The organism is Pseudonocardia oceanicola, from assembly GCF_047200735.1.
GTDB lineage: Bacteria > Actinomycetota > Actinomycetes > Mycobacteriales > Pseudonocardiaceae > Pseudonocardia.
This window is the reverse complement of record NZ_JBJZON010000029.1, coordinates 1-54,806: the sequence shown is the minus strand read 5'-3', so window position 1 is coordinate 54,806 and position 54,806 is coordinate 1. Positions and strand designations below refer to the sequence as shown.

Annotated in this window: 57 protein-coding genes, 4 tRNA genes and 1 pseudogene (1 of these 62 running past the window's edge); 30 read left to right on the top strand and 32 right to left on the bottom strand. The window is 71.4% G+C overall.

Annotated elements, in window-relative coordinates; genetic code table 11:
* A protein-coding gene (locus tag ACL02T_RS29590) for a sigma-54-dependent Fis family transcriptional regulator (protein ID WP_412834080.1) crosses the window boundary here: on the bottom strand, window positions 1-1,105 show its 5' portion. Its footprint begins 632 nt before the window's first position; 1,105 of the gene's 1,737 nt are visible here — the first part of the coding sequence; it begins with the start codon at window positions 1,103-1,105; its stop codon lies beyond the left edge, outside the window.
* Between the two features lie 150 nt (window positions 1,106-1,255).
* Between ACL02T_RS29590 and ACL02T_RS29585 the strand changes: the two genes are divergently transcribed.
* On the top strand, window positions 1,256-2,176 hold the full coding sequence (locus ACL02T_RS29585; protein WP_412834079.1) for an alpha/beta hydrolase: 921 nt from the start codon (window positions 1,256-1,258) through the stop codon (window positions 2,174-2,176).
* Window positions 2,176-3,777, top strand: coding sequence for a flavin-containing monooxygenase (locus tag ACL02T_RS29580; RefSeq protein WP_412834078.1), 1,602 nt, complete (start codon window positions 2,176-2,178; stop codon window positions 3,775-3,777). The genes ACL02T_RS29585 and ACL02T_RS29580 overlap by 1 nt, the downstream gene beginning before the upstream one ends.
* Here ACL02T_RS29580 and ACL02T_RS29575 read toward each other — a convergent pair.
* Both ACL02T_RS29575 and ACL02T_RS29570 read right to left on the bottom strand, forming a co-directional pair.
* Entirely contained in the window at window positions 3,767-4,975 is a 1,209-nt protein-coding gene (locus tag ACL02T_RS29575; RefSeq protein ID WP_412834077.1) for an MFS transporter, read from the bottom strand. The two genes, ACL02T_RS29580 and ACL02T_RS29575, sit on opposite strands and share 11 nt — an antisense overlap.
* 106 nt (window positions 4,976-5,081) lie before the next feature.
* Window positions 5,082-6,665, bottom strand: a complete 1,584-nt coding sequence (locus tag ACL02T_RS29570; protein ID WP_412834076.1) for an acyl--CoA ligase family protein — start codon at window positions 6,663-6,665, stop codon at window positions 5,082-5,084.
* A 164-nt stretch (window positions 6,666-6,829) separates the two neighbouring features.
* Between ACL02T_RS29570 and ACL02T_RS29565 the strand changes: the two genes are divergently transcribed.
* From ACL02T_RS29565 to ACL02T_RS29525, 9 genes are all read left to right on the top strand, one after another.
* Window positions 6,830-7,204: an ArsR/SmtB family transcription factor gene (locus tag ACL02T_RS29565; protein WP_412834075.1), complete on the top strand. Its 375-nt coding sequence runs from the start codon at window positions 6,830-6,832 to the stop codon at window positions 7,202-7,204.
* 40 nt (window positions 7,205-7,244) lie between these two features.
* Window positions 7,245-8,669 carry a substrate-binding protein gene (locus ACL02T_RS29560; RefSeq protein WP_412834074.1) on the top strand — a complete coding sequence of 475 codons (1,425 nt, stop codon included), beginning with the start codon at window positions 7,245-7,247 and terminating at the stop codon, window positions 8,667-8,669.
* A gap of 82 nt (window positions 8,670-8,751) precedes the next feature.
* Entirely contained in the window at window positions 8,752-10,281 is a 1,530-nt protein-coding gene (locus ACL02T_RS29555) for an amidase (RefSeq protein ID WP_412834073.1), read from the top strand.
* Window positions 10,278-10,961: a nitrile hydratase subunit beta gene (gene nthB, locus ACL02T_RS29550; RefSeq protein WP_412834072.1), complete on the top strand. Its 684-nt coding sequence runs from the start codon at window positions 10,278-10,280 to the stop codon at window positions 10,959-10,961. Before ACL02T_RS29555 ends, nthB begins: the two co-directional genes overlap by 4 nt.
* 11 nt (window positions 10,962-10,972) lie before the next feature.
* Window positions 10,973-11,581: a nitrile hydratase subunit alpha gene (nthA, locus tag ACL02T_RS29545; protein WP_412834071.1), complete on the top strand. Its 609-nt coding sequence runs from the start codon at window positions 10,973-10,975 to the stop codon at window positions 11,579-11,581.
* Complete coding sequence (locus ACL02T_RS29540; RefSeq protein ID WP_412834070.1) at window positions 11,578-11,985, top strand: nitrile hydratase accessory protein; 408 nt, start codon at window positions 11,578-11,580, stop codon at window positions 11,983-11,985. Before nthA ends, ACL02T_RS29540 begins: the two co-directional genes overlap by 4 nt.
* A 54-nt stretch (window positions 11,986-12,039) precedes the next feature.
* Window positions 12,040-12,972, top strand: coding sequence for a helix-turn-helix domain-containing protein (locus tag ACL02T_RS29535; protein ID WP_412834069.1), 933 nt, complete (start codon window positions 12,040-12,042; stop codon window positions 12,970-12,972).
* 33 nt (window positions 12,973-13,005) lie between these two features.
* Window positions 13,006-14,049: an aliphatic aldoxime dehydratase gene (gene oxdA, locus ACL02T_RS29530; protein ID WP_412834068.1), complete on the top strand. Its 1,044-nt coding sequence runs from the start codon at window positions 13,006-13,008 to the stop codon at window positions 14,047-14,049.
* A gap of 59 nt (window positions 14,050-14,108) precedes the next feature.
* Window positions 14,109-14,537 (top strand): AMP-binding protein, encoded by a 429-nt coding sequence (locus ACL02T_RS29525; protein ID WP_412834067.1) that lies wholly within the window; start codon window positions 14,109-14,111, stop codon window positions 14,535-14,537.
* 382 nt (window positions 14,538-14,919) lie between these two features.
* Here ACL02T_RS29525 and ACL02T_RS29520 read toward each other — a convergent pair.
* The 6 genes and pseudogenes from ACL02T_RS29520 to ACL02T_RS29495 all read right to left on the bottom strand — a co-directional run.
* A pseudogene (locus ACL02T_RS29520) lies at window positions 14,920-15,381 on the bottom strand (IS701 family transposase); the annotation flags it as partial.
* 87 nt (window positions 15,382-15,468) lie between these two features.
* Window positions 15,469-15,660, bottom strand: coding sequence for a ferredoxin (locus ACL02T_RS29515; protein WP_233306242.1), 192 nt, complete (start codon window positions 15,658-15,660; stop codon window positions 15,469-15,471).
* Window positions 15,657-16,088 carry a hypothetical protein gene (locus tag ACL02T_RS29510; protein WP_412834066.1) on the bottom strand — a complete coding sequence of 144 codons (432 nt, stop codon included), beginning with the start codon at window positions 16,086-16,088 and terminating at the stop codon, window positions 15,657-15,659. Before ACL02T_RS29510 ends, ACL02T_RS29515 begins: the two co-directional genes overlap by 4 nt.
* A 216-nt stretch (window positions 16,089-16,304) precedes the next feature.
* Entirely contained in the window at window positions 16,305-16,937 is a 633-nt protein-coding gene (locus ACL02T_RS29505; RefSeq protein WP_412834065.1) for a class F sortase, read from the bottom strand.
* Entirely contained in the window at window positions 16,934-17,731 is a 798-nt protein-coding gene (locus ACL02T_RS29500; RefSeq protein ID WP_412834064.1) for an excalibur calcium-binding domain-containing protein, read from the bottom strand. Before ACL02T_RS29500 ends, ACL02T_RS29505 begins: the two co-directional genes overlap by 4 nt.
* Before the next feature lie 113 nt (window positions 17,732-17,844).
* Window positions 17,845-19,734, bottom strand: coding sequence for a propionyl-CoA synthetase (locus ACL02T_RS29495; protein WP_412834063.1), 1,890 nt, complete (start codon window positions 19,732-19,734; stop codon window positions 17,845-17,847).
* 241 nt (window positions 19,735-19,975) lie between these two features.
* Between ACL02T_RS29495 and ACL02T_RS29490 the strand changes: the two genes are divergently transcribed.
* Entirely contained in the window at window positions 19,976-21,280 is a 1,305-nt protein-coding gene (locus tag ACL02T_RS29490; RefSeq protein ID WP_412834062.1) for a GDSL-type esterase/lipase family protein, read from the top strand.
* Window positions 21,281-21,321: 41 nt separating this feature from the next.
* Here the strand turns inward: ACL02T_RS29490 and ACL02T_RS29485 are convergent, their stop codons facing one another.
* The 3 genes from ACL02T_RS29485 to ACL02T_RS29475 all read right to left on the bottom strand — a co-directional run bounded on the left by ACL02T_RS29485 (window position 21,322) and on the right by ACL02T_RS29475 (window position 22,310).
* Window positions 21,322-21,693, bottom strand: coding sequence for a hypothetical protein (locus ACL02T_RS29485; RefSeq protein WP_412834061.1), 372 nt, complete (start codon window positions 21,691-21,693; stop codon window positions 21,322-21,324).
* Between the two features lie 78 nt (window positions 21,694-21,771).
* The gene (locus tag ACL02T_RS29480) at window positions 21,772-21,990 is read right to left on the bottom strand and encodes a cation transporter (protein ID WP_412834060.1); all 219 of its coding nucleotides are present in this window, start codon (window positions 21,988-21,990) and stop codon (window positions 21,772-21,774) included.
* A gap of 38 nt (window positions 21,991-22,028) precedes the next feature.
* Window positions 22,029-22,310, bottom strand: a complete 282-nt coding sequence (locus tag ACL02T_RS29475) for a metal-sensitive transcriptional regulator (RefSeq protein WP_412834059.1) — start codon at window positions 22,308-22,310, stop codon at window positions 22,029-22,031.
* 324 nt (window positions 22,311-22,634) lie between these two features.
* Here ACL02T_RS29475 and ACL02T_RS29470 point away from each other — a divergent pair, with 324 nt between their 5' ends.
* The 4 genes from ACL02T_RS29470 to ACL02T_RS29455 all read left to right on the top strand — a co-directional run bounded on the left by ACL02T_RS29470 (window position 22,635) and on the right by ACL02T_RS29455 (window position 23,344).
* Window positions 22,635-22,886 carry a hypothetical protein gene (locus ACL02T_RS29470; RefSeq protein ID WP_412834058.1) on the top strand — a complete coding sequence of 84 codons (252 nt, stop codon included), beginning with the start codon at window positions 22,635-22,637 and terminating at the stop codon, window positions 22,884-22,886.
* 189 nt (window positions 22,887-23,075) lie between these two features.
* A tRNA-Glu gene (locus ACL02T_RS29465) sits at window positions 23,076-23,148 on the top strand.
* Between the two features lie 19 nt (window positions 23,149-23,167).
* A tRNA-Asp gene (locus ACL02T_RS29460) sits at window positions 23,168-23,241 on the top strand.
* 29 nt (window positions 23,242-23,270) lie between these two features.
* Window positions 23,271-23,344, top strand: a tRNA-Phe gene (locus ACL02T_RS29455).
* A gap of 77 nt (window positions 23,345-23,421) precedes the next feature.
* Here ACL02T_RS29455 and ACL02T_RS29450 read toward each other — a convergent pair.
* The 12 genes from ACL02T_RS29450 to ACL02T_RS29395 form a co-directional block, all read right to left on the bottom strand.
* Window positions 23,422-24,636 carry a tyrosine-type recombinase/integrase gene (locus ACL02T_RS29450; protein ID WP_412834057.1) on the bottom strand — a complete coding sequence of 405 codons (1,215 nt, stop codon included), beginning with the start codon at window positions 24,634-24,636 and terminating at the stop codon, window positions 23,422-23,424.
* A complete protein-coding gene (locus ACL02T_RS29445; RefSeq protein WP_237194190.1) occupies window positions 24,636-24,812 on the bottom strand; it encodes a helix-turn-helix domain-containing protein in 177 nt (58 codons plus the stop codon). The genes ACL02T_RS29450 and ACL02T_RS29445 overlap by 1 nt, the downstream gene beginning before the upstream one ends.
* Window positions 24,813-24,824: 12 nt before the next feature.
* Window positions 24,825-26,330: a replication initiator gene (locus tag ACL02T_RS29440; protein ID WP_412834056.1), complete on the bottom strand. Its 1,506-nt coding sequence runs from the start codon at window positions 26,328-26,330 to the stop codon at window positions 24,825-24,827.
* On the bottom strand, window positions 26,327-26,626 hold the full coding sequence (locus ACL02T_RS29435; protein ID WP_412834055.1) for a hypothetical protein: 300 nt from the start codon (window positions 26,624-26,626) through the stop codon (window positions 26,327-26,329). Before ACL02T_RS29435 ends, ACL02T_RS29440 begins: the two co-directional genes overlap by 4 nt.
* Window positions 26,623-27,420 carry an FtsK/SpoIIIE domain-containing protein gene (locus ACL02T_RS29430; protein WP_412834054.1) on the bottom strand — a complete coding sequence of 266 codons (798 nt, stop codon included), beginning with the start codon at window positions 27,418-27,420 and terminating at the stop codon, window positions 26,623-26,625. Before ACL02T_RS29430 ends, ACL02T_RS29435 begins: the two co-directional genes overlap by 4 nt.
* A complete protein-coding gene (locus tag ACL02T_RS29425) occupies window positions 27,413-28,057 on the bottom strand; it encodes a hypothetical protein (protein ID WP_412834053.1) in 645 nt (214 codons plus the stop codon). Before ACL02T_RS29425 ends, ACL02T_RS29430 begins: the two co-directional genes overlap by 8 nt.
* Window positions 28,057-28,377: a hypothetical protein gene (locus tag ACL02T_RS29420; protein WP_346091227.1), complete on the bottom strand. Its 321-nt coding sequence runs from the start codon at window positions 28,375-28,377 to the stop codon at window positions 28,057-28,059. Before ACL02T_RS29420 ends, ACL02T_RS29425 begins: the two co-directional genes overlap by 1 nt.
* Window positions 28,378-28,499: 122 nt before the next feature.
* Window positions 28,500-29,063 carry a flavoprotein gene (locus ACL02T_RS29415; RefSeq protein WP_412834052.1) on the bottom strand — a complete coding sequence of 188 codons (564 nt, stop codon included), beginning with the start codon at window positions 29,061-29,063 and terminating at the stop codon, window positions 28,500-28,502.
* Window positions 29,060-30,301 (bottom strand): helix-turn-helix domain-containing protein, encoded by a 1,242-nt coding sequence (locus tag ACL02T_RS29410; protein WP_412834051.1) that lies wholly within the window; start codon window positions 30,299-30,301, stop codon window positions 29,060-29,062. The genes ACL02T_RS29415 and ACL02T_RS29410 overlap by 4 nt, the downstream gene beginning before the upstream one ends.
* Window positions 30,302-30,337: 36 nt before the next feature.
* Window positions 30,338-32,680, bottom strand: a complete 2,343-nt coding sequence (locus ACL02T_RS29405; RefSeq protein ID WP_412834050.1) for a S8 family peptidase — start codon at window positions 32,678-32,680, stop codon at window positions 30,338-30,340.
* A gap of 17 nt (window positions 32,681-32,697) precedes the next feature.
* Window positions 32,698-33,942 carry an AAA family ATPase gene (locus ACL02T_RS29400; protein ID WP_412834049.1) on the bottom strand — a complete coding sequence of 415 codons (1,245 nt, stop codon included), beginning with the start codon at window positions 33,940-33,942 and terminating at the stop codon, window positions 32,698-32,700.
* Window positions 33,943-34,019: 77 nt separating this feature from the next.
* Window positions 34,020-34,325, bottom strand: a complete 306-nt coding sequence (locus ACL02T_RS29395) for a CU044_2847 family protein (RefSeq protein WP_412834048.1) — start codon at window positions 34,323-34,325, stop codon at window positions 34,020-34,022.
* A gap of 638 nt (window positions 34,326-34,963) precedes the next feature.
* On the opposite strand from ACL02T_RS29395, the gene ACL02T_RS29390 reads away from it, so the two are divergent.
* The 3 genes from ACL02T_RS29390 (at window position 34,964) to ACL02T_RS29380 (ending at window position 36,475) form a co-directional block, all read left to right on the top strand.
* Window positions 34,964-35,060 (top strand) — tRNA-Phe (locus ACL02T_RS29390).
* Between the two features lie 216 nt (window positions 35,061-35,276).
* Window positions 35,277-35,786 carry a DUF6194 family protein gene (locus ACL02T_RS29385; RefSeq protein WP_412834047.1) on the top strand — a complete coding sequence of 170 codons (510 nt, stop codon included), beginning with the start codon at window positions 35,277-35,279 and terminating at the stop codon, window positions 35,784-35,786.
* Between the two features lie 161 nt (window positions 35,787-35,947).
* Window positions 35,948-36,475: a hypothetical protein gene (locus tag ACL02T_RS29380; RefSeq protein ID WP_412834046.1), complete on the top strand. Its 528-nt coding sequence runs from the start codon at window positions 35,948-35,950 to the stop codon at window positions 36,473-36,475.
* Here the strand turns inward: ACL02T_RS29380 and ACL02T_RS29375 are convergent, their stop codons facing one another.
* Complete coding sequence (locus tag ACL02T_RS29375) at window positions 36,476-36,844, bottom strand: hypothetical protein (RefSeq protein WP_412834045.1); 369 nt, start codon at window positions 36,842-36,844, stop codon at window positions 36,476-36,478.
* Window positions 36,845-36,848: 4 nt separating this feature from the next.
* Entirely contained in the window at window positions 36,849-37,406 is a 558-nt protein-coding gene (locus ACL02T_RS29370) for a hypothetical protein (RefSeq protein ID WP_412834044.1), read from the bottom strand.
* Between the two features lie 386 nt (window positions 37,407-37,792).
* Here ACL02T_RS29370 and ACL02T_RS29365 point away from each other — a divergent pair, with 386 nt between their 5' ends.
* Window positions 37,793-38,134, top strand: a complete 342-nt coding sequence (locus ACL02T_RS29365) for a hypothetical protein (RefSeq protein WP_412834043.1) — start codon at window positions 37,793-37,795, stop codon at window positions 38,132-38,134.
* Window positions 38,135-38,262: 128 nt separating this feature from the next.
* Here the strand turns inward: ACL02T_RS29365 and ACL02T_RS29360 are convergent, their stop codons facing one another.
* The 3 genes from ACL02T_RS29360 to ACL02T_RS29350 all read right to left on the bottom strand — a co-directional run bounded on the left by ACL02T_RS29360 (window position 38,263) and on the right by ACL02T_RS29350 (window position 41,251).
* Window positions 38,263-39,282, bottom strand: coding sequence for a sigma-70 family RNA polymerase sigma factor (locus ACL02T_RS29360; protein ID WP_412834042.1), 1,020 nt, complete (start codon window positions 39,280-39,282; stop codon window positions 38,263-38,265).
* 311 nt (window positions 39,283-39,593) lie between these two features.
* Window positions 39,594-40,430, bottom strand: coding sequence for a mycofactocin-coupled SDR family oxidoreductase (locus tag ACL02T_RS29355; protein ID WP_412834041.1), 837 nt, complete (start codon window positions 40,428-40,430; stop codon window positions 39,594-39,596).
* Window positions 40,427-41,251, bottom strand: a complete 825-nt coding sequence (locus ACL02T_RS29350) for a mycofactocin-coupled SDR family oxidoreductase (protein WP_412834040.1) — start codon at window positions 41,249-41,251, stop codon at window positions 40,427-40,429. Before ACL02T_RS29350 ends, ACL02T_RS29355 begins: the two co-directional genes overlap by 4 nt.
* 176 nt (window positions 41,252-41,427) lie before the next feature.
* Between ACL02T_RS29350 and mftR the strand changes: the two genes are divergently transcribed.
* Window positions 41,428-42,051, top strand: a complete 624-nt coding sequence (gene mftR / locus ACL02T_RS29345; RefSeq protein ID WP_412834039.1) for a mycofactocin system transcriptional regulator MftR — start codon at window positions 41,428-41,430, stop codon at window positions 42,049-42,051.
* A 409-nt stretch (window positions 42,052-42,460) separates the two neighbouring features.
* On the opposite strand, the gene ACL02T_RS29340 is transcribed toward mftR, so the two are convergent.
* Window positions 42,461-43,336, bottom strand: a complete 876-nt coding sequence (locus ACL02T_RS29340; protein WP_412834038.1) for a hypothetical protein — start codon at window positions 43,334-43,336, stop codon at window positions 42,461-42,463.
* 300 nt (window positions 43,337-43,636) lie between these two features.
* Window positions 43,637-44,599, bottom strand: a complete 963-nt coding sequence (locus ACL02T_RS29335) for an acyl-CoA desaturase (protein WP_412834037.1) — start codon at window positions 44,597-44,599, stop codon at window positions 43,637-43,639.
* A 407-nt stretch (window positions 44,600-45,006) separates the two neighbouring features.
* Here ACL02T_RS29335 and ACL02T_RS29330 point away from each other — a divergent pair, with 407 nt between their 5' ends.
* Window positions 45,007-45,210, top strand: a complete 204-nt coding sequence (locus ACL02T_RS29330; RefSeq protein ID WP_037051431.1) for a cold-shock protein — start codon at window positions 45,007-45,009, stop codon at window positions 45,208-45,210.
* A 59-nt stretch (window positions 45,211-45,269) separates the two neighbouring features.
* Here the strand turns inward: ACL02T_RS29330 and ACL02T_RS29325 are convergent, their stop codons facing one another.
* Entirely contained in the window at window positions 45,270-46,181 is a 912-nt protein-coding gene (locus ACL02T_RS29325; RefSeq protein WP_412834036.1) for an NAD-dependent epimerase/dehydratase family protein, read from the bottom strand.
* Window positions 46,182-46,466: 285 nt separating this feature from the next.
* Between ACL02T_RS29325 and ACL02T_RS29320 the strand changes: the two genes are divergently transcribed.
* From ACL02T_RS29320 to ACL02T_RS29285, 8 genes are all read left to right on the top strand, one after another.
* Window positions 46,467-46,979 carry a hypothetical protein gene (locus ACL02T_RS29320; RefSeq protein ID WP_412834035.1) on the top strand — a complete coding sequence of 171 codons (513 nt, stop codon included), beginning with the start codon at window positions 46,467-46,469 and terminating at the stop codon, window positions 46,977-46,979.
* A 243-nt stretch (window positions 46,980-47,222) separates the two neighbouring features.
* Window positions 47,223-48,428, top strand: a complete 1,206-nt coding sequence (locus ACL02T_RS29315) for a DUF445 domain-containing protein (RefSeq protein ID WP_412834102.1) — start codon at window positions 47,223-47,225, stop codon at window positions 48,426-48,428.
* Between the two features lie 167 nt (window positions 48,429-48,595).
* Window positions 48,596-49,024 carry a helix-turn-helix domain-containing protein gene (locus ACL02T_RS29310; RefSeq protein WP_412834034.1) on the top strand — a complete coding sequence of 143 codons (429 nt, stop codon included), beginning with the start codon at window positions 48,596-48,598 and terminating at the stop codon, window positions 49,022-49,024.
* 5 nt (window positions 49,025-49,029) lie between these two features.
* Window positions 49,030-49,869 carry a hypothetical protein gene (locus tag ACL02T_RS29305; protein ID WP_412834033.1) on the top strand — a complete coding sequence of 280 codons (840 nt, stop codon included), beginning with the start codon at window positions 49,030-49,032 and terminating at the stop codon, window positions 49,867-49,869.
* Window positions 49,870-50,002: 133 nt separating this feature from the next.
* Entirely contained in the window at window positions 50,003-50,350 is a 348-nt protein-coding gene (locus ACL02T_RS29300; protein ID WP_412834101.1) for a DUF2516 family protein, read from the top strand.
* A complete protein-coding gene (locus tag ACL02T_RS29295) occupies window positions 50,347-50,889 on the top strand; it encodes a YbaK/EbsC family protein (protein ID WP_412834032.1) in 543 nt (180 codons plus the stop codon). The genes ACL02T_RS29300 and ACL02T_RS29295 overlap by 4 nt, the downstream gene beginning before the upstream one ends.
* Window positions 50,890-50,978: 89 nt before the next feature.
* Window positions 50,979-53,285, top strand: a complete 2,307-nt coding sequence (gene lon / locus ACL02T_RS29290; protein ID WP_412834031.1) for an endopeptidase La — start codon at window positions 50,979-50,981, stop codon at window positions 53,283-53,285.
* 136 nt (window positions 53,286-53,421) lie between these two features.
* Window positions 53,422-54,806 (top strand): FAD-binding oxidoreductase (locus ACL02T_RS29285; protein WP_412834030.1); only part of this gene is annotated, 1,385 nt, incomplete at its 3' end.

Sequence of the window (54,806 nt, the reverse complement as noted above, 5' to 3'; positions counted from 1 at the left end):
CGGTGCGGTCCGGCCCGCCGATGCGCTCGGTCGCGCGCAGTTTGCCGACGCCGGCCTCGCCGGTGACCAGGACGCCGAGCCCCGAACGGTCCGCGGCCGCCAGCTCGGCCAGCGCCCGCCGCCAGGCCGCGCTGCGCCCGGGAAGGAGGTCGCCCTCGCGCGGCCGCGACGCGGCCGGACGGCGGTGCGGCGATCCGCTCGCCGGCCGGCGCAGCTCGACGAGCACCCCCGCCGGCCCGCCCCGCACCTCGCCGACGGTCCGCGCCCTGCCGTGGAGCACGACGTCACGGCTCAGCCGGACCTCCCCGGCGAACTCGCCGCGCCGGGTCATCGAACCCGACGCCCACTCCCACAGCAGGGCATGGTCGGCCGGGTCGAGCAGCGAGGCAGCCGCGGTGTTGGTGATGATGAAGTCCTGGTTCAGCGTGACCACCGCTGCCGAGGTCCGCCGGGACACCTTGAGGAACTCCTCCAGCAGCATCCGTTCGCGCAGCGACGACTCGGCGTACATCCGCGACTCGATCTCCCGCGACGCCGACAGCAGCAGCGGGGTCATCAGCCCGTTGGTGTCGTCGTAGCGGCAGCAGACGTCGAGCACCCCGACCAGGCGGCGGTGCACGGGATGCCGCAGCGCCGTGCCGACGCAGGTGAAGCCCTGCAGGTTGTCCCGGTAGTGCTCGGCCCCGGCGATCATGACCGGACCCGGTGACTCCAGGACGCTGCCGATGCCGTTGGTGCCGATGTGCTCCTCGCCGAAGTTGAAGCCGGGGGCGCAGAGCACCCGGTCGAGGTGCCGGGACAGCGTCTGGCCCTCGGCGCGGCGGTCGAGGATACGGGCGTCGGCATCGGCGAGGATGACGGCGGTGCCGCCGGTGAGCTGGTCGGCGAGCCAGTCCAGTACCGGGGTGGCGGCCGTGGTGAGCATCCGGTTGGCGCCGAGGAGGGGCTCGTACGGGACCGAGTCGGCGTCGGCCTCGACGCCCGAGAGCCGGCAACGTCGCCAGGACGAGGCGATCTCCGGTCGGAGCCCTGCGCTCGCCCGCTCTCCGGACAGGAAGTCCTCCCGGGCCACCTGGACCGTGCGCTCGCGCTCGTCGAGCGTCATCGGCACCACCCCTCCGTCGCGGCAGTCCGTCGAGTCAAGCACGGTGACCGGTGGCCCCGTGTCCGAGAACGCAACACACCTGCCGACCGTTCGGGTGATGTCGCGAAGTCGGACACTCTCGTCCCGGACCGGCCCGCATGCTTCCCGGCCATGGCGAGCGCGGAGTCCGCGGAGCTGCGGACGATCTACCAGAGCTGGACCGACCGGATGGGCGCGGCCCCCGAGATGGACCTGCCGACCTTGCGGAACCTGTTCGAGGAGTGGCACCTGCCCACCGCGGAGCCGACGGGGGTGACCTACGAGGAGACCGTGGCCGGGGGCGTGCCCGCCCTCTGGTGCCTGCCCCTCGACGCGGCGGACGACCGGGTGCTCCTCTACCTGCACGGCGGCGGCTTCGTCGTCGGATCCACGGCGACGCACCGCAAGATCGCCGGGCACCTGGCCAAGGCCGTCGGGGCCCGCGCCCTGGTGCTGGACTACCGGCTGGCCCCCGAGCACCCCTACCCGGCCCAGCTCGAGGATGCCGTCGCGGCCTATCGGTGGCTGCTCGCGGAGGGGGTCGAGCCAGGGCACATCGCGACGGCCGGCGACTCGGCGGGTGGCAACCTCGCGATCTCCACGGTGCTCAAGCTGCGCGCGGACGGCGACCCGCTGCCCGCGGCGATCCTGCCGATGTCCCCCTGGCTGGACATGGAGCACGTCGGCAAGACCCTCGACGCCAACGCCGACACGGACGCCCTGGTCAGCAAGGAGATCCTGCACGGGATGTCGGGGATGTTCCTCGGCGAGGGCGGCGACCGGCGGGACCCGCTCGCGAACCCGCTGCACGCCGACCCGGCCGGGCTGCCGCCGTTGTACCTGTGCGCCGGCGGCCACGAGACCCTCCTGGACAACGCCGAGCAGTTCCACGAGCGGGCCCGCGAGGCCGGGGTGGACTCGACGCTCGAGGTCGTCCCGGAGATGCAGCACGTCTACCCGTTTTCCGCGGGCCGCGCGCCCGAGGCGGACGCCACGATCAGGGCGATGGCGGCCTGGCTCCGCCCGCGCCTGGGCCTCGAGGAGGGGAACTGATGGACGACGACCTGGACCTGGTGATCGTCGGGGCGGGCTTCGCCGGGCTGGCGATGCTGCACCGCGCCCGCGAGTCCGGCCTGCGCACGCGGGTGATCGAGGCCGGCAGCGGCGTCGGCGGGACGTGGTTCTGGAACCGCTACCCGGGCGCCCGGACCGACAGCGAGTGCTACTACTACCAGCTCTCCTTCAGCAAGGAGCTCGTCGAGGAGTGGACCTGGTCCGAGCGCTACCCCGGCCAGCCGGAGATGCTGCGCTACCTGGACTTCGTCGCGGACAAGTTCGACCTGCGCAGCGACATCACCTTCGCCACCCGCGTGACGGCCATGGAGTTCCGCGAGGACGGCTGGGACGTCACCACCGACTCGGGCGAGCTGCTGCGGGCGAAGTGGGTCGTCACCGGGCTCGGCTTCCTCACCCATCCGCATGTGCCGGACTTCCCGGGCCTCGACTCCTTCGCCGGCGACCTGTACCTGACCTGCCGCTGGCCCGCGGAGGGCGTCGACCTCACCGGCAAGCGGGTCGGGATCATCGGCACCGGTGCCACGGGCGTGCAGGCGATCCCGATCATCGCGGAGCAGGCCGCGGAGCTGACGGTCTTCCAGCGCACCCCGAACTACGTCGTCCCGGCGCAGAACCGGCCGCTGGAGCCGGACGAGATCGCCGATCTCAAGGCCCGGCACTACGAGATCCTCGAGAAGGCGCGCAACCACTCGTTCGCCATGCCGTTCGATCCGGGGAACGGGCCCGCGATGGCGGTCGACGAACAGGAGCGGCAGCGGATCTTCTCCGACGGCTGGTCCCGCGGCGGCTTCCGGTTCCTGTTCGAGACGTTCGACGACCTCATCCTCGATCCCGACGCCAACGAGGCCGCCGCCGAGTTCATCCGCGCGAAGATCCGGGAGACCGTGCACGACCAGGAGGTCGCCGAACTGCTCTCGCCCCGCGGATACCCGTACTCGGGCAAGCGCCCACCCGCCGGGCACGACTACTACGAGGCCTACAACCGGGAGAACGTCACGCTCGTCGACGTCTCGGCGAAGGGCGCGCCGATCCGGGAGATCACGGCGACGGGTGTGCGGACCGCGGACCGCGACCACGAGTTCGACGTCCTCGTCCTCGCCACCGGGTTCGACGCCGTCACGGGCGCGCACACGGCGATCGACGTGCGCGGTCGGGACGGGCTGACGCTCAAGGAGAAGTGGCTGGACGCGCCGAAGACCTACCTCGGGCTGACCGTCGCGGGCTTCCCGAACCTGTTCATGATCTCCGGCCCGATGAGCCCGTTCGCGAACCTGCCGGTGTGCATCGAGAAGAACGTCGAGTGGATCGGCAACGCCCTCGACCACGCCCGCGCCCAGGGCCTGCGGACCGTCGAGGCGACCGAGGAGGCGGAGGCCGACTGGGGCCGGCGGGTCCAGGAGGCCGTCGAGCCGACGCTGCTGACGCTCGGCGAAGGCGTCCACTCGTGGTTCACGGGGGCGAACATCCCGGGCAAGGCGCACGTGGTGAACGTGTGGTTCGGCGGCGCGAACAACTACTTCGCCGCCTGCGACGAGGTGGCCGAGCGGGGCTACGAGGGACTGCGCCTCAGCCGCTGACCCGTGAGCGCCGGGCGCCGGCGCGCTCGGCGCTCACGGCCGGCCTCCGTGCATGGGACAGGAGCATCCGGCGGCCCAGCAGGACCCCGACGCCGGCGACCACCATCGCCGCCGCGGCCGCGAGCCACGCCGTGGTGAAGGAGGTGTGCGCGGCCAGGAAGCCGAAGCCGACCGGCCCGAGGAACCCGCCCGCGTACACACCGACCTGCACGATCGCCGTCGCCGCCGCGGGGGCCGAGGGATTCAGGCGCACCACGGCGAACTGCAGCAGGCCCGGCCACGACCAGCCGAGACCGAAGCCGAGGACCGTGCCGACGACCAGCGCGACCGGCCCTGGCACCGCGAGCAGCACGAGCCCGATCGCGCCGAGCAGCAGGCAGCCGGCGACCACGGCGACGTGCCCGCCGGTTCGCCGGTCGGCGAGCCAGCCGTGCAGCATCCGCATGAGCAGTCCGACGACGCTGCCGAGGGTCAGGACCAGACCGGCCGGGCCGGGGTCCACACCGCGGTCCACGGCCGAGGCCACGAGGAAGATGCCCAGCCCGGTCGCCGAGGCCGCACCCAGGCCGGCGGCTGCGCCGATGACCGACAGCGCGGCCGTGGCCCGGTCCTCGGGGACCGCCCGGTCCCGGGGGCCGGGGCCGGAGCCGAGCGGGGCGGCGGCGAGCGAGGTCAGCGCCAGCGCCGCGCCGATGACGTAGGCCCACCGCCAGCCGATCGTGAGCGCCACCATCGGGACCGCGACGCCGGCCAGCAGCGTGGCGAGCGGCACCGAGGCCTGCTTGACCCCGAAGGACAGGCCCATCCGCGCCGCCGGCATCGACCGGGCCAGGGTGAGGTTCGAGGAGAGCTGGCCCATGACGTTGCACCACGCGCCGCAGAGCAGGATCGCGACCAGCGAGGCGTAGTTCCGCGCGAGACCGGCGGTGAGCAGCATGAACGTGGCCGCGCCGAGCACCGCGATCCGACTCGTGCGGCCGGAGCCCAGGCGTTCGACGATCTTGCCGACCGGCAGCGACACCAGCGCCGAGACACCGAAGTACAGCGCCACGACCAGGCCGAGCCCCGCCGGGTCGAAGCCCAGCTCGGCCGAGATCTGCACCGCGAGCGCGCCGGTGAGGAAGATCGGCAGCACGGTCGAGGTGGTGATCACGACCGCGCCGGCTCCCACGCGGAAGGCAGACTGTTCGCGGCTCACGATGAGCAACGCTAACCGACCTCCGCCCGGGGTTCGGCGATACGTGACGAACTCGCCGGTCCGTCGGGTCGAGAGTGCCTACGCCCTCGCTGGGGTCAGCCGGCGCTCACGGGGTGGGGCGGGCCCGGAGCTCGAACTTCTGGATCTTGCCCGTGGAGGTCTTGGGCAGCTCGTCGACGATCTCGACGTCCCGCGGGGCCTTGTAGCGGGCGATCTTCGACTTCACGTGCTCGATCAGCTCCTCGGGCGTGGCCTCGCCGCCGGGAGCGAGCACGACGAAGGCCTTGGGCCGCTCGCCCCACTGCTCGTCCGGGACGCCGATCACCGCGGCCTCGAGGACCGCCGGGTGCGAGACGACGGCCTGCTCGACCTCGACCGTCGAGATGTTCTCGCCGCCGGAGATCACGATGTCCTTGGCGCGGTCGCGCAGCTCCACGTAGCCGTCCGGGTGCATCACGCCCAGGTCGCCGGAGTGGAACCAGCCGCCCTCGAACGCCTTCTCGGTGCCCGCCGGGTCCTCGTAGTAGCCGGTCATCACGTTGTTGCCGCGCATGACGATCTCGCCCATCGTCGCCCCGTCCCGCGGCACGTCGCGCATGTTCTTGTCGACGACGCGCACCCGGTCGGTCTGCAGCATCCCGACGCCCTGCCGGGCCTGCAGCCGCGCGCGCTCCTCGGGCTCGAGGCCATCCCAGGCACGCTGGTACTGGTTGACGGAGTAGGGCCCGTAGGTCTCGGTGAGCCCGTAGACGTGCACGATCCGGAAGCCCATCCGCTCCATCTGCAGGATCGTCGTCGGGCTCGGCGGGGCTCCCGCGGTGGTGACGACGAGCGGGTAGTCCAGCTTCGTCGCCTGCTCCGCCCGCATGATCGTGGTGACGACGGTGGGTGCCCCGTTGAGGTGGGTGACCCGGTGCTCGTCGATGAGCTGCCAGATCCGGTCTCCGCGGACCTCCCGCAGGCAGACGTGAGTGCCCCCGATGCCGGTGAGCGCCCAGGGGGTGCACCAGCCGTTGCAGTGGAACATCGGCAGCGTCCAGAGGTAGACGCTGTCCGGCGTGTGCGCGGAGTGCACGATCTCGCCGAAGGAGTTCAGATACGCGCCGCGGTGCGAGTACTGCACGCCCTTGGGCTTGCCGGTGGTGCCGGAGGTGTAGTTGATCGAGATCGTCGAGTCCTCGTCGGCGACCTCCCAGGGCAGCGGGTCGTCCGCGCCGCGGGCGAGCAGGTCGTCGTAGCGCACACCGGAGCCGATGCCGTCGCCCGGGCTCGCCGGGTCGACCACCGTGATGATCTCCTCGACGGTCTTCAGCTCCCGCGCCACCGGCTCGACCTGGGGGTACAGCGCGGCGTCGACCACGAGCACCTTCGACCCCGAGTGGTCCAGGATGTAGCGGATCTCCTCGGTCGACAGCCGTGTGTTGATCGCGACCAGGACCGCCCCGGCGAGCGGCACGGCGAAGTGCGCGACCAGCATCTCGGGCACGTTGGGCAGCAGGTACGCCACCCGGTCCCCGCGCTCGACGCCGGAGCCGCGCAGGCCGTGCGCCACCCGGGTCGCCTCCGCGGCGAACTCCGCGTAGGTCCGACGGCGGTCGTCGTGGACGATCGCGGTCTTGTCCGGGTACACCTCGGCCGAGCGGCCCAGGAAGCTCAGCGGCGTCAGCGGCGTGGTCCAGACGGGGTCCATCCGCCGATCCTCGCCGCTGGGTCCCGGGCCGGGCAACCGGTCGCGACTACTAGCTTGAGCTAGGCGCGAGACCACGAAGGGCGGCGGCCCCGCCCTTTCGTCGCATCAGGATGCGCTGACGTGTTCAGGTTCCGAGGAACGATCCGTCCGCTATCGTGTCAGTGATGAGTGACAGATCGGGAGGTGCCGTGGACGCGAACCTGGCGTTCGATGCCCTGGCCGATCCTGTCCGGCGAGAAATCCTCGGCGTGCTCGCGGCGGAGGACGAGTGCAGCGCGGGCGCGATCGCCGCGCGCATCACCAGCGTGGGGCGCACCGCCGTGTCGACGCATCTCAAGGTGCTGCGCGTCGCCGGCCTGGTCGGGGAGCGTCGCGAGGGCCGCTTCCGCTACTACTCGATCGACCCCGCGGGCTCGGCGCGAGACGTCCTCACTCTGCTCCACCAGGTCTTCCGCGCCGGCCTGCAGTCGGTGAGCGACGCCGTACCGGACGAAGAGCCGCGAAGTCGGCACGCAGTGCACGGTCCGGGCACTGCCTGACAGGCAGAATCTGCCGCTTCCGCACACTTCTGGGGGCCCGATGTCCGTCCTCACGCTGACCGCGCGGGAAGAGGTCTCCGCGCCACCGCGCGTCGTGTTCGGCCTGTTCGGCGCGGGTGCCGGCGCGGGCTGGGTGTTCGACGCCCTGTGCGACCGGGTGGCTCCCGGCGCGGCGGTGACACTGCGCGCGCCGCTCGACCCGGACTCCGCGCCCGTCGAGATCCTCGGCCGGATCGGCGCGGTCGCCGCGGGCCGGTTGATCGAGATCGTCCACGACCAACCGTGGCGGGGCCGCACAGTGTTGCGGTTCTCCGCGCACGGCACCGGGACGCAGGTCCGCCTGCAGTCCGAGCTGGACCAGCAAGGACTGGAGTGGCTGCTGCGGCGGCGCGGACACGTCCTGCGCAACGCCCCGTGTGAAAACCCGGCGCTCGGCCTGCTGACCTCGAAGTCCGGGCCGGGCAATCTCTTCGCCGCCGCCTCGGACAACATGGCCGCGCTCGCCCTGGAGGGGATCAACGCCGACGGCGGGCTGCGTGGCCGCCCCGTCGACCTCCTGATCGGCGACGACGCCACCGATCCCGCCACCGGCGCCCGCGAGGCCCGCAGGCTCGCCGCCGCCGGCTGCCGGACCATCCTGGTCGCGACGACGTCGGCCACCTTCGTCGCCGTGTCCCGGGCCATGGCGGACGCCGACGTCCTGCTCGTGCAGACGCTGATGAACGAGGGCGGCCTCGCCGGGGGCCTGCGGATCCAGCTCGGTGAGCGGCCGGCCGACCAGCTCGCCGCGGCGGCCGGCCCGATGATGCAGGCCGCGGGCGGGCGCCGCTGGTTCCTCGCGGGCAACGACTACTGCTGGCCGCGCGGCACGCACACGGCCGCCCGCGACGTGCTTCCCCGGCTCGGCGGGCGTCTCGTCGGCGAGCGGCTGACGCCGCTCGGGACCAGCGACTTCGCGGGGATCATCGAGGCCGTCGAGCGGTCCGGCGCCGACCTCCTGCTGTCCACGTTCGTCGGCGCGGACGCCGCCGCGTTCCAGCGTCAGTGCCACAACCGCGGCCTCCATCAGCGGTGCCTCACCCTCGCCCCGGCCATGGACGAGTCCACGCTCGCCCGGATCGGCCCCGAGGCCACGAGGGGCCTGCACACCGTGTCCGGCTACGTCGAGTCCCTGGACACCGAGGGCAACTCCACACTGCTCAGCCGCTATCGCGCGCGCTTCGGTCGGTGGGCACCACCGGTGTCGACCTTGAGCGAGTCCGTGTTCGAGGGTGTCCAGATGTGGTTCGCCGCGGCCGTCCGCGCGGGCACCGACGAGCCGCACGCCGTGGCCCGTGCCATGCACGACGTCCGTGTCGAGCTCCCGCGCGGCACGGTCACGCTCGACGGCAACGGTGTCGTCGGTCAGCGGATCCACGTCGCCGAGGCGGTCGGGACCGACCTCCGCGTCGTCACCTCCTCGTAACAAGTCAACATGTCGCGAATCGTTGACATGACGGACGCGCCTCCGTAGATTCGCCGGCATCTCGTCCGCTGATGGAGGCTCCATGGCTGTTCCCACACCCGATCCCGCGCGGCTGGCCGAGCTGGGCGCCGACCTGGGACTCTCCGATGCCGAGCTCGCCGAGTTCGCGCCCGCCGTCACGGCCACGTTCGCCTCCTCCGACGCCGTGGAGGCGCTCTACCTCCGCACCGCCCCGTCCGCTCCCGTGCGGGACTGGCAGGCGGGCGAGCACCCGCTGCACGCCTGGGCCGTGACCACCGAGATCCGCGGTGCCACCGACGGCCCGCTCGCCGGGCGCACGGTGGCGATCAAGGACAACGTCTCGGTCGCAGGCGTGCCGATGACGAACGGGTCGGCCACCGTCGAGGGCTTCGTCCCGACGCGGGACGCGACCGCGGTCCAGCGCCTGCTCGGTGCGGGCGCGGTGATCACCGGCAAGGCGGTCTGCGAGGACCTCTGCTTCTCCGGTGGCAGCTTCACCTCGACGCCGCACCCCGTGCTCAACCCGTGGGACCCTGCGCGCAACGCCGGCGGCTCGTCGTCGGGCAGCGCGGTGCTGGTCGCGACCGGCGAGGTCGACCTGGCGCTCGGCGGTGACCAGGGCGGCTCGGTCCGGATCCCCAGCTCCTTCTGCGGGACCGTCGGACACAAGCCGACGTTCGGCCTGGTGCCCTACACCGGCGCCTTCCCGATCGAGACCACGATCGACCACCTCGGTCCGATCACCCGCACGGTCGCCGACGCAGCCCTGATGCTCGACGTCCTGGCCGGGCCCGACGGCCAGGACCCCCGCCAGCCGACGTCGGTCGACCCGGTGGATCACTCCGCCGCCCTGGCGGAGTCCGCCGCCGGCCTGCGGGTCGGCGTCGTCACGGAGGGGTTCGGGCACCCGAACTCCGATCCGGACGTCGACGCGGCGGTGCGTGCCGCCGTCGAGGTCCTGCGCTCGGCGGGCCTCACCGCCGAGGAGGTCTCGATCCCCTGGCACCTCGACGCGATGCACGTCTGGAACGTGATCGCGACCGAGGGGGCCGCCCACCAGATGGTGGACGGAAACGCCTACGGGATGAACTGGTCCGGGCTCTACGACCCGGAGCTGATCGCCCATTACCGGCGCGGACGTGCCGAACATGGTGCCGAGCTGTCCAGGACGGTCAAGCTCGTCGCGATGTCCGGCAGGCACACGTTCGCGGTGGGAGGCGGTGCGTACTACGCGATGGCACAGAACCTCGTGCCCGAGGTGCGCGCAGCCTACGACGCGGCGCTGGCCGAGCACGACGTGCTGGTCATGCCGACGCTGCCCTACACCGCCCGCGAGATCCCACCCCCGGACGCCGACCTGGGCACCTACCTCGACACCGCGCTGTCGATGATCGCCAACACCGCCCCGTTCGACGTCACCGGCCACCCGGCCTGCAGCGTCCCCACGGACCTGGTCGGCGGGCTGCCCGCCGGGCTGATGATGGTCGGCAAGCACTTCGACGACGCGACCGTGCTGCGCGTTGCACACACCTACGAGCAAGCCCGGGGCGGGTTCCCCGCGCCCCGGGCGACGACGGGAGCCTCTGCATGAACGGCGTCTTCGATCTGGGCGGTACCGACGGGATGGGCAAGGTCCAGACCGTGGAGAACGAGCCGGTCTTCCGCGCCGAGTGGGAGAAGGCCGCGTTCGCCATGTTCTCCAACTGCTTCCGGGCGGGGTTCTTCGGCGTGGACTCCTTCCGGCACAGCATCGAGCAGATGGAGCCGGCCGACTACCTGCTGTCCAACTACTACGAGCACTGGGTACACGTGGTGGAGTCGCGCGGTTCGGCGAAGGGTGTGATCGACCTCGCCGAGCTCGAGCAGCGCACCAAGTTCTACCTGGAAAACCCCGACGCACCGCTGCCCCGGCGCGAGGACCCGGAGCTGCTCGCGTTCGTCGACGCCGTCGTGAAGAGCGGCGCACCCGCGAACCGGCCGACGGACAAGGTCCCCCGGTTCAAGGTCGGCGACCGGGTCACCATCGGTGCGGACAGTCCCCGCGGGCACACCCGCCGTGCCCGGTACATCCGCGGACGCACCGGGGAGATCACCGGCGCCCACGGTGCGGCCATCTACCCGGACAGCGCCGGCAACGACGGACCCGAGGCCCCGGAGCACCTCTACACCGTGCGCTTCACCGCCGAGGAGCTGTGGGGCCCGGAGACCGCCGAACCGAACAACACCGTCTACTTCGACGTGTGGGAGCCCTACCTCACCCTCGCGTCCTGAGAGGACCTCCGATGGCTCAGCCCACCGACACGCCCCTGCGCACGCAGGAGGAGATCACCGCTCGGGTCAAGGCCCTCGAGGCCATGCTGATCGAGAAGGGGATCATGACCACCGAGGCGATCGACCGCCTCGCCGAGATCTACGAGAACGAGGTCGGCCCACAGCTCGGCGCACAGGTCGTCGCCCGCGCCTGGACCGACGCGGAGTTCAAGGCGCGGCTGCTCGCCGACGCCTCCGCGGCCTGCGCCGAGATGGGCATCGGCGGACTGCAGGGTGAGGAGATGGTGGTCGTCGAGAACACCGACACCGTCCACAACGCCATCGTGTGCACGCTGTGCTCCTGCTATCCCTGGCCGGTGCTCGGGCTGCCGCCCAACTGGTACAAGGCGCCCGCGTACCGCTCGCGGATCGTCCGTGAGCCGCGGAAGGTGCTCGCCGAGGACTTCGGTTTCCCGATCCCGGACGACGTCGAGGTGCGGATCTGGGACTCCAGCTCCGAGCTGCGCTACTGGGTGCTGCCGCAGCGCCCGGCCGGGACCGAGGACCTCGGCGCGTTCGAGCTCGCCGCGCTCGTCACCCGGGACTCGATGATCGGCGTCGGACCGGTGGGTACCCCGTGATCCGCCCGGACGCGACCGAGCTCGGGGACGCCCGGCGCCGGGTCGAGGCCCTGGTCTGCGACCTGCCGGGCGGCGGGGTGGACGAGCGGATGTTCGCCGAGCCGTGGGAGCTGCGCGCGTTCGCGATGGCCGTCGCGGCGTACCACAACGGCAGGTACGAGTGGAGCGAGTTCCAGCTCTCCCTGATCCAGGCGATCAAGCAGTGGGAGGCGGGCGGCGCCGGTGAGCCGTGGAGCTACTACGAGCATTGGCTGACGGCGCTGGAGACCGTGCTCGCGGACAACGGCGTGCTCTCCGCCGCCGACGTCGACTCCCGCACCCGCGAGGTCCTGGCGATCCCGAAGAACGCGAACCACCACGAGGCGCACCGCGAGCCCGTGGCCGTCTCGCCCGCTCGCGGGTGACCGACCCGCCGCGCGGCACCTGTCCCGGTGCCGCGCGGCACCCCGGAGGTGGCGGTGGAACAGCGGGTCCGGGACCTGCCCGGCTGGCAGGACCTGATCCGGGACCGGTTCGTCGCGCTCGACATCCGGCCCGGCGACGGTCCCGGCGTGCGCGGACGGGTCCGCTCCCACGCCGTCGGGCCACTGGGGGTGGCGGACGTGCGGTCCGTCGCACAGACCTTCCGGCGTACCTCGGGCCTGATAGCCCGGCACGGCGAGGACCGGCTGCAGGTCGGGCTCGTGCGGGCCGGGGTGGTCCAGCTCGACCAGGACGGCCGCGAGGCGCGCGTGGCACCGGGCTCCTTCGTCGTCTACGACACCACCCGCCCCTTCAGGTGGACGATGGCCGGCGACTGGCGGATGGACGTCTTCACCTGGCCCCGGGACGCCGTGCCCGTGGACCCGCGCCGGCTCCCTGCGCTCACCGCTCTGCCCGTGCGCGAGGGCGCGAGCGCGCTCGTGGCCAAGGCGGCGTTGACGGAGCTGATCCGGACCGGACCGGTCGCCGGGGCCGAGGGCAGGCTGCTCGCGGACCGGGTCGCCGAGCTCGTGCTCGCGGCGGTCGGTCTCCATGCTCCGTCGGACCTGCTGCGGCAGGTGCTCGACTTCATCGAGCTGCGGCTCGACGATCCCACGCTCTGTCCCGCCGTGATCGCCCGGGCCTGTCACCTGTCGCTGCGCAGCCTGCACCGGCTCTTCGCCGACCATCCCCGCAGCCTCGCCCGCTGGATCCGCTACCGCAGGCTGGAACGGGCGCGGGCCGAGCTCACCGCGTTCCCGGAGCGGCCCATCGCCGTCCTCGCGGCGCGGTACTGCTTCTCCGAGCCCACGGTGTTCGCCCGTGCCTTCCGCGACGAGTACGGCTGCAGCCCGCGGGACTTCCGACACGGCACGCAGGGTCGGGTTCCTGGCGCGCAGCGCACACGCGGCGTCTCGCCGGGTGCCTAGCGTTCCGGCTCACCCGAACCGGCAGGAGCGCACATGACCATCGAGTCCGCCATCGACACCCACCTGCAGTGCCCCCGCAGCCTGTCCCGGCGCGTCGCCGACGACTACCAACCCCCGTTCCCGATGTTCGTCGCCCGCGCCGGGCGGGACCTCACCCAGGTCGTGATGGCCTACCTCGGCGTCCAGTGCACCGAGGAGCACCGGGACGAGGCGCTGCAGACGCTGCGACACCTCGTCGGCTCCTTCGCCGGCGCCGACGCCCCGGCGGAGTACGACGTCACCCACCACACCGACGCGCAGGGGTACGACAACTACATCGCGGTCGGCTACTGGCGCGATCCCGCCGTCTACGAGCGCTACGCCGCGGGCACCGAGGCCTGGTGGGCCTCCGACGACCGGCTGAGCGGTGACGTCGGCGTGTTCCGGGAGATCGTGCGGCCGCGGGCCGACCAGTTCGAGACGCTCTACGCGTTCACTGAGGACTTCCCCGGCGTCGGCGCGGTGATGGACGGGGTGAGCGGGGAGATCCTGGAACACGGCTACTGGGGCTCGATGCGGGACCGGGTGCCGCTGTCACAGACGAGCCGGATGAGCGCCGAGGGGGCCCTGGCCGCGTCGGGGGAGGGCCGGGTCGTCGTCCGGGCGCACGACAACCTCACCCTGATCCGCTCCGGCCAGGACTGGGCGGACGCGGGCCCCGAGGAGCGGGAGCTCTATCTCGGCGAGATCGAGCCGGTGCTGCGCGCGGGCATGGACTTCCTGCGGGACCACGGCGCCGAGGTGGGCTGCTACAGCAACCGCTACGTCCGCTACTGCGACCTCGACGGCAACCCGATCGACAAGAGCTACGACATCGGCCACTGGCGCTCGATGGACCTGCTGGAGCGCTGGTCCGAGTCCCACCCGACGCACCTGCGGATCTTCACGACGTTCTTCAGGGTCGTCGCGAGCCTGGAGAAGCTGCGGCTCTACCACGAGGTCTCGGTCTTCGACGCCCACGACCAGTACTACGAGTACGTCAACTGCCACGCCGCCACCGGGCTGCTGCGCGATGCAGTCGCTCCGACCGAGGGCTGACAGGGAACCCGGCGCCCGCTCGGCCCACCTCTCACGCCCCGCTCGTCCCAGAAGGACACATGAGCAGCAGCCACGAGCGGTACCGTGCCGCGCGGGACGTCCTGCTGGGCGCCCGCGGGAACGAGAACGCGGTCGCCGAGTTCGAGTGGCCCACCGTCGACGCCCCGTTCAGCTGGGCACATGACCGGTTCGACCCGATCGCCGACGGAGTCGACCGGACCACCCTCGTCATCGCCGAGGAGGACGGTTCGGTCGCGCGTTCCACCCTCGACGAGATGCGCCGCCGGTCGAACGGCGTCGTCCGCTCCCTGGCCGGGGTCGGTGTCCGGCGCGGGGACGGTGTGCTGTTGATGCTGGGCAACCAGGTCGAGCTCTGGGAGGCGATGCTGGTGGTCATGAAGCTGGGGGCGGCCATCATGCCCACGACGACCGCGCTCGGGCGGCGGACCTGCGCGACCGCATCGCCAGGGGCGACGCCCGACACGTGATCGCCGGCCGGGCCGATGTGGGGAAGTTCGCCGACGTCGAGGGGCTGACACGCGTCGTCGTGCGAGGAGAAGCTCCGGCGTGGGAGCCCTTCGGCGCAGCAGCCGACGCGGGTTACGTCCTCGGCGTCCAGCCCCGCGGGTAGATGATCAGGGCCTCGTTGGCCGCGGCGCCCGCCCGCGGGTCACTGTGGAAAGGGTCGAGTCCGACTTCGTTCTTCGCGGTCTGGAAGCATTTCTCGATGGGCCGAGCGGGTGCCGGCGACCAGGATGAGGTCGGCGCCGGTGGTGCCTGGCGGGCGGCGCACAGGTAGTGGGCCAGCTCCGGCTCCGTGCCGGCCTAGCTGCTCAGCGGTGAGGATCTGGCGGCGCACCAGCAACCAGCGGCCGCCTCCCGGCAGCGTTCCCGATCCGAGATCCAGGACCGGGGCAGGTAGAGCTCGCGGTCGATCAGGGTGCGGCCCTTGCCGGTGGCGTAGGCCAGAAACACCCCGAGCTGGCAGTTCTCCATCCGCCCCGCGGTGCCGGAGTACTGGCGCTGCACACCGGCGGACTTGCTGCCCCTCTTCAGGAACCCGGTCTCGTCGAGGATCAGCACCCCGCCCGGCTCGCCGAGGTGCTCGACCACGTGGTCCCGCACGTCGTCACGGACTCCGTCGGGGTCCCAGGTGGCGGCGTTGTGGTGCCGCTGCCTCCCATCCGGGGTCGAGTCGCCGGCCACCTCGGCCAGCGTCCACTCGTTCTTCCCGGCCAGCGGGGCCAGCAACCCCCGCACATACGCCCGCGCCCGCCACCGTGGCTCCGCACGGAAGAACCGGCCAGCCAGCAGCCCGAACAACCCGTCCAGGCCACCGGCCCACGCCTCAAGATCCTCCGACGACTTCGCAAGATCGAAGCCGATCGGAAGATCACACAGCGAACTGCGGCTAGCCTCCTAGCCCTCGAGGGTGATGGCGGCCTTCGGGCAGGCCCGGACCGCCTCCTCGACCTTGCCGCGCAGTTCCTCCGGCGGGTTCTCGTCGAGGATGTAGAGGAAGTCGTCGTCGCGCACCTCGAACACCTCCGGTGCGGCGGCCATGCACAGCGCGTTGCTCTCACACAGGTCGAAGTCCACGTGAACCTTCATGGCGTCAATGGTGGACCCGCGGGGCCGGTGGCGGGTGACTCAGGACACCCTTTCCTGGACGTGCTGCCCGGCAGGCGCGGCGCGGCCGCGCGCGTGCTCGGGCAGGAGGAACTGCCGGCCTCCGTACGGGCGGCTGCGGCGGCCTGGACGGCGCCGGCCAGGGCGAGCGGGGCGGGCACCGGTGGCGTGGTGACGGGCGTCCGGGGCACGCCCGCGGAGCGGTGCAGGGCCGTGGGCCAGACGGGTGGGGCGGCATGCTCGCCGCCGGGCTCGGTGGCCGGCGCGACGTGGAACTCGGCGGCCAGCACGGGGGCCGCCGGCGGCCCGGTGTCGACGACGAGCGCGGCGCCGGCCAGGCCACCGACGGCCGCCACGGCCAGGCCGGCCGCCAGCAGCGCGGGCAGCCGTGCGCGGATCGGGTGACGCATCGGAGGCGGAGTCCTCTCCGGTGGGGTGCGACGGGCGTGGGGGAGCGTGCCGTCGCTCCCTCATCGCGGCCCCGGGACCCGGGTGTTACACGTTCGGGTGAACGGCGCGATCGTGCCGCCGAACGGGCGGGGGCGGGAGGCGCTCGTGGTCCACGTCCGGGCAGCGGAACGATCGGACTCCGACCGTTCGCTGCCGGACCGCGGATCACCGGCCGTTCAGACCGTGCCGGTCAGGCGGGCGTAGACGACGACGTTGTCCGCGTAGGAGCGGGTCGCGCCGTCGAAGGCACCGCCGCAGGTGATGAGGCGCAGCTCGGCACCCGGGGTGTCGCCGTAGACCTCCTCGGTCGGGAAGGCGGACTTCGCGTACTGCGCCACCCGGTAGGTGGTGAACAGGGCGGTGGTGCCGTCGGCGCGGGCCACCCGGATCTCGTCGCCCACGGCCACCGCCGACAGGCGGGTGAAGGTGCCGGGCACGCCGCCGTAGTCGACGTGCGCCGCCAGTACCGCCGGCCCGGTCGCACCGGGCGTCGGCCCGAGGCCGAACCAGCCGACGGTCGTGGCATCGGCGGGCACCTCGAGGGCGCCGTCGGCGGTCAGGCCCAGCTTCACCAGCGGGCCGGACGCGACGCCGATCGACGGGACCTGGAGCCGCTCGGGCACCGACGCGGCCAGGGGGGCCGTAGCGGCGGGAGCGGCCGCAGCCGGGATCGGCGGCGCCGGCCGCTCGGTCTGCGCCGCCTCGGGGCCGCTGCAGCCGACGAGGACGACCAGGGCGGCCCCGGCGAGGAGGCCGGCCGCGAGCCGTCGGAACCGGCCCGCGGGCGACGGGATCCGGGTGGTGCTCATCGGAGGCCGGCCCCGCCCGTCGCGACGCCGCCGACCGGGAAGACCGCGACCTGGCGGCCCTCGGTGCCGAAGTGGTCCTCGCAGGCGACCCCGTCGGAGTCGGCGTCGAGCCGCTCGGGGTCCGAGAGGTCGGCCAGCAGCACGGCCTGGGCCTCGGCCTGGGTGGCGAAGTCGGCGCAGTCCCGGTCGCCGGTCACGACGACGGCGGCCTCCTCGACCGTCGTCGCGTCGTCCTCGTGGGTCGTGGCCTCGCGGTCCCCGCCGCGGCCGTCGGCGTGGTCGCGGTCGTTCCGCCCGCCGTCCCGGTGGTCGTTCCGCCCGCCGTCCCGGTGGTCGTCCCGGCCGCCGTCCCGGTGGTCGTCCCGGCCGTCGTTGCCGCGGTCCCGGCCGTCGTGGTCGCGGCCGTCGTGGTCCCGGTCGTCGCGGTCGCGGCCGTCGTGGTCCCGGTCGTCGCGGTCGTCGCGGTCGTCGTCGTGCGACGGGGGCGTGGTCGGCGTCGGAGTCGTGGTCGGAGTGGGGTCGGGCGTGGTGGTCGGGGTGGACCCGGGAGCGCCGTCGAGGGTCTCGCAGGCGATCCCGTCCCCGTCCTCGTCCAGGTTGTGCCAATCGCCGGAGCCGGCGGCCTCGAAGAAGTCCTGCGCCGCGCGCCAGGTGTCGAAGTCGGAGCAGTTCCGGTCGCCGGCCGCGGGCTGCGCCAGAGCGGGCGCGGTGGCGCCGAACAGCAGCGCGGCGGAGACCGAGGTCAGCAGCGTGGCGGTACGGACCAGGGAACGTGCGGCGGCACGAGTGGGCATCGATGTCCTCTCGACGGTGGTTCCGGCCGCCGGGCTTCTCGGCGGCCGAAACGTCTATCGCGAGAGATACCTCCGCATTACCCCGTCTCATCCATCTTTGGTACGTACGCGCACTACTCCTTGCGGAGCACCGGGCGGAGGGTGTCGAGGACCGAGGCGTCGTCGATGGTGGAGGGCACCGGCTCGTCGGCGCCGTCGGCGATGCCGCGCATGGTCTTGCGCAGGATCTTCCCGGAGCGGGTCTTGGGCAGCGCCGGAACGATCGCGACCTCCTTCAGCGAGGCCACCGCGCCGACCTGGTCGCGCACCATCTGGACCAGCTCGGCGCGCAGCTTGTCCTCGTAGCCCTCGGTGGAGGCGTCCACGCCCGCCTTGAGGACCACGAACCCGCGCGGGACCTGGCCCTTCATCTGGTCGGTGACGCCGATGACCGCGCACTCGGCGACGTCCGGGTGCGAGGCCAGGACCTCCTCCATCCCGCCGGTGGACAGCCGGTGCCCGGCCACGTTGATCACGTCGTCCGTGCGGCCCATGACGAACACGTAGCCGTCGTCGTCGATGCGGCCGCCGTCGCCGGTGAGGTAGTAGCCCTCGAATGCGGACATGTAGGACCGCACGAACCGCTCGTCGTCGTTCCACAGGGTGGGGAAGGCCCCCGGTGGCAGCGGGAGCCTGGCGACGATCGCGCCGTCCTCGCCGGCCGGCACCCGGCGGCCCTCGGCGTCGAGGACCTGGATGTCCCACCCGGGCAGCGGGCGGGTCGGCGAGCCGGGCTTGATCTCCAGCAGCTCGATGCCGACCGGGTTGGCCACGATCGGCCAGCCGGTCTCGGTCTGCCACCAGTGGTCGATCACCGGGATCCCGAGCAGCTCGGAGGCCCAGCGGTAGGTCTCCGGATCCAGCCGTTCCCCGGCCAGGAACAGGTACTTGAGCCCGGACAGGTCGTACTTGCGCGCGTACTCGCCGTTCGGGTCCTCCTTCTTCAACGCCCGGAACGCGGTGGGCGCGGTGAACATGGAGCGCACGCCGTACTCGGACATGACCCGCCAGAACTGTCCGGCGTCGGGGGTGCCGACCGGCTTGCCCTCGTAGAGCACGGTGGTCGCCCCGGCCAGCAGCGGCGCGTACACGATGTAGGAGTGCCCGACCACCCACCCGACGTCGGACGCGGTGAAGATCGTCTGCCCCGCCGAGACGTCGTAGACGTTGGGCATCGACCAGGCCAGCGCCGTGGCGTAGCCGCCGCCGTCGCGGACCACGCCCTTGGGCTTGCCGGTGGTGCCGGAGGTGTAGAGCACATACAGCGGGTCGGTGGAGCGCACCGGCACCGGGTCCGCGGGGGAGGCCTTGGCGACGGCGTCGGCCCAGTCGACGTCCTGCGGGCCCATCGATGCCCCGGCCTGCGGGCGCTGCAGGACGACCTGCTTGTCGGGCTTGTGCGCGGAGAGCTCGATCGCCTTGTCCAGCAGCGGCTTGTACTCGATCACCCGCGTGCCCTCGATGCCGCACGAGGCCGACACGACGACCTTCGGCGTGGCGTCGTCGATCCGCACGGCGAGCTCCTTGGCCGCGAACCCGCCGAACACCACCGAATGCACGGCGCCGAGCCGGGCGCAGGCCAGCATCGCGATCGCCGCCTCGGGCACCATCGGCATGTAGATCACCACGCGGTCCCCGACGCTCACCCCGAGGTCGCGCAGCACCCCGGCGAAGGTGGCGACCTCGTCGCGCAGCCGGGCGTAGGTGTAGGTCCGCTTGGTGTCGGTGACCGGCGAGTCGTAGATCAGCGCGGCCTGCTCGCCACGGCCGGCGTCGACGTGGCGGTCCAGCGCGTTGTGCGCGACGTTGATCTCCCCGTCCGGGAACCAGCGGTAGAAGGGAGGGTTCTCGTCGTCCAGGGCCTTGGTCGGCGCCGTGTGCCAGTCGAGCGCCTCCGCCGCCCGCAGCCAGAACCCCTCCCGGTCCTCCACGCTGGCCCGGAAAACGTCCTCGTACGCGCCCACACCGGCCTCCCGACCTCGAACGTCCTCGCGCTCCCGGCCCCGACCCTAGGCCGAACCGGCCTCGCGTGGGCGGTGAAACTGGCCCTTCGGTGAGGCGACGGAGGGTCATGAATTGCCGACGTAACGTCACCACTCGGATGGACGATAGGCCGAGCGGCAAGCGAAATCGTTCGTTCGGGTGAGGATCGCGCCCCGCCGGCAGGTACCGGTCGGGTGATCCGCTGTCGGCGAAGGGGTGTCGGTGAGCGCTCTGCACCGGTTCCGGGGTGGCCGGGGACTCGTGGCAGGCCTGGTGGCCGCCGCGGCCGTGCTCGGTGTGGCCGTCGCGCTGCTGCCGCTGGGATCGACCGGTGCAGCGGGCGCCGAGAGCGGCCCCGACCCGGTTCCGTGCGGGCCGGCCTGGGTCGCGGCGTGGCGCACCAGCCCGCTGGCGGGCGGGCCGGCGGACCTGGGCGGGCGCACGCTGCGCATGCTGGTGCGGCCGCAGGCCACCGGGTCCCAGGTCCGGATCCGGGTCTCGAACAGGTTCGGCACGCAGCCCCTGCGGATCGACGCGGCATCGGCGGCCGAGGCGGGTTCCGGGGCGGCACTCGTGCCCGGCACGGTGCGGCCGGTCCTGTTCGCGGGGGCGCCCGCCGTCGTCGTCCCGCCGGGGCGCGAGCTCGCCAGCGACCCGCTGGCCTTCGTCGCCCAGCGCGGCACCCCGCTCGCGGTCAGCCTCCACCTGCCGGTGGAGCCGGACCGGGTCGCGGTCCACCCCGTGGCGCTGCAGACCTCGTACGTCTCCGGGCCCGGCGACGTCGTCGACTCCGTCGATCCCGCGCCGTTCACCCGGGCGGTCTCCTCGTGGTTCGTGCTCACCGGGGTCGACGTCCTGGTCCCGCGGGCCGAGAACGCCGTGGTCCTCGTCGGGGACTCGATCACCGACGGGGTCGGCAGCGGCACCGACCGCGACGACCGGTGGTCCGACGCCCTGGCCGGGCGGCTGAGCGGCGGCCTCGCCATGTCCGTGCTCAACGCCGGGATCTCGGCGAACCAGCTGCTCGGCGGCGGGGTCGGGGAGGCCCCGGCGGCCCGGTACGGCGCGGACGTGGCCTCGGTGCCGGGCGCGGCGGACGTCGTCCTGCACATCGGGACGAACGACCTGGCCGCCGGCCGGGACGCCGGGGAGATCGTCGCCGGGCTGATCGACTACGCGGACCGGGCCCGCGCCGACGGCCGCCGGATCTTCCTCACCACGGTGACCCCCTCGACTGCCGGGGCGCACGGCACGCCGTCCGCCGTGGTGCAGCGGGAGGCGGTCAACCGATGGATCCGCACGTACGGACCGGCGCGCGCCGACGGGGTCTTCGACTTCGCGGCCGCGGTCGGCGACCCGGCCGATCCGACGCGGCTCGCGCCCGCGTTCGACTCCGGCGACGGGCTGCACCTCTCGGCGGCGGGGTACCAGGCGCTGGCAGCTGCCGTCGACCCCGCGCGGCTCACCGGTAGCCCGTGCCTGGCCGCGGACGACGCGACGAGGGTGCTGGTCTCGGCGCCGCGGTGAGAGGTCCGTGCCGACGGGTGCGCTGCGGTCCGGGCCGAGGGTCAGCGGCGACGGCGCAGGCGCAGCTGTGCCCGCCGGCCCGCCTCGGCGGCGGTGACGGGCATCGGCCCGGTCGGGGCGTCCTCCTGTTCCAGCCGCTCGAGCACCCATTCCCTGGCCAGCGCGCCGGGGGACGTCCCGCGCTCCTCGGCCACCCGGCGGAGCTGCTCGATGCGCAGCGCGGGTAGCCGGAGCGGGAAGACCTGGGCGCTCCCGAACCGGCCCGTGGTCTCGGTGGCGCCCGGCTCGACGTCCGGCGCGAGGGCGGCCAGGTAGGAGTCGAGCTCCGGGTCGTGCTGGTCCCGCTCGGGCCCCGCGGCCCTGCGAGGGGGCGCGCCGTGGCGCGACGGGCGTCGTTCCCGGAAGCCGGCCATGCGGGGAGGGTAGCGGCGAACCGTCACCCGGACGCACGAACGGCACCCCCGATCGGGGTGCCGTTCGGCCGTGGCGGGTCAGGCCAGGGAGTAGCCGGCCTCGGCGACCGCGGCCTCGATCTCCTCGCGGCCGATCTCGCGGTCGGCGGTCACGGTGACCGCCCCGCTGGCCAGGTCGACGTCGACCGAGCGGACGCCGGCGACCTCGCCGACCTCCTCCTGCACCGAGCTGGTGCAGTGCGCGCAGGTCATGCCGACGACGGTGACGGTGGTACGGAACGGGGTCTCGACGCTCATGGGGTGGGGGAGCCTTCCGTGCGGGTCGGTCTGCTGGGTCAGGACCTGACGAGGCGGGCGATGGCGTCGGCCGCTTCCTTCACCTTCGCCGCGCCCTCCTCCGGGTCGTTGCGGGCCGCGTCGACGACGCACCCCGCCATGTGGTCGGAGAGCAGCTCGAGCGCGAAGGACTGCAGCGCCCGGGTGGCCGCGGAGACCTGGGTGAGCACGTCGATGCAGTACACGTCGTCGGTCACCATGCGCTGCAGGCCGCGGACCTGGCCCTCGATGCGCCGCAGCCGGCGGAGATGGGCCTCGCGGGCGCCGGAGTAACCGGGCATCGCGTTCCTCCCTGTGTCGCCCGTGGTGTTCGCTCTCGCCCGGCCACCATACCCCTCCGGGGTACGAGGGGCGGGGTGCCTGCCGGGTGTTCGCTCGGTGCCGATCGTGTGACGCACCGTCGTCGCCCTCACCCGGGAAGGGGCATGCGGTGCCGGTCTCGGATGGGTAACGTTCCGGCCACGGCCACGGGGGTGGCCGCAGGGAGTGCGTCGGTCACGGACGCGGCGCCGGTCGGGGGATCGGCGGCCGCGCGTTCCACCGTGCCTGCCTCCGCCCTGGGGTGCCCCGGGTCGCCAGGGGTCGCGACCGAAGGGGAGATGTCGTTGAGTGGGATCGACAGCGTGCGGGGCAGTTCCGTCAACGGGCTCGCCAACGGCGGCGACGATCGGACCTCCGGATCCATCCCCGGTCCACGCAGTGCCGCCGACGCCTACCGGGTCTCCGACGACGAGGTGCAGCGCGCCCGGCTCGTGGTCGCGGAGAACTCGCAGGACCCGGACGACCTCCGGCTGCTGCTCGACATGCTCGGCCTGGTCTCCGCCAACCCCGATCTGCCCCCGCCGGTGTGCCGCTGAAGGTGTACCGCAGGTCACACGAGCCGCCGACCGGCCCGAACGGGCCGGATCGGCGGCTCGGCACCGCGTCTGACCTGCGTGAACGCCGTAAGTGGGGGGCGATTTGGGGCGGCGCGAGGGCGTGTCATATGCTTTCCTCGCTCCCAACGGACAGCCGTTGGAGGTCGAGGAACACCAGCGGTGATCCGAGCCCCCATCGTCTAGCGGCCTAGGACTCCGCCCTTTCAAGGCGGCAGCGCGGGTTCGAATCCCGTTGGGGGTACGGTAAGTGCATACAGCAAGGCCCAGTGGCGCAGTTGGTTAGCGCGTCGCCCTGTCACGGCGAAGGTCGCGGGTTCGAGTCCCGTCTGGGTCGCTCCACTCTCTCGGTTCCTCCGGAGCCAGGGCCAGGTAGCTCAGTTGGTACGAGCGTCCGCCTGAAAAGCGGAAGGTCGGCGGTTCGACCCCGCCCCTGGCCACACCTTCTCACCAGGCCCTTCTCTGAGCCTGGCTCTCCCCAAGACGCCCAGCTGTAGCAGTCGCTGTAGCAACCGGGTCATCCGATCCGCTCCTGCAGCAGCGCCAGAGCCTCGCGCTTGTCCTTCAACGACACGTGCGCGTAGATGCCGAGCGTCACACTCATGTCCGCGTGGCCGACGATCTCCTGGACCACGTGCGGCGGTACCCCGAGCCCGAGCAGCAGCGTCACGCAGCTGTGCCGGAGGTCGTGGAAGCGGGTTCCCTCGGCGTCGATCTTCTTGCGCAGCGGGTACCAGGATCGGCGCAGGTTGTCCGGCTCCAGTGGCGTCCCGACCCGGCTGGTGAACACGAGGCCGGTGTCCGTCCAGCCGAAACCCGCTTGCAGCCGTTCCTTGTGCTGGGCGATGCGGTGATCCTTCAACGCCTGGGCGGCGGCCGCGATGAGCGGGACCGTCCGTGCCGAGCTGTCGGTCTTCGGCGGCAGGAACTGGAGCCGGCCTTCGACCCGTTGCAGCGTCTGGACGATCTCAAGGGTGCCCTCCTCGAGGTCGACGTCGACCCACCGCAGCCCGAGCAGCTCGGCGCGGCGCATGCCGAGGTAGAGCGCCAGGACGTAGAGCGCGTGGAGCCGGTCGCCCTTCGCCGCGGTCAGCAGGTGCTTGGCCTGCTCCAACGAGAGGCCGCGGTTGATCCGGTAGCGCGGGGTCTCGACCTGCACGAGTTTGGCGACGTTGCGCGGGATCATCTCCTCCCGCACGGCGTTCTGGAGCGCGTTGCGCAGCACGGCGTGCACGAACTGGACCGTTCGAACCGAGAGCACGTGGTGGCAGCAGTCGCCGATGGCGCAACACTTCCGGTCTTCCTCGTCCCGCGCGGCGTCGGTCCCGTCCGCGCAGCACCGGCACTCGGTACGGAGCCTGGTCATCATCATCTTGACGTCCGGCGCGGTGAGCCGGTGCAGCTTCTTCCGGCCCAGGATCGGGGTCAGGTAGCGCCGGACCACGCCCTCGTAGCCCTGGTAGGTCTTCGGCCGGCGCGGCTTGACGATGTGCTCCAGCCAGTACGCGAGGTACTGGGCGACGGTCCAGGTCTGCGCGGCGACCGGGATGCCGGCGTCGGAGTCGGCGATCTTGCGGGTCAGCGCTCTGCGAGCCTCGTCCGGGTCGCGGCTCGACACCGTGATCCGCTTCCGATGACCCGTGGTGGTGAGGACGTAGGCGGCGCCGATCCACATGCCGTCCTGTTTGCGCTGATAGACCGAGCCCTGGCCGTTCAGGTTCTTGCCGGCCATCAGCTGGCCTCCGCGAGCTCGTCGACGAGCTCGGCGAGGGCATCGACCGGGATACGGCGGCTCCCGCCGATCTTGACCGAGCGCAGCCGGCCCGAGCGCATGAGGTCGTAGACCTTCGTCCGGCTGACCCCCAAGGCCTGGGCGGCCTCCTGGGCCGTCAGCAGCAGGCGTTCCATGACGTTCCCCTCTCAGCTGGTGATGGACAGTTCCTCGCGGGCGGTGAGCCGTTGCGCGCGAGCTTTGGCCGCCGCGGTGTTGGCGAGCAGGGCGTCGGCGGTGGTGTGCCAGCCGATGCCGGCGAAAGCGAGGGAGTTGATGACGACGGTGGTCTCGTCGTCGTCGAGATCCTGGCGCTCGTCCTCGGGGCCGGTGTCGCGGAGCTGGGCGCGTCGCCAGTCGCGGCGGGCCTGCCGGAGGGCACCGAGGGTGGTGGAGTAGCGGCGGCTCTTGGTGGAGAAGTGGCCGCCGAAGCCGAGCATGTGCGCCCAGCGGCGTAAGCGGCCGTAGCCGGCATTCCAGCGGCCGAGGGGTGAGTCCGGGTCGAGCGGATCGCCGCCGTCGCGGATCCACGCGTCCTGGACCTGGCGGACATCGGTGGGCGGGGTGCCGAGGTCCCAGCAGGCGCGGATGAGCCGGCCGGAGTGGGTGGACCGGACCCCGTGGATCCTTACGGTCTCCTCGTCCAGGCGTTTGGAGGCATGCCCGGTGATCTCGGTGGCCTTGGTGGCGTACTTGGCGAGGTAGCCGGCGACGGCGCCCGTGGTGATCTCGCCGCGGTCGTCGAGGTCGCGGACGGTGAGCCGGACCTGTCGGGGTTCGAGCTGGGCACCCCAGGCGATCTCCCAGCCCTGCTTGCGGTCCGGGTGCGGCGGGGTGGTGAACGACGTCGCGCGCATGGCCTCGGCGAGCAGCTGCGCGAGGTGCCCGGCACCGATGCCGAAGGGCGGGGCGATGATCTTGTCGAGATCGAGCGGGTCGACGCCGTCGAGCCGGACCATGGCGTGGATGTGCGCGACCCCGCGGCGCTGGAACTCGGCCACCTTGGCGTAGGAGAGCCGCAGACGGGCGCCGTAGCGCTCCCCGAGCCGGCGCAGGGCGCGGTTGGCGGTATTGGTGGTGCGGCGCCACAGCTCGCCGGCGTAGCCGTTCCAGACGGCCTGGTGGGCGTGGTCGTAGCAGTCCAGGCAGAGCGGCCGGCCCACCTGCGGGTCGTCGTCGCGGTGGCGGGTGCGACAGTCGAGGACGACGCCGTGCGGGCAGGTCTCGGGGGCGCGGCGGGGTCGGCACGGGCGGCCGTCGCGGTGGTGGGCGTGGACCGGGCCGAAGGAGGGGGCGGTGCCGGTGAGGAACACGCATGGGTGCTCGGCGACGGTGGGCGGGACGCCCTTGCCCCCGGCCAGCCCGGCGCGGACGAGCTGGAAGGTGTCGGCGCGGTAGGTCTCGGCGCAGGAGGGGCACACGGTGGCGCGGCGATTGCCGCAGGGCACGTAGATCACGCCGTCGGGCATGTCCGCGGTCGCGGTGCTGCCGATGATCCGCCCGGTCGCGGTTTCCACGCGGTGGATCTCGCCGGCGAGCCGGATCGGGTGCGAGCAGCCCGCGGCCGCGTTGATGTGGCCGCGCCACCGGTCGAAGTCGGGCGAGCCGGCCCGGCGGACCAGCTCGTCGACGAGCGTCTCCTGCGTGATGCTCATGGCCGGTGCGCCTCGCAGACCGAGCCGTGTCCGGCCCACCAAGCACGGCGCAGCAGAGAGGCGACCACGGCGATCGTCGGGACGTCCCAGCGCGCCAGCCAGTCGATGATGCGGTGGTCGTAGTCGCCGAGCGGGATGCCGTCGAGGTGTTCGAGCAGGGCGGCCCGGTTGTCGATGTGGATGCGGGACCGCCACTCGTCGGCGGTCTCGAAGCCGAAGATCTGGTGCCGCATAACGTCGGGCTGGTCGTAGGGCGGTCGCAGCCGCAGGGGCGGGACGTCGATCGGCTCGGTCATGCCGCGCTCCCGCTGTCCGGGTGGCCGGCGATGCGGCTGATCTCGACGTCGGACAGGTAGGCGCAGCGCATCCGGCGCGGGATGCCGCCCTCGGCGAGTAGCAGCCCGACGCCGGCCGTGGTGGGGTCAATCTGCGAGGCGTCGAAGCCGCGGGAGTGCCAGCCGTGCCCGAGCACGATGTCCGAGCTGGTCTCGGTGGTGCAGCGGAACGCGAGCCGGTAGCCGAACAGGTCCCGCAGCGAGGTCGGGATGATGTCCGCGGACGGGCGCTGAGTGGCGGCGACGACGATTATCCCGGCGGCCCGGCCTCGGGCGATGACATCGCGGAGCAGCAGCGAGAAGGTCTCGCGGGTGCGCTTGTCTCCGGCGGTGGCGGAGAAGTAGGCGAGTTCGTCGATCACCAGCATGATCGGCTGGTGGCCGTCTCCGCGGCTGATCTTCCGGAGCTTCCAGCCGTCGAGGTGGTCGTAGCGGGCGTCCATCTCGGTCTGCAGCTCGCGGAGCCGCTCGATCGCGTCGTCGAGCGAGGAGCCCACGAACACCTCGGCACGATCGCGCCACAGGCCCAGCTCAACGCGCTTGCCGTCCATCAGCCAGAGCCGGCAGTCGTCGGCGAGCGCGGCGTGGGCGACCAGGTTGTTCAGCGCCCCGGACTTGCCCGCGCCGGGCTCCCCGGCGGCCAGGAGGTTCTTGTAGATCAGCGTGATGTCGACCGGGCAGGCGTTCTCGTCGATGCCCAGATAGATCGGGTCATAGATCGACAACGGACCGAGCTGATGCGGGCGCCTACGCATGGCCGGCCTCCTCCAGCGGCGGGACCGGGACGAGGTGCGAGCGGCTCAGCGGCGAGACGACGGCAGGCCCGGTGAGCGGGTCGCGGCGGACGGTTTCGACCACGACGATCGCGGCCAGCCGTTGATTCGGGACCACCCGGGCGTCCCGAGCCCAGCCGGACACGGCGTAGTAGGACGCGGCTACCTCGATGTCCTGCGGGTCGATCCCGGCGCGGAGCAGCACCCAGATGCGTTCGCCGACCGGCGTCGGGCGGGCCCACAGCAGCAGCGGCAGGTTGCCCGAGTAGTTCATGACGCGCCGCTCCACGAAGGTCGAGCGCAGCCGGTGCCGGACCATGACCGAGTAGCCGCGGTGGACGAGGTAGCGGCGGGACGCCGGCCAGATCATGAGGACCAGGACGGTGCCGCCGAGAGTGGTCCCCGCGGCCCAGGTGGGCATCTGCTTGGTGAGCCAGACCCACGCGGTGAGCAGGAGGCCGAGGACGAGGAGCTCGGCGCGCCAGCGGATCACCAGCCCGAGGAGCCGGGCCGGGAGCGAGCGCTGCGGGCGGGTGAAGACCTCGAAGGGTTCGGAGCGGACGAGCCGGTCGGAGTGCGAGCGCACCATGAGCCGGCCCCGCTGCTTCGCGGTACGCATCACGCGCTCTTGGCGGCGGCGACGGGACGGACCTCGTCGGCGCGGTAGGCGACGCCGTTGCGACCGTTGTGTGCCCACGGCATCGCGACCAGCCCGACGAGGCTGACCGGCTGGCCCTGCTGCAGGTGCGGCGGCTCCGGCGCGGCGATGGTCACGGTGACGGTGTCGGCGCCTTCGGCGTCCATCACGACGAGCTGAGTGGCCCAGAGCGGGGCGCCGGTGCGGCGGTCGAGGCGGTGCACGCCGTTGTCGTCGAGACGGCGGTCGAAGGGACGGCCGACGGTGAAGGTCATGTGAGTGGTGTCGATCAGCAGTCGCACGGCTGGTCTCCTGTTCGCGTGGCACTGAGTGGTGCCTGACCAGGAGAAGCCCGGAACAGCGAAAGGACCCGGACAAACTGTCCGGGTCTGTTCTGGGAGGGGTTGCGCGGTGTGGGGGAGTGCTACCGCGTTGCCGCAGTGACCTGCTCGATTAGGTCCAGGATGGTCGACCACGGGAGCGGGCGACCGGGCGGGGCCTCCCGCGGCTCGTAGAGCGGCCAGACGTCCTCGCCGGTCACCAGGTGTACCCCAGCAGCCCTCAGGGCCGCCAGATGCGATTCCCAGGCGGGGTGACGAGTGTGCGCGGCGTTGACCCGCGGAAAGACGACCACCGGGACGACACCGCCCCCGATGGCCTCGTTGACCGTCGTGAGGGCCTGGTTGTCGGAGATCCCGAGCGCGAGCTTGGCGACGACGTTGGCGGTGGCCGGCGCGACGACGTAGCAGGAGATCGGGGGGTGCGGGCTCTTCTGGCCGGGCATCCGTGGGGAGCTGCGCACGAGGTGCCCGGTGAGCTGTTCGAGCTTGGCCGCCTCGCCGCTCTCCTCCAGCCAGGTCGCCGCGGTCGGGGTGAGCGTGATCGCGACGTCCCAGCCGCGCTCGATGGCCGGCTCGACGAAGTCAGCCCGGATGGTCTCGGCCCCGCCGGCGGCGCAGGCGATGAGCCCGATCGTTCCGCGACTCACGCCACCGCCCGGCAGCGCTGCGCGAACGCCAGCAGCTCGGACGAGCGCGAGCCGCCCGTCACCGGGGACCGCCGATGCATGTCCTTGACCATCTCCCGCACGGAAGCACTGTGCCGCACGAGAGCCGGCGCCCGCCTCTCGGCATTGAGCAGGAGGTCGAGGGCCTCTGTGTCTTTCGCGAGGTAGGACAGCGCCCGAGCGACGTCGATCATGTGCGTGACGCGCCGCTCGACGGGCAGGTCCTCCGCGCGGACCTTCTGCCCGTGCTCGGCGACCCAAGCGACGTCGCCGAGGTCGAGGCCGGCAGAGAGGCGGTGCAGCTCGACGTTGGTCGGGCCGAAGCCGGTTTGCCAGTAGTTCGCGTCCACCCCGAGCTGTTCTGCAGCCCGAGCAGCCCGCCCGAGAAGCTCCGCCGCAGTCGCTCGGTCCTGGTGCCGTGCCGCCGCGACTGCTGTTCGCAGGTGCAGCATGCCGAACAGGCTCAACGCCTCCGGGTCGCCGTCGGCTACGCGAGGAGCCAACCAACGCGCAGCCGTCTCGCCGAGGCTAAGCGCATCCTCGTACCGTCCAACCGCCAGGAGCGCGTGAGTTGCGGCGCGAGCCGCAGACGCAAGCACCAGCGGATCTCCGGACTCGTCGGCTGCCCGCATCGCACGCTCGGCTGCGATCCACGACAGGTCAGCCTCGCCGACCTTGCTCAGAGTCGTCGCCGCCAGGTGGTGCACACGAGCTGAAACTGCCCAGGACGTCGCGGAAGCTGCGGCCGACCCGCGAGCCTCCCGCTCCAACTCCTGCGCGTCGCGGATGAGCCGAGGGAGAGCAGCCACGACGTCACTTATTCGACCTGTTTGATAAGACGACCACGCGAACTCGATAAGTCTTCCGGACCTACCAGCTTCCGCGCCGCCAGTCCGCTCGCCGCGCTCAGAGAAAAGCGTCCTTGACAGTTGATGGGGAGACATCAATGCGTCGCGGATCGCCGGGATATCATCCCTTTCTTGCGCATCTTCAAGTAGAACAGGCTGGCCCATTAGGTCGGTTAGTGAAATCCTGAGAACGCGGGCGAGTGCAGTGAGAAGTTCGACGTTACGAAGTTGTCGTTCGCCGCGCTCAATTTTGCTGAGCCAGTCGGTCCGACGCCCTATCAGATTCGCAAGTTGCGTCTGGGTGTAACCGCGCCGAGCCCGGAAAAACGCAATGCGTTCGCCTATCGACATGGTGTCGCCAAGTCCACGCATACGTGAATTATACCGGGAAGGTTGCGATTTGCGCAATCACAGTTCCACCTCGACCTCGGTAGCGACAGGCAGCGCGGCAAGGATGGGGAACTCGCTCAATGTCTGCGTGTAGACCGGCAGGCCAGCTTGAGACCTAACGGTCACCAACAACGCAAACTCCAGCGGTGGAGCGGAATCTCGCGCCAACGTACCTCCTTCGCGCGATATCTGGCTAATGTCCAGCCGTGGCCGCCACAGAGATTTTGCGAGCATCGAGTCGTTCAAGCAGGCAAGGGTCTCCCACTTCCCATCTGCTCGCAGCGACGCCTCGGTCGCACGAGAGCCTTTCGACCGCGATACGGGGTTCTGACTTTGACGCCAACCGATCTTTAGGAGCTCAGCGACCTCCGCCTGATCATTGAGGATGTCAACCTTGCGCTGTGTCTTTGCGTCTTCAGGGTCTCGGAAGCTGTACATTGCTGCATGCGGTCGCAGAGTCGACTCCAAGCCGATTTTCGTATACTCTGCGGCTTCGGTAGGGTCGGTAGGGGAGAGGTACGACAACGTCCAGCGAATCTGCACCTTCCCGCGATCGAGCTGCTCAGGAACCGGGAGCTGGTAGGCGATCACCTCGCCACTTTCGATGACCCCTTGGTAAAGAACGGTCACTTCGTTAGCCGCGCAGTCGAGATTGCCTGCAAAATTCGAATGAATCCGCCCGTGCCCAACTTCCAACTTGGGTAGGACCGAATGTGGCTCTGCGAAGTGGGCAGCAAAAGCTCGCAACGTCGCTGCGTTGGATCTATCGCCGAGTTCAGTCGCTAGCTTCGCTAGATTATGAACAACAAGCGGCGCAGAGTAGCTGGTGCCGCAGTCGTACGTGATCCGGCCGTCGCTGTACATGCGGTTGAATGGATTTTCATCGGAACCGCCAAACGCAACAACGGAAGGTGAAATGCGTAACCCGGCGCGCCCTGGACCCACGGCACTGTAAGCCGGGCGCGTCCATTCCTCTGCGTGCTCCGAGGTGTCGCAAGCCCCGATAGTCAAGCCGTTCACCATATCGCCGGGAACTTGCACACGATTCAAGCCGAGCGCTTGATCGCTTTCGCCATTATTCCCGGCTGCGGATACGAAGAGGACATCGCGCTCGTAGGCTAGCTCATCGAGAACAGCAGTCCATCGGTGTGGCTCTTCGTCTTCAACGGCCACTTCTGGACCCAAGCTCAGATTTACGATCCCGGCGTTACTGTCCTCAACCTTCTCCTTTATCCGATCGAGCAGCCAGTACAACTCTGAGACATCCGTATCATGGCCGGGAATAGCGCGAAAATGCCGAACCTGCGCCTTAGGCTGATCAAGCTGCTGGCCAGGGGCGACCTCTCCGAAGAGGATCGCCGCCGTCACGGCACTCCCGTGGTGAAGGCAGCCTGGGGCTGGTGTCTTGCTCGTAAGATCCTCTGTCGATACCGCACCGCTGAACAGCGGTGAACTGCCGTCAACTCCTGCGTCGAAAACTAGGACCTCGGGCGCAGAAGGGTCTGGCGGAGGCGGAGGCGATGTATTAACCCGGGTAGCTGATCGGAGGCCGAATGCAGGAACAGGTCGAATTCGCGGCATCCGTCGAAGCGAGCGCAGCGGATTGAAGGCCGCAACAGCTTCGAGTTCGTCCTCGTGAAGGCGGACGGGAACGAATGTCAATCCGCCTACTACATCGGCTTGCTGCTCGATCACTTCTCCGCCGTGCCGGTTCACGAGCGCGACGAATTTCTGGTACGTGTCGGACGATAGGCGCCGTCGCGACGTACTAGAAGTGGAGTCGGGGTCCGGATGGAGAACAGCCTCGTAGAGGGTAAGGTCAACGGCGTTATCGGATGGCGCTTCAGGCGCACGGCCAAGAATCTCTTCTACAGTCGGGAGCCGCAGCAGCTCAAACTGACGCAGCTCATCAGCCGCCGCTTGCTCGCTACGAGTCCTGGGGCCGTTCTGTATGAGTAGGTTCAACCGGTCGAGTCCCCGCTCGTCCGATGCGACGATGAGTGTCTTGGTGGGCTGGACGCTCGATCCACTCGGTACGCGGAGCGTTCCCGTTGCTGGCCTCGACCCAAGGGGTACAAGATCGAGTAGGTCAGCTAGACGATCAGGGAAGTATGAGTTGGCGAGATAGTTCGGCAGTAGTTTGGCTTCGAACACGACTCGGTCTGCTCTCAGGTCGACAGAGATCGTGCGAGCCTGGGTAGCAAGAGCCGCCGTCTGCGAACCAAGGCGAGCTTGTGTCTGCTCAAATGTATACGGATGGTACTTCTCACCACCGCCCCGCGCTCGATCGACCACTTCGGCCATTTGCTCACCGTTGACGAGAATCCGACCACCGGTGCTCTGACCGCTGGGTTCAGTCATCCCTTACGATCCCCTGCTTAGTCCGTGGTAGCGGCTTTTGGTTCGCTCTTGTCGAGTAGAGCCTCGAACGCCGCCAATGACTTGCTGACGGTTGGATGTGTAATCCCCAGCAGCTCGCCGGTCCTTCTGAGAGAGTAGCCGAGCTGGCGCACAAAAATCCAGACCAGCCTGTCACGAGTCTTATGGTCGAGCGCCGCCGCTTCGCGAAGCCGAGTAGATGACCAAGCAACTAGGCGATCCTCTAGTCCCGCCGTTGAACCAGTGCTGATAATTGACTTCCGCGCGACTGCCTTGATTAGGGACTCGCAAGTCGAATGAGACTCACCCTCGGTTGCAACCGCGAGAGCTTCAACTGCACCTTCTGACAATCCAGCGAACTGGACGGTGGGAAGAGCCTTAATGAGGGCCAATCGTTCTAACGCGCTCGGTAAATCGAACTCGATAATTGTGTCAAACCGCCGCATGACTGCCCGATCTAATAGTTCGGGATGGTTGGTCGCGGCGAGGAGAATGCTGCTATTTGAACTGTGTTTGTGATCAAGCTGCTGCAGAAGGACATTAACGAGGCGCTTAAGCTCACCAACATCTGCCTCGTCAGATCGCCGTTTGGCGAGGGCATCGAATTCGTCGAGGAGGAGCACGCATCTATCTCGGCCCGCCTCTTCGAGTGCAGTAGCTAGGTTTTGGCCTGTCCGGCCCAGGTAGCTCGACATCATTGCTGCCAAGTCGACAGTTTTTAGTTCGAGGTCAAGTCGCGCAGCAATGTACGACGCCGAAAGTGTCTTACCGACGCCGGGTGGGCCAATCAGCAGGGCGCTTCGAGAAGGGCTCAAGCCAGCGGCTTCTAGGCTGGAATGAGCAGTCTGCTCGGCAATGAATTGGTTAACTGCCTCGGTCGTCCGAGCGTTAAGTATTGGTTGGTGAAGAGCGGGGCTACTGGTCCACAGCAGTCCCGACGGAGGGGTAGTGACCTCATCGGTGAGGCGGCGACGTCGAGGTGACGGAGCTTCTGTCTTGGTCGCGTTCGTGGGCGACGCAGCCCACCGCAGCCCAGCGCTAGCCGGTGTGGGGGCCGCCGTCAAGACGGCCTGTAGTTCAGCCCGCAGGGACTCAGGATGGGAGCTGTCGCGGGGCGGGGTTCGGATCAGCCGTCGGCAGAGTTGTCGGAGCCCTGCGCTGTCGGCTGCCAAGCCCACGCGCAGGACGTCAACGATGACCTTCTCTGTTGGATCAAGCTTTACCTGCTCGCCCCGACCGCCCATGGGCGCAGCTTACCAGAGCAAGCTGCGCCCTGACCAGGCTTTAAGTCTGTCGTGGTAACGGTACCACGTCGATCGCTCTACTTCTTACCAGTCTCATCGTCGTCGAAGTTCCACTGAGCGCGGACCTCGAAGGTTGCCTCGCCGGAAGCTTTGGTGATCAAGGGGATTCCACCCTCCGCGCTCAGGGAGACTCCGAAGGTCAGCTCAAGCTCATCAGGGCGGGCAGCTTTCAGGCCCGACGTCACCTTTGAGACGACCTGCTGGCAAGCCTGGACGATCGTGTCGCCCACCGCATCGAGGTCGATCAGATCGTCGGCGGCGGGTGGCCTTCGTCCGCGGAGCGCGCTGACGTCCGCGGCCTCACCGGGCACGACCTCGATCATGAACGCTGGCTTGTCATCCTCGCCACGGACTGCACGGTGCACTCGTTGCCTCCAGGAGTCGTTCTAGAGCTGGTGCATGATCGTGTCAGAGCGCCTACGGACAGTCGCGCGCGACACGTCTTCGGGAGGACTGGTATCGCTCCGGACGGTCGGTCGCTTCACAGACAGTGTCCGTCTCTGGCTGCGGAGAACTTTCTGTACGTCTTCAAGCCGGCCCTGGCGGGCCGGGGCGCAGCCCTCCATGCGCGCTCGGCCTTGCCGCTCCGCTCCCGGCCGGCGCGCCCGGGCAGCGCCAGGACCAGAACCGGGGGAGACGCAGAAGGCTCCGGGCCGACAGAAGCGCCAGCTCGTCCATGCCAATCGTCAACGACCGGGCCGACCGCATCAAGGCCGCTTCGCGCACCACGACACCGGCCCCGCCCAGGCTCCCGAGGATTGAGCACCCTGAGAGGAAGGGGCGGGACCGGCGCCGCGGTGTTCCAGCCTTGACACGGCCGACCCGGTCGATGAGGCGGCCAGGACGACGGGCAAGGCCCCGGAGTGAGCAGGTGGGAGAGCGCTAGGTCAGCGAGGTGCAGCTGTAGCCGAAGCTGTAGCAACGGGGTCGGTACCAGGCGCACGGATCGGGACGCCGATGCAGGTCAGCGGGACGCGCTGAACGCCTACGGACTCAGGGATCACGCGCGACCGTGCCTGAAAAGCGGAAGGTCGGCGGTTCGACCCCGCCCCTGGCCACACCTTCTCCCATGGCTTGCGTCCTGCGCGGGCCGCTTCTTCTTTCCGGGCCATGATCTCCCGTCGTGGACCGGCGCGGTCGGACATCGACTCGTCCGGCCCACGACCGCTGATCGCGACCAACCTCACGCACCCGCCGCCGGGCGGAGCCTCCCGCACCCGCCGCCGGTCATCTCGCCGAGTCTCAACGCGGACTTCAACGACACGGTCGAAGACATGGACAGCGACGAGCTGAGCCGGACGATCCTCACGACCTGCCCCGGGGCGGTGGTGCTCGAGGCCGCCGGAGACCTGTTCTTCGTCCACGATCCCGAGGGCGCCCTGCCCGACGAGCGGGAGCAGCCCTTCGCCACGATCGTGACCGGCGACCGCTACGACGACGTCTCGGACATGGACCGCCCCGGCGTGTACCGGCTCAATGTCGAGGTGTCGAAGGCCCGCTACGGGCAGCTCGATCTCGGCACGGACCTCACCGCCGACGACGTGTTCCTGCCGCACCCGGTCTACGCGTCGCAGCACTGGATCTGCGTGCTCAACCCGGGACCGCGCACCGCCGGCCTGATCTACGAGCTGATCGTCGAGGCCCACGGGCTGGCCCGGCGGAAGGTCGACAACTGGCGGGCCCGTCGGGCGACGACGGCCGCCGGGGCGCCGAACCAGCGCTCGAGCGCCTCAGCCGGCTCTGCGGGGTCCGGGTCCGGGTCCGACGACGCCCGGGCGACGTAGGAGTCCGGCTCACCCTCGACGGTCAGCGCCGGCCCGTACCGCGGCGGGAGTACGGCGGCCCGTCGACCCGCGACCGGTGCGGTAGAGCCCGTGCCCGCCGTCGCCCGATTCGCCCGCGCCCCTGCGCTGCGACCCTCGGGACACCGCACCGAGGAGGGGACATGACGACCGTGACCGCCCGCCCGCGCGCCGGGCGCGACCCGATCCGCCTGCCCGTGCCGCGCCGAGTGCGCCTGGGCCTGCTCGTGGTGCACGTCGTCGCGACGGCGGCCTGGATCGGTCTCGACGTCGCCCTCGCGGTCCTGGTCCTCGTGCCGATGTTCGACCCGTCGTGGACCGCGGCCTGCCATCAGGTGCTGCCGCTGCTGTTCTGGCCGCTGCTCACCGTGGCGCTGCTGAGTCTGGTCAGCGGGACCGCGCTGGGGTTGGTCACGCGCTGGGGGCTGGTCCGGCACTGGTGGGTGGCGATCAAGCTGGTGATGAACCTGCTGCTCGTGACCCTGATCGTGGTGCTGCTGCGACCCGGGCTGGAGGACGCCGGGCGGCACGGTCGGGCCCTCGCCGCGGGCCTGCCCGATGCCGTCGAGGTCCCGCGGCTGTTCATGCCGCCGAGCGTGTCGGTCGCCCTGCTGGTCGTGGCCACCGTGCTGTCCGTGTGGAAGCCGCGCGGCCGGGTCCGGAAGGCCTGATCAGCCGACGTGCCGGATCCGCGGCCACAGCGCGGTCCAGCTCGCCACGGGGTCCCGGCACACCCACACGGTCCGGCCCTGCTCCTGGTTGTCGAGGCCCACGCCGTTGTCGATCACCGCGGCCGGCTCCACCGAGATGAACCATTGCCGCAGGGCCGTGGGTCCGTGGCCGACGGCCACGACGACGGAGGTGTCGTCGGGCGGCGGCCCCCAGTCGGCGTAGGAGTTGTGCCCGCTGACCACCGGGACATTCGGCGCGAACCGCTGCACCGCCCCGGCCTCGCCGTCGTTGCCCGTCAGCAGCACGGTCCCGGGTGGTTGCGCGGCGACCACTTCGGCGACCGTCGCGACGAACTCCGGCCACCCCACCGTCTCACCCGACGTCGGCCACCATCGCCGTGACCGGGGTGTTCTTCAGCTCGGCGACCGGCACGACGGGCAGCATCAGCACGGCGTTGGTCAGCGCGCTCAGCGCGAGGGCACCGGCGAGCAGGCCGGCCCGCCCGGCCCGCGCCCAGCGCAGGACCGGGGCCGCGCCCGCGGCCAGCAGCACGGGGTAGAGCCCGCAGAGGTAGTAGGGCTTGCCGCCGGTGGCCATGACGAGCACCGCCAGCACCGCGCAGGCGACGGGGGGTTCTGCAGCCCGATGCCCGCGGCGAGCCCGACGAGCAGCCACCGCGGGCCCGCCCGTGGGCAACGCCCGCACCGCGAGCCGGGCGGTCACCGCCCACACGAGCAGGTCGCACGTGGTGGTCGAGAGCAGGTGGCCGGTCTGCAGCACGATCGCCGAGACCGCGACGCAGCCCGCCGCCAGGGCCTGGGCGCCCCGGCGGCCGCCGAACTCGCGGGCCAGCAGGGCGGTGACCACCACGAGCAGGCCCATGAACAGGGCGCGCGCAGTTGTGTGCTCGGTCGCACTAGGTGACCGCATCTCGTCCACCGGCGGCACCTCCACCCGGCCGGAGCGCTGTGTTGCGGATTCGGGAGCCGTGCCCGATCGGGGTGCACTCATCCCCGTGTCGGGAAGCCTTCGTCACGAAGCGTGACACTGCCAAAGGATATGCGGCCGAACGGGTCATGATTCACTTCAAAGAGTGACCACCTGCGGATGGATGAGGTTGACATTCGCAGCGGACCATGCCGGAAGAGAGCAATATCCTCACCGAAAGTAATACCATTCACACGATGGTGGTAGATGGCTCGGTAGTTCGGTCGGGGGCCGGATAGCTTTTCCGTCATCAGCGGGGCTCCCCAAGTCACACGCTGAAACACGATGGGTCCACCAATCGGATCCCCGTACGTAACAGGAGAAGCACTGTGCTGAAGAAGGCTGGGATCGTCACCGTCGGCGTCGCTGCGAGCCTCGTTGCGGTGTCCCCGCTCGCGTTCGCCGGTGAGAAGGGCCACGGCCACCACGAGGCCGACAAGGACATCAAGAACGTCGGTGTGATCAGCGACGGCGGCTCGTCCGCCAACGGCCTCATCGCCGTGAACGCGCTGAACGACGCCGAGGTCCTCAAGAACGTCAACGTCTGCGGCGTGGACGTCGACGCGGCCCTCAGCGTGCTGGGCATCCTGGGCGGCCAGGCCGTCAACGACGCCGCCCCGAACAGCACCTCGTGCGACGCCGGGGACGTCCAGGGCATCTGGCAGAAGTGACGCGCTGAACTCAGCGTCCCACCGGGGATGACGCACCGGACCCGATTTCCCGGGTCCGGTGCGTCCCTGCGTTCTCGGCCCTCTCCCCGTCGCGCCCCAGGCGTTTTCGTCGGTGTCGCGGAAACGGCTCAGGAGCCGGGCGGGAGCTCCATCGGCAACCCGAAGAACTCGAACAGCTTGGCGTCGAGGAACGTGCTGATCCCGGCGATCCGGTCGTCCTCGATCCGCAGCACCTGCAGGCCCCACGGCCGGTGCACGCCGTCCGGGTGCAGGCGGTACTGCCCGAACGCCGGAGCGCCGTTGGCCGAGGTCGGCAGCATCCGCGAACCGCGGCACTCCGCACCCGGACCCAGCATCCAGGCGAGGATGTCGTCCCGGCCCTTGAGCCAGAGCTCGAGCGGCGGCATGTTCTGCTCGGCGTCCTCGTGCAACAGCGCCACCAGCGCTTGCATGTCGTAGCTCTCGAACGCGGCCACGTACTTGGCGAGCAGCTCCACGTGGTCCTCGGGCGGCGGGGAGGCCGCCGCCTCGTCCGCCTCGCCGATCCCGCGGTCGTCGAGCGTGGCCCGCGCCCGCTGCAGGGCACTGTTGACCGACGCCACCGACGTGCCGAGCAGCTCGGCCACCTCGGCCGCCTTCCAGCACAGCACCTCGCGCAGGATCAGCACGACCCGCTGCTTCGGCGGCAGGTGTTGCAGCGCCGCCACGAACGCGAGGCGGATCGACTCCCGGGCCACCGCGGTGTCCGCCGGGTCCGACCCCGACGGGGTGACCCGCGCGTCGGGCATCGGCTCGAGCCACGTGTCGTCCGGCAGCGGCTCGCGCAGGTTCTCCACCCTCGGCTCGGACGGGCCCCCGAAGTCCATCGGCACCGCCCGGCGTTTGCGCCCGTTGAGCGCGTCGATGCAGACGTTCGTGGCGATGCGGTACACCCACGAGCGCAGCGAGGAGCGCCCGTCGAACTTGTCCAGGGCCCGCCAGGCCCTGATCATCGTCTCCTGCACCGCGTCCTCGGCCTCGAACGAGGAGCCGAGCATGCGGTAGCTGTAGCCGGTCAGCTCGCCGCGGAAGCGCTCGAGCTGCGCCTCCAGCTCCGCGCGGTCCGGTGGCGTCGACACCGCGGCCGACGTGGTCGTCGTCGCGCTCATGACCCGGGTCCCCCCTCGGCTCGGCGGGCCGGGGTGGGAGTCTCCGGCCTCACCCCGAGAGTGTGCCCGCTCCCCCCGACAAAATCAGGTGCGTATCGGCGACCCGTCCGTATCCGGTGGCCCGGCGGCAGGACGGGCACCGTCGGGGGACGGTCGTCGACGCGCCCCGTGATCTCGCGAGGACCCCGCGTGACCTTTGCCCGTGCCCGCCCCCGGCGTCCGGGGCGCCGAGGGCGGGCACTCGGCGCCCCGGACGCTCGCGGCGTGGACCGCCGCGGAGCGCGCCTCCTCCTACCGGCCGCTGGGGGAGCTCATTTGACCGTGTAGCCGGCGTCGACCGGCAGCGTCACCCCCGTGATGTAGCGGGCCTCGTCCGAGGCGAGGAAGAGGATCGCGTTGGAGATGTCGATCGGCTCGACCCACGGCACCGGCAGCGCGTTCGTCGACTCGAAGATCGGGGCGGCGGACTCCCGGGTCGGGTTCGGGTTCTCCGGGTCGAACAGGCCCCAGGTCTTCTCGTTCTGGATCATGACCGTGTCGACGCCCGTCGGGTGCACCGTGTTGCAGCGGATGGAGTGCGCCGCGAACTCGTTCGCGATCGTCCGCATGATCCCGACGACGCCGTGCTTGGCCGCCGTGTAGTGCACCGTGTTGGGCGTGCCCTTGAGCCCCGCGGTGGAGCTGGTGATCACGATCGAACCGCCGCGGCCGCCCTCGACCAGGTGGGGCAGCGCGGCCCGGCAGGTGTTCCAGACGCCGGTGAGGTTGATGTCGATCATCTCGCGCCATGCGGCGTCGGTGAGCTCGAGCGCCGGCTGGATCTCGAAGACGCCGGCGTTGGCGCACACGATGTCCAGCCGTCCGAGCTCGGCGACCCCGGCGTCGACCGCGGCCTGCAGCGCGTCGGGGTCCCGGACGTCGGCCTTGGTGGTGAGCACCCGCCGGTCCAGCTCCTCGATCAGCCGCGCGGTCTCCGCCAGCTCCTCCTCGGTGGCCGGCGGGTACATCTCGATGCTCTTCACCGGCTCGCAGATGTCGACGGCGATGATGTCCGCGCCCTCCTGCGCGAGCCGGAGCGCGTGGCTGCGGCCCTGGTTGCGGGCGGCGCCGGTGACGAACGCGACCTTCCCCTCGACGCGCCCGGTCATCGGACCGTGAACCCGGCGTCGACGGGCAGGGTCGTGCCGGTGACGTAGCGGCCCTCGTCGGACACCAGCCAGGCGATGGCGTTGCTGACGTCCCGCGCCTCGATCACCGGGACGTCCATGAGGTTCGCCAGGGCGTCGCCGACGTCCGCGGACTCGGCCAGGAACTTCTCGACGACCGGGTTCACGATCATCGGCGTGTTGACGCCGGTCGGGTGCACGGAGTTGACCCGGATGTTGTGCGGCGCCAGCCAGTGCGCGAACGTCCGCATCAGCCCGACGACGCCGTGCTTGGCCGCGCAGTACCCGTCCATCGCGCCGCTGCCGTCGCCGCCCCGGCCGGTGAGGCCCTGGGTGGAGCTGGTCAGCACGATCGCGCCGCCCCGGCCCTGCTCGATCATGGTGGGCGCGGCCGCGTGCACGGTGTTCCAGACGCCCGTCAGGTTGATGTCGATCAGGGTGCGGAAGACGGCGGCCTCGTTCCCGTCCTCGGCCGTGCCGATCGACGCGATGCCGGCGTTCGCCAGCACGATGTCGACGCCGCCGAGGGCCGCGGCCCCGTCCGCCACCGCCGCGTTCAGGGCCTTCTCGTCGCGGACGTCGGCCACGTGGGCCACGATCCGGCGGTCGAGCTTCTCGACCTCCGCGACCGTCTCGTCCAGGTCCGCCCTGGACGACATGGGGTAGGCGACCGTCTCCACCTGCGCGCAGATGTCGACGGCGATGATGTCCGCGCCCTCCTCGGCGAGCCGCAGCGCGTGGCTGCGTCCCTGTCCGCGCGCGGCTCCGGTCACCAGGGCGACCTTGCCCTCCAGCTTGCCCACGTGTTGCTCCTCCCGGCGTCGTCGCCTTCGGCTGTCGACCGGTGGGTAGACGACCGGCCGCACTGCACCGGGCAGGTAACGCCGTGCCCGGTCGTACGATGACCTCGACGACGGGTGCCGCGTGAGCCCGGTCTCACCGGACGTTAGCCCGGCGTCCCCGGGCGGAGGAAGGGTCGATGTCCGCTGTTGCTGACGATCCCGGGGCGGGCACGCGTCGCGCCGGGCGCCGACCGGTGACGAGCCGCTCGGAGATCGAGCACATCGCCCTGGACCTGTTCAGCGAGCGCGGCTTCGACACCACCACGGTCGACGACGTCGCGCACGCCGCCGGGATCGGCCGGCGCACCTTCTTCCGCTACTACGCCTCGAAGAACGACGTCCCGTGGGGTGCGTTCGACGAGATGCTCGACCGCATGCGGGAGCGGTTCGCCGCGCTGCCTGCGGACGTGCCGGTCATGGAGGGCATCCGCGCCACGGTCCTCGACTTCAACGACGTCCCGGCGGACGAGCAGCCGTGGCACCGGCAGCGGCTGCGGCTGATCCTGGAGACGCCGACGCTGCAGGCCCACTCGACGCTGCGGTACGCGGAGTGGCGGCGGGTGGTCGCGGACTACGCGGGGGAGCGGCTGGGGCAGCCCGCCACCGCCCTGCTCCCGCGCACCCTCGGCCACGTCTGCCTCGGCGCCGCCCTCTCGGCCTACGAGCAGTGGCTCCGTTCCGAGAACGTCGAGCTCCGGGACCTCCTCGACGAGGTCATGCACGCCCTGGCGAACGGCTTCGCCGACACCCGCGTGAGCTGACCGCGAGTCGGGAGTTGTGCCACCGCGAGTCGCGCTGTGACCTCCCGCGAGTCGCGCTGTGACCTCCCGCGAGTCGCTCGGGCCGGCGCCACTGGTCGGCTAGTGATCGCTGCGGGCGGTGCGTGAGGGCTGCTCGGGCGACCGTCTCCGCACGCTCGTGGCGATCGTGAAGCGATGACCGCTGGTTGCGGTGCAGGGCGGCCGCAGGTGGCCGGTAGATACCGCAGGCGGTGATCATGGTGCGACTCACCAGCGCGGTTTTCGGTGCATAGCCGTTGGCGAGGCCTGCGAGTGGCCACGCCGACGCCGGGCCAGCCGCCACCACAGCACCGCGTTCTAGAGTGCGGACGTGACGCGGCCCGGTCGCCGAGGAGCCGGGCGACCGGGCCACGAGGTGTGCGGGTCTCGCTCAGCCGACCGGGGTCGTCGGAGCGGTGTCGCCCGGGGCTGCGGGCGCCGGGGCGGGCACCGCAGCCGCGGGGTCCGGGACCGGCGGGAGGGCCGGGTCGGGGACCGCGGGGAGGGCCGGGGCGGCGGGCGGTGCCGGGACGGCCGGGGCGTCGACCGGCAGCGCCGGGTCGACCGGCAGCGCACCGGGGTCGGGGACCGGCGGGAGGGCCGGGTTGGGCACCGCGGGCAGCGCGGGGTCGGCCGGGAGTGCGGGGACCGCGGGGGCGTCGACGGGCAGGGCCGGGTCGACGGGCAGGGCCGGGTCGACGGGGAGTGCGGCGCCCGGGTCGGGCACGGCCGGGGGGGCCGGCAGCGGCGGGAGCTGCGCGGGGTCGGCGGCGGTGACCTCCTGCTGAGCGGCCGGAGCAGCGGCAGCCGGGGCGCCCACCGCCGGAGCCGCCGCGGCCGGGTCAGCCGCCGCCGGGTCACCCACCGCCGGGACGGCGGCAGCGGGGTCGGCCGCCACCGGAAGGGCGGCCGGATCCGCCACCACCAAAGCCGCGGCGGGGTCGGCGGCCACCGGGAGGGCCGCGGCGTCGGACGGAACGGCCACCGGCACGGGGACCACGGCCGTCGGGTCCGGCGGGACCACCCCGCCGAGCAGGCCGGGGAGGAGACCCTGCAGGCCCTGCAGGACGTCGTTGAGCAGGCCGCCCACCGGCGTCTCCGGCACGGCCGGCACGACGGGTGCTACCGGTACCGCAGGGACGGCCGGCGCGGCGACGGGGGGCAGCTGGTCCGCGACGGGTGCGGCGGACGCCGTCCCCGCTCCGAGGACGGCGACGCTGCCGCCGGTCGCCACCGCGACGAGCGAGAGCGCGATCTTCTTCCGCACGGCAAGCCTCCTGATGATCACCCGGCGGGACGGGCGAATCATGCGAAGGCTGCGTCCGTGCTGACCAGAGCCCCACCTCGGGGCCGCCGTTACCGCACTCACGCTGTGTGAGAGCGATCGGGTCCAGCAACTCGAACCGGCGACCCCGATCCGGGTGGCACACCCGGCCGTCGTCCCACGGGCGGGCGACGACCCGCCCGGCCGAGCACGAGCCGACGTCACCCGAGGGCGTACGACTGCGATCACCCTCACCCGGTCGGGCGCGACGTCACCGACCGTGGAGCGCGGCGCCCCGATCGATCACGCGGCGTGCTCGACGGCGGTGGGGCGCGAGAGCCGGTCGAGGCGGCGGGTGGTCGGCCAGCGCACGGAGTGTGCCCACCCGAACACCTCGAAGATGCGGATCAGTCGGGCGGAGATGTCGACCTGCCCGGGCTTGGCGCCGTGCCGGGCGCAGGTGGGGTCGGCGTGGTGGAGGTTGTGCCAGGACTCGCCGAACGAGAGCAGGGCCAGCCACCAGACGTTGGCCGACCGGTCGCGCGCGGCGAAGGGGCGGTCGCCCCAGATGTGGCACACCGAGTTGATCGACCAGGTGACGTGGTGCAGCAGGGCCACCCGCACGAGACCGGCCCAGAACAATGCGGTCAGTGCGCCGCCGATCGACCAGGTCAGCAGCCCACCGAGCAGGCCCGGCAGCAGCAGGCTGGTGAGGGCGAACCACAGGAAGTTGTCGCCGATCCGCCGGACCGGGGCGTCGGCGAGCAGGTCGGGGGCGAAGCGGCGGGCGTTGGTCTTGTCCCGTTCGAGCAGCCAGCCCATGTGCGAGTGCCAGAAGCCCTTGACCAGCGCCTTCGGCCCGGTGCCGAACAGCCACGGCGAGTGCGGGTCGCCGTCCTTGTCGGAGTAGGCGTGGTGCCGGCGGTGGTCGGCGACCCAGGACACGACGCTGCCCTGCAGGGCCAGCGAGCCCGCGGCGGCGAGCGCGACCCGCAGCCCGCGGCGCGCCTTGAAGGAGCCATGCGTGAAGTGCCGGTGGTAGCCGACCGTCACGCCCAGCCCGCTGACCATGTAGAACACGACGAAGAGGGCCACGTCGACCCAACCGAGCCCCCATCCCCAGGCAACGGGGACCGCGGCCGCGACGGCCAGCAGCGGGACGATCATGAACGCGATGACGAGCACGTGTTCGAGGGTCGAGCGACGGCCTTCGGTGGCCGGCTCGGCGGCACGACTCTGCGGGCGGTCGGGGGCGAGGCTGGTCATACTGGCGCGCCTTCACACATCGAGGGGGCGGTCGGGGGAGGACCGGCTCCGGCCTCGTCGCGGCGGCGGGGGTCCGCCACGCGATCTGCTGTCGTGTCCGCCCTGCCGACCCGTCGCGATCGCGGCCGTAGGTCACGGTAGCGCAACGAACCGGACAAGGCCGGATTGCGGACACGTCGCACAGGCGGTCGGAAGATCGTCGACCGGCGCCACACCGGACCGTGGTAGCGTTCGCCCCGGTTGCAGTCGTGTCTTTCCTCGATCGTTGAGACAGCGTGCGTGGAACGTGTGACAGCGGGTTCCGCACGTGTGGTCGGGGACCTCTCCTCTTCCGCCGCCGGGCTCCGCGCAACCTCCGGCCGTCGGCATGTCGGCCGGATCCGTTCAGTGTGTGGGAGAAAAAAGCTATGCCGCAGGGCACCGTCAAGTGGTTCAACGCCGAGAAGGGCTTCGGCTTCATCGCCACCGACGACAACGGGCCGGACGTCTTCGTCCACTACTCGGCCATCCAGAGCAACGGCTTCCGGACCCTCGAGGAGAACCAGCGCGTCTCCTTCGAGGCCAGCCAGGGCGCCAAGGGCCCGCAGGCCGACTCGGTGACCCCGCTCTGAGCGGAATCTGAGTCTTCCCGCTGCCGGTGACCCCCTCGGGGTCGCCGGCAGCGGCGTTTCTAGAGGTCCTTCAGCCAGGCGCAGGTCAGCGCCAGGCCATCCTCGATCCCGCGTGGGGCGAAGCCGAGCGCGCGGGCGCCCGCGTCGTCGACGTGGACCGGCGGGAACCTGCCGTAGATCTCCGAACGCCGGGCGAAGGTCGAGGCGTCGGGCCCGAGCTCGGAGCCCGGCGGGAGAGCCCGGACCCGGTGCGGGGTGTCGAGCAACTCGGCGGCCCGGTTCAGCACCCGGCCGAACGGCGCCACCTCCCCGCACAGCACGTACCGGCGCCCCGGTTCGCCGCGGTCCAGGGCGAGCAGCACGCCCTCCGCGCAGTCCTCCGCCAGCACCCAGCCGATCGGGGCGTCGACGACCTCGGTGATCTCCCCGCGCGTCAGCGACCGCAACAGCCCGTTGTAGCTCTGCGGTCCGGCCGGGCTGGGGCCGTAGATGCTGACCGGCACCGCGATCGACGCGTCGATCCCCTCGGCGTCGAGCACCAGTGCGTCGGCCTCGGCCTTGGCCCGCGAGTAGGGGTCGGTGAGGACGGGCGGGCCGGGAGACCGCTCGCCGACCAGTCCCGACGCGTCCATCACCGCCGCGCTGCTGCTCACGTGCACGAGGCGGCGCACCCCGGCTCGGCGCATCGCCGCGAGCAGGGCCCGGGTCCCGTCGACGTTCGCGGCCCGGATCGCCTCCGGGGCGCCGCCGACCAGCCCGGCCAGGTGCAGAACCCCGTCGACGTCGTTCAACGCGGCCTCGAGCGAGCCCGCGTCGTCGAGCCGCCCGAGGGCCGTCGGGACGCCTTCGGGCAGTACGGCGGCCGCCCGGGCGGCATCGCGCACCAGCGCGCGCACCGGCCGGTCGCGACGCGCCGACAGGGCGACGAGCGTGCTTCCCAGGAACCCGGTGGCGCCGGTGACGAGCAGCATGGCCCCATCATCGCCGCACGGCCGTTCGCCGTGCACCCGTGCGCCGATCGGTCGCAACCTCGAACGGAGTAGCCGCCGGGCCCCGGCCGCCGACCGGTCGGCCGCTGCCCACCGGCGGGTGACCGGCCGGTGGGCGGTGGTCCGGGCCACTCACCTCTGGGTCCCGTGCGGTCACCGCGAGCGACCGGTTAACGCGAACCCCGGGCCCGCCGATGGTGTTGCATGTGATGTGAGCGATGCCCGGGAGGGCACGCCGGGTCACGGGTGAGCGGTACGGAAGAGGAGATGAGCCGGATGTCGTGGTGGGACAGCTACCGGGCCGTCTACGGCGCGGAGCTGCGGGCGGCCGCCGTCGAGTACGTCGAGCACGGGTGGCCGCTGGTGCCGGGCCCGGGTTCGGAAGTCCTGCTCGACACCGGGACCGTGCTCGACGTGATCGAGGTCCCCGCGGAGATCGGCCGTCAGGTGTGCGCCACGCTGCGTGACCGCGGGATGGTCGTCCCGGTCGCCGCGACCCCGCAGGACACGTGGTGGTTCCCGATGACCCCGAACCACGAGCTGCCCGCGGAGCTGTCCCTGCACACGGACGTGGTGCTCCACACGGACGGCATCGGGGTGCTCGCCCCGCCGACCGAACGGCCCGACGGCTGGGTCCAGTGGCGGGTGCGCCCCTCCTTCACCGGCTACGAGGTGCCCGAGGCCGCGCTGATCGTCGAGGCCGTGCAGGCCGCCGTCCGCCGGCGGTCCGCGCCGGTGCGGCAGCCGGAGCCGGTCGTGCGGGCCGGCCGCCAGGGCTGAGCCGCTCCCCAGGACCCGGCCGGGTCCGGCGGATGACCGTCGGACCCGGCCGTCGCCATCTCGGGGAAGCCGTTTCTCAGGTTCGCCGCCACGCCGGCTTCGGTCGACGGGCACTATGAACCCGTGAGTTCCGACCGTGCCCTCGCCACCGCGCCGTCGCGGCCCGCCGGCGGCAGCAGCATCCCGGCCGGGCTGGGCCTCGGCCCGGAGGCCGAGGCCCAGAAGCGCCGCGACCTGCGCAGGATGAAGCTCGTCGCCACCGGGTTCCTGTTCGGCGCGACGGTCGTCTTCTTCGTCATGCGGTACCTGGAGCTGCAGGGCCAGGCGTGGGCGGGCTATGTGCGTGCCGCCGCCGAGGCCGGGATGGTCGGCGCGCTGGCGGACTGGTTCGCGGTCACGGCGCTGTTCAAGCGGCCGCTCGGCCTGCCGATCCCGCACACCGCGATCATCCCGCGCAAGAAGGACACGATCGGCGACAGCCTCGGCGACTTCGTCGGCGAGAACTTCCTGTCCGAGGACGTGGTCCGCGAGAAGCTCGGCCGCGTCGAGGTGTCGCACCGGGTCGGCAGCTGGATCGGGCAGCCGCAGAACGCCGAGCGGATCACCGCCGAGCTGGCGACCGCGGCCCGCGGCCTGGTCACCGTGCTGCGCGACGACGTCGTCCAGGACCTGATCGAGCAGGTCCTGGTCCGCAAGCTGCTGGAGAAGGAGGTCGGGCCGCCGCTCGGCAAGATCCTCGAGGGGATCCTCGACGACGGCGCCCACCGCCACCTGGTCGACCTCGTCTGCGACCGCGCCTACGACTGGGTCACGGCCAACCAGGAGATGGTGTTGCGGGTCGTGCACGACCGCGCCCCGATGTGGACGCCGCGGTTCGTCGACGACCTGGTCGCCGACAAGCTGTTCCACGAGGTCCAGGGGTACGCGTGGGCGGTCAAGACCGACCCGGAGCACCCGCTGCGGCACGCCGTCGACCGCTTCCTCGCCGAGTTCGCCCGCGACCTGCAGAGCGACCCGAAGACGATCGCGCGGGCGGAGCAGATCAAGCAGCAGATCGTCGACCACCCCGACGTGCAGAAGTTCATCGGGCAGGCCTGGGGCGTGGTCAAGACCATGATCCTCGACGCCGCGGAGGACCCGTCGAGCGAGCTGCGGGCGCGGGTGCGCGACGGGCTGGTCTCGCTCGGCGCCCGGCTGTCCGGCGACGCCGAACTGCGGGCCCGCCTCGACGGCTGGCTCGCCGACGCCGCGGGCTACGTGGTGCGGCACTACCGGCGCGAGATCACCACGCTGATCACGGACACCGTCGCCCGCTGGGACGCGGAGGAGACCTCCCGCAAGATCGAGCTGCAGGTCGGCCGCGACCTGCAGTTCATCCGGATCAACGGCACCGTCGTCGGCGCGCTGGCCGGGCTGGTGATCTACACCGTCTCCCAGCTGGTCTTCTGACGCCTCGAGTGGGACGGACGCGAGGAGACAACTCGCCCGTCACCCGCCCACCGTCGTCCGCCGACCGTCGACGATCGTGACGAGGCCCACGCCACCAGCGCAAGCAGATCGCTTGCACGAGCTAGCAGGGGTCCGTAGCGTCGATCGTGTACGGGGGAGGTGAGCGCATGTCGGAGGACAAGCCGTTGATCGACCAGGCCGTGGGCCAGGTCGGTCACGTCGTCGAGAAGACCGTGGACGACATCGGCTCCTACATCCGCTCCCAACGGGAGGCCGCCCAGGTCTCGCTGCGGCAGCTCGCCCGGACGGCCGGCGTCAGCAACCCGTACCTCAGCCAGATCGAGCGCGGGCTCCGCAAACCGTCGGCCGAGATCCTGCAGCAGATCGCGAAGGGGCTGCGGATCTCCGCCGAGGCGCTCTACGTCAAGGCGGGGATCCTCGAGGAGCGGCCCGCCAGCGTCGTCACCGACGCGGTCCTCTCGGACGCCTCTCTCACGGAGCGTCAGAAGCAGGTTCTGCTCGACATCTACCAGTCCTTCCGGCGGGAGAACGACCTACAGGTCGATCCCGACGTCCCGACCGAACAGAGGAAGTGATCACCATGGCCGTGTCGCTGCCGACCGCCGCGGACGTCCGCAAGGTCCGCGAGCAGGCTGCCAAGTCCGCCGCCGAGCAGGCGGAGACCGTCAAGACGCCGCTGCTGGCCGTGCTGGGTGCCGGCGAGTACGCCTACTCGAGCATCCTCGGTGCCTACACCAACGCGAGGACCGCCGCGACCGCGCAGGCCGAGGCCGCGCAGAAGCTCGCCTCCGACCTGCCCGGCGAGATCCAGGACCTGCGCGGCAAGCTGACCAGCGAGGAGCTGCGCAAGCTCGTCGAGCTGTGGCGCGCCCGGGCGGAGAAGGCCTACGCCGACCTGGCCCGCCACGGTGCGGGCACGTGGACCGAGATCCGCAGGCAGCCGCAGGTCAAGCAGGCCTTCGGTCAGGTCGAGGAGCTCACCGGCAAGTTCGACGCCCGGGTGGACGCCTTCGTCGACGACGCGCACGACGCCGCGGAGAAGGCCCTCGCCACGCTGACCCGCCAGACCCGCTCGGTCGGCGAGAAGGTCGCCGTCCGCACCCAGCGGGCCGCCGACGAGGTCGCCGAGACCGTCACCGAGGTCTCCGCGGACGCGTCGAGGGCTGTCGCCGAGGCGGGCCGGGACGCCGCGCAGGCCGTCGACGAGGCCGGTGACGAGGCCGCCGCCACCACGCGCAGCACCACCCGCCGCGCGGCGAGCCGCACCGCCCCGAAGACCGAGCCCGCCCCGAGGACCGAGACCGCGCCGAGGAGCGAGACCCCGGCGGCGAAGGCCGCGGCCCCGGCGAAGACCGCCCCGAAGGACGCCACCCGCAAGCCGGCCACCCGGCGCACCGGCTCGGCCAAGTCCGACAGCTGACGCACCCGCGTCCCGACGGCCCCGGAGCACCTCGCTCCGGGGCCGTCGGTCTCTGCAGGGACACCGCTCACGGTGTGCGGGTATGTCCTGATCCCGCCGCCGCACGTAGTCTGGACCGGTGAACGTGTTCACCATGCTCGACCGCCTGGTGCTGTGCGTGATCGGCATCGTGGTCGCGGCGTGCTCGGGTTACGCCTTCGTGCACGCCGTCCGCCAGCGTGCCGACGCCTTCCAGGCGGCCAGCAAGCTGACCAAGAACGCCTGGCTGGGCATCACCGGTGCAGCGGCGCTGTTCCTGCTGGTCATCCCGATCTTCGGGGTGATCTCCTCGCCCAGCCTGCTCGGTGTCGTTGCCTCCTTCCAGGGGCTGCGCAGCGAGCTCACGCTGTTCTGGCTGGCCGGTACCGTCGCGATGCTGGTCTACCTGGTCGACGTCAGGCCGGCCGTCGTCGCCGCCTCCCGGGGTGGCAACAACTGGTGAGCGTGCTCGGCAGCCTGACCCCGCTCCCCGCCGCCGACCACCCCGAACTGCTCGCCGAACCCGTCGTCAAGGCGCTGTCGCGGCTGCCCGACGCGAGCGGTGTGCTGGTCGCGGAGATCGACCCCGACCTGGCCGACACCGCCGCCTTCTGCGAGGCCTACTCCTCCCCGCCCGAGTTCTCCGCGAACTGCGTGGTCGTGTCGGGTAAGCGCGCCGGCGAGGTCCGGTACGCCGCCTGCCTGGTCCTCGCGACCACGCGGGCGGACGTCAACGGCGTGGTCAAGCGCAGGCTGGACGTCCGCAAGGCCTCGTTCGCCCCGATGGCCGAGGCCGTGGAGCTCACCGGCATGGAGTACGGCGGGATCACCCCGCTCGGCCTGCCCGAGGGTTGGCCGCTGCTGATCGCACCCGAGGCCGCGACCGCCGCGGCGGTCGTCGTGGGCAGCGGGCTGCGGGGTTCCAAGCTCGCGGTCCCCGGCAAAGTGCTCACCGCCCTGCCGGGAGCCGAGGTCCTGGAGGGCCTTGCCCGGCCGGCCTGAGCCGCCCCTGCTCAAGGTTCCTGCGTTCGCCGACAGCGGACATAGTTGAACGCTGGAATGAGGCTTACGATGTAAGCGTTGACCCGGGCATGACACAGACGCTGAAGCTGCCGGTGCTTCCGCTGACCGACTCGGTGGTGCTGCCCGGCATGGTGGTGCCCGTCCGGCTCGACGCTCCGGAGGTTCAGGCGGCCGTCGACTCCGCGGGTACCGCGGAGAAGAAGGTCCTGGTCGTCCCCCGCCTCGACGGGAAGTACGCCGCGATCGGTGTGGTCGCGGTCCTGGAACAGATCGGCAGGCTCCCGAACGGGGAGCGCGCCGCCGTGGTCCGCGGTGAGACGCGGGCCCGCATCGGCTCGGGCGTGACCGGGCCGGGCTCGGCCCTGTGGGTCGAGGCCGAGACGGTCGACGACGGGGCCGTCACCGGCCGTACCCAGGAGCTGGCCAAGGAGTACAAGGCCCTGGTGATCGGGATCCTGCAGCAGCGCAACGCGTGGCAGGTGATCGACTCCGTCCAGCAGACGACGGACCCGGGACAGCTGGCCGATCTGGCCGGCTGGGCGAGCTGGCTCGACAACGCCCACAAGCTGGAGCTGCTCGCCGAGACCGACGTGACCCGCCGGCTGGAGAGGCTCCTCGAGTGGACGAAGGAGCACGTCGCCGAGCAGGAGGTCACCGAGAAGATCTCGCAGGACGTCCGGGAGGGCATGGAGAAGCAGCAGCGCGAGTTCCTGCTGCGCCAGCAGCTCGCGGCGATCCGGAAGGAGCTCGGCGAGGGCGACGGCGACGAGGAGGACGACTACCGCGCCCGCGTGGAGGCCGCCGACCTTCCCGAGCACGTCCGCAAGGCCGCGTTGACCGAGGTCGGCAAGCTGGAGCGGGCGAGCGACCAGAGCCCGGAGTCCGGCTGGATCCGCACCTGGCTCGACACGATCCTCGACATGCCGTGGAACGAGATCACCGTCGACACCGACGACCTGGTCGAGGCCCGGCGGATCCTCGACGCCGACCACGCCGGGCTCGACGACGTCAAGGAGCGGCTGGTCGAGTTCCTCGCCGTCCGCTCGCGGCGCACCCGCAAGGGGCTGGACACCGTCGGTGGCCGGGGCTCGGGTGCCGTGCTGGCGCTCGTCGGCCCGCCCGGCGTCGGCAAGACGTCGCTGGGCGAGTCCGTGGCGCGCGCGCTCGGCCGCACGTTCGTCCGCGTCGCCCTCGGCGGCGTGCGCGACGAGGCGGAGATCCGCGGCCACCGGCGCACCTACGTCGGCGCGCTGCCCGGCCGCATCGTCCGCGCGATCCGCGAGGCCGGCACGATGAACCCCGTCGTGCTGCTCGACGAGATCGACAAGGTCGGCAGCGACTACCGCGGCGACCCGTCCGCGGCCCTGCTCGAGGTGCTCGACCCGGCGCAGAACCACACGTTCCGCGACCACTACCTCGAGGTGGACCTCGACCTGTCGAACGTGTTGTTCCTCGCGACCGCGAACGTCGGCGAGGCCATCCCCGGGCCGCTCGCGGACCGGATGGAGGTCGTCACCCTCGACGGTTACACGGAGCAGGAGAAGATCGCGATCGCCCGCGACCACCTGCTGCCGCGGCAGGTCGAGAAGGCCGGCCTGGAGCCGACGGACGTCGAGTTCTCCGAGGTCGCGCTGGGCATGATCGCCGCCGAGTACACCCGTGAGGCGGGCGTACGGCAGCTGGAGCGGGGCCTGGCGAAGGTCCTGCGCAAGGCCGCCGTCGCGCTGGACTCCGGCACCGAGGCGCCGATCCACGTCGACGCCGACACCCTGGTCAAGTACCTGGGCCGGCCGAGGTTCACCCCTGAGTCGGCGGAGCGCACGTCCGTCCCGGGCGTGGCGACCGGCCTGGCCGTGACCGGCGCGGGTGGCGACGTCCTGTTCATCGAGGCCACCAAGATGGACGGCGACCCCGGGCTGACGATCACCGGCCAGCTCGGTGAGGTCATGACCGAGTCGGTGTCGATCGCCCTGTCCTACCTGCGCTCGCGCGGGCTGGCGGGTGACCTGGCGTCGAGGAAGCTGCACGTGCACGTCCCCGCCGGGGCGGTGCCGAAGGACGGCCCGTCGGCAGGCGTCACGATGACCACGGCGCTGGCCTCGTTGGCGAGCGGGCGTCCGGTGCGGTCGTCGGTCGGCATGACCGGCGAGGTCACGCTGCAGGGCAAGGTGCTCCCGATCGGCGGGGTCAAGCAGAAGCTGCTGGCCGCGCACCGGGCGGGCCTGAGCGACGTGATCATCCCGAAGCGCAACGAGCCCGACCTCGACGACCTGCCGGAGTCGGTCCGCGGCGCGCTCCGGGTGCACCCGGTCGCCGACGTGAGCGAGGTCCTCGAGATCGCGCTCGAGCCGGCGGAGCAGCACGCCGCCGCCTGACCTGCACCCACGATCCGGGACCGACCGACGGCGTCCCTTCCACGGGGAGGGGCGCCGTTCGGCGTTCTCGGGGTATCGGTGGCCGACGCCACACGCTCTTCCCTCCGGGTGGGGGTCCGAGACCGAGGAGGGGCGAATGACGAGCACGGCACGGTACGACGTCGAGGCGCTGCGGGCACGGACGAGCGGTCCGGTCCTCCTGCCGGGGGACGAGGGCTACGACGAGGCCCGGTCCGTCTGGAACGGGGAGATCGACAAGCGGCCCGCGGTGATCGCGCGCTGCACCGGCCCCGAGGACGTGGCCGCCGCTCTCGCGTACGCCCGCGAGGAGGGCCTCGAGGTGGCGGTGCGCGGAGGGGGGCACGGCTACTGGGGCGCGGCGGTGCCGGAGCGCGGCCTGATGATCGACCTGAGTCCGCTGGACTCCGTGGTCGTCGACCCGGTGGCGCGCCGCGCCCGGTGCGGTGGGGGCGCGAAGCTGGCGCAGCTCGACGCGGCCACGCAGGAGTTCGGCCTGGCGACGCCGGCCGGCACCGTGAGCCACACCGGGGTCGGCGGGCTGACGCTCGGCGGCGGATTCGGCTGGCTGACGCGGCTGCACGGCCTGTCGATCGACAACCTCGAGTCGGCCGAGGTCGTCCTGGCCGACGGCCGGTGCGTGCGGGCGAGCGCGACGGAGCACCCGGACCTGTTCTGGGCCGTCCGTGGGGGCGGCGGTAACTTCGGCGTGGTCACGCAGTTCGAGTTCCGCCTGCACCCGGTCGGGCCGATGGTGCACCTGGGGCTGCTGTTCGTGGAGCAGGAGCGCGCGGCTCACGCCCTCCGGACGGCGCGGGACCTCTTCGACGGTCTTCCCGACCGCACGAGTTCGGGCATCGCCTGCATCTCCGCCCCGCCGCTCCCGGCGGTCGCGCCGGAGCACCACTTCCGGCGCGGCGTCGGCGTGATCGTGATCGGCTTCGGCACCGCCGAGGAGCACGGGGCCGCGGTGGCACCCCTCCGGGAGGAGCTCGACCCGCTGTTCGAGGTGGTCACGCCGATCCCGTACGTCGGGCTGCAGCAGATGCTGGACGAGGCGTCGCCCTGGGGCATCCACTCGTACACGAAGGGGCTGTACCTCGACGCGATGCCGGACGAGGTGATCGACACCCTGACCGAGCGCCTGCCGGGCATGACCTCGCCGATGTCCGAGGTGCTGGTCTTCCCGATGGGCGGCGCCTACGCGGAGGTCGGCGACGACGACACGGCGTTCGGCGGCCCGCGCGACCTGCGTTACGTGATCGCCATCGAGGCGATCGCGCCGGACTCCGCGACCATGGCGGTCGACCGGCAGTGGGTCCGCGGGACGTGGGACGCGCTGCGCCCGGCCGCACTCGGCTCGGGCGCGTACGTGAACCTGATGGCCGAGACCCCGGAGGACGCCCTGCGCTCGGCGTACGGGCAGCGGAAGTTCGAGCGGCTCGCGCGGATCAAGGCGGAGTACGACCCGGGCAACGTCTTCCACGTCAACGCCAACATCAA

Bases quoted from the DNA above. Each gene is read 5' to 3' on its own strand.
- ACL02T_RS29510 (WP_412834066.1), bottom strand. From the start codon at position 16,088: ATGCGTCACCCGATCCGCGCACGGCTGCCCGCGCTGCTGGCGGCCGGC.
- ACL02T_RS29405 (WP_412834050.1), bottom strand. From the start codon at position 32,680: ATGACTGAACCCAGCGGTCAGAGCACCGGTGGTCGGATTCTCGTCAAC.
- ACL02T_RS29480 (WP_412834060.1), bottom strand. From the start codon at position 21,990: ATGAGCGTCGAGACCCCGTTCCGTACCACCGTCACCGTCGTCGGCATG.
- ACL02T_RS29385 (WP_412834047.1), top strand. From the start codon at position 35,277: ATGGACAGCGACGAGCTGAGCCGGACGATCCTCACGACCTGCCCCGGG.
- ACL02T_RS29380 (WP_412834046.1), top strand. From the start codon at position 35,948: ATGACGACCGTGACCGCCCGCCCGCGCGCCGGGCGCGACCCGATCCGC.
- ACL02T_RS29560 (WP_412834074.1), top strand. From the start codon at position 7,245: ATGTCCGTCCTCACGCTGACCGCGCGGGAAGAGGTCTCCGCGCCACCG.
- ACL02T_RS29400 (WP_412834049.1), bottom strand. From the start codon at position 33,942: ATGGGCGGTCGGGGCGAGCAGGTAAAGCTTGATCCAACAGAGAAGGTC.
- ACL02T_RS29430 (WP_412834054.1), bottom strand. From the start codon at position 27,420: ATGCGTAGGCGCCCGCATCAGCTCGGTCCGTTGTCGATCTATGACCCG.
- ACL02T_RS29370 (WP_412834044.1), bottom strand. From the start codon at position 37,406: ATGCGGTCACCTAGTGCGACCGAGCACACAACTGCGCGCGCCCTGTTC.
- ACL02T_RS29450 (WP_412834057.1), bottom strand. From the start codon at position 24,636: ATGGCCGGCAAGAACCTGAACGGCCAGGGCTCGGTCTATCAGCGCAAA.
- ACL02T_RS29315 (WP_412834102.1), top strand. From the start codon at position 47,223: ATGAAGCTCGTCGCCACCGGGTTCCTGTTCGGCGCGACGGTCGTCTTC.
- ACL02T_RS29515 (WP_233306242.1), bottom strand. From the start codon at position 15,660: ATGAAGGTTCACGTGGACTTCGACCTGTGTGAGAGCAACGCGCTGTGC.
- ACL02T_RS29395 (WP_412834048.1), bottom strand. From the start codon at position 34,325: ATGATCGAGGTCGTGCCCGGTGAGGCCGCGGACGTCAGCGCGCTCCGC.
- nthA (WP_412834071.1), top strand. From the start codon at position 10,973: ATGGCTCAGCCCACCGACACGCCCCTGCGCACGCAGGAGGAGATCACC.
- ACL02T_RS29580 (WP_412834078.1), top strand. From the start codon at position 2,176: ATGGACGACGACCTGGACCTGGTGATCGTCGGGGCGGGCTTCGCCGGG.
- ACL02T_RS29445 (WP_237194190.1), bottom strand. From the start codon at position 24,812: ATGGAACGCCTGCTGCTGACGGCCCAGGAGGCCGCCCAGGCCTTGGGG.
- ACL02T_RS29565 (WP_412834075.1), top strand. From the start codon at position 6,830: ATGAGTGACAGATCGGGAGGTGCCGTGGACGCGAACCTGGCGTTCGAT.
- ACL02T_RS29305 (WP_412834033.1), top strand. From the start codon at position 49,030: ATGGCCGTGTCGCTGCCGACCGCCGCGGACGTCCGCAAGGTCCGCGAG.
- ACL02T_RS29310 (WP_412834034.1), top strand. From the start codon at position 48,596: ATGTCGGAGGACAAGCCGTTGATCGACCAGGCCGTGGGCCAGGTCGGT.
- mftR (WP_412834039.1), top strand. From the start codon at position 41,428: ATGTCCGCTGTTGCTGACGATCCCGGGGCGGGCACGCGTCGCGCCGGG.
- ACL02T_RS29410 (WP_412834051.1), bottom strand. From the start codon at position 30,301: ATGCGTGGACTTGGCGACACCATGTCGATAGGCGAACGCATTGCGTTT.
- ACL02T_RS29475 (WP_412834059.1), bottom strand. From the start codon at position 22,310: ATGCCCGGTTACTCCGGCGCCCGCGAGGCCCATCTCCGCCGGCTGCGG.
- ACL02T_RS29300 (WP_412834101.1), top strand. From the start codon at position 50,003: ATGCTCGACCGCCTGGTGCTGTGCGTGATCGGCATCGTGGTCGCGGCG.
- ACL02T_RS29335 (WP_412834037.1), bottom strand. From the start codon at position 44,599: ATGACCAGCCTCGCCCCCGACCGCCCGCAGAGTCGTGCCGCCGAGCCG.
- ACL02T_RS29425 (WP_412834053.1), bottom strand. From the start codon at position 28,057: ATGCGTACCGCGAAGCAGCGGGGCCGGCTCATGGTGCGCTCGCACTCC.
- nthB (WP_412834072.1), top strand. From the start codon at position 10,278: ATGAACGGCGTCTTCGATCTGGGCGGTACCGACGGGATGGGCAAGGTC.
- ACL02T_RS29525 (WP_412834067.1), top strand. From the start codon at position 14,109: ATGAGCAGCAGCCACGAGCGGTACCGTGCCGCGCGGGACGTCCTGCTG.
- ACL02T_RS29485 (WP_412834061.1), bottom strand. From the start codon at position 21,693: ATGGCCGGCTTCCGGGAACGACGCCCGTCGCGCCACGGCGCGCCCCCT.
- ACL02T_RS29360 (WP_412834042.1), bottom strand. From the start codon at position 39,282: ATGAGCGCGACGACGACCACGTCGGCCGCGGTGTCGACGCCACCGGAC.
- ACL02T_RS29320 (WP_412834035.1), top strand. From the start codon at position 46,467: ATGAGCCGGATGTCGTGGTGGGACAGCTACCGGGCCGTCTACGGCGCG.
- ACL02T_RS29500 (WP_412834064.1), bottom strand. From the start codon at position 17,731: ATGCCCACTCGTGCCGCCGCACGTTCCCTGGTCCGTACCGCCACGCTG.
- ACL02T_RS29325 (WP_412834036.1), bottom strand. From the start codon at position 46,181: ATGCTGCTCGTCACCGGCGCCACCGGGTTCCTGGGAAGCACGCTCGTC.
- ACL02T_RS29505 (WP_412834065.1), bottom strand. From the start codon at position 16,937: ATGAGCACCACCCGGATCCCGTCGCCCGCGGGCCGGTTCCGACGGCTC.
- ACL02T_RS29570 (WP_412834076.1), bottom strand. From the start codon at position 6,665: ATGGACCCCGTCTGGACCACGCCGCTGACGCCGCTGAGCTTCCTGGGC.
- ACL02T_RS29440 (WP_412834056.1), bottom strand. From the start codon at position 26,330: ATGAGCATCACGCAGGAGACGCTCGTCGACGAGCTGGTCCGCCGGGCC.
- ACL02T_RS29585 (WP_412834079.1), top strand. From the start codon at position 1,256: ATGGCGAGCGCGGAGTCCGCGGAGCTGCGGACGATCTACCAGAGCTGG.
- ACL02T_RS29355 (WP_412834041.1), bottom strand. From the start codon at position 40,430: ATGACCGGGCGCGTCGAGGGGAAGGTCGCGTTCGTCACCGGCGCCGCC.
- ACL02T_RS29330 (WP_037051431.1), top strand. From the start codon at position 45,007: ATGCCGCAGGGCACCGTCAAGTGGTTCAACGCCGAGAAGGGCTTCGGC.
- ACL02T_RS29435 (WP_412834055.1), bottom strand. From the start codon at position 26,626: ATGACCGAGCCGATCGACGTCCCGCCCCTGCGGCTGCGACCGCCCTAC.
- ACL02T_RS29555 (WP_412834073.1), top strand. From the start codon at position 8,752: ATGGCTGTTCCCACACCCGATCCCGCGCGGCTGGCCGAGCTGGGCGCC.
- oxdA (WP_412834068.1), top strand. From the start codon at position 13,006: ATGACCATCGAGTCCGCCATCGACACCCACCTGCAGTGCCCCCGCAGC.
- lon (WP_412834031.1), top strand. From the start codon at position 50,979: ATGACACAGACGCTGAAGCTGCCGGTGCTTCCGCTGACCGACTCGGTG.